Source organism: Kribbella sp. CWNU-51 (genome assembly GCF_054073265.1).
Window position 1 is genome coordinate 92,161 of sequence record NZ_JBSXMZ010000044.1, and the last position, 56,740, is coordinate 148,900.

The following is a 56,740-nucleotide window of genomic DNA, read 5'->3' on the forward strand; positions in this document are numbered from 1 at the left end:
GCCACCGAGCCGAGCACTCGCGCTCCGGGCGCCACCGAGCCGAGCACTCGCGCTCCGGGCGCCACCGAGCCGAGCACTCGCGCTCCGGGCGCCACCGAGCCGGGCGCCACCGCCCGGGACAGCACCGCCCGGGACAGCACGGCTCGGGGAAGCACCGCTCCGGACACCGCCGCTCCCGACACCGTGGACCCGGAGGTAGACCCGCTCGACGACCGGGCGAGCGCCTGCGACGAACCCGGCCCGGACGACGAGGCCGACCGCGACGCACCCCACCCCAGCATCAGCAACCTGCGCGACCCCCTCGACACCCCCGACACCGTGCCGATCGAACCCTTCGACCCCTCCGACCCCGGCCTACACCTCGACCCCGACGACGGCCGGCCCATGGATGCGGCCGCCGGCCGGGCCCTGCACGCCCGCCTGGCCCAGATCAAGCACGACGCCTACACCAACCCCGCCAGTGGACGGGTGCGTCCGGGCCAGACCGAGATCTACGTCCACCTCACCGACCACACCCTGGCCACCGGCACCGGGGTCCTGCGCGCCGAGGGCATCGGCCCCCTGCTCGCCGACCAGCTAGCCGAGCTCATCGGCCACGGGCCGTACACCGTGAAACCGGTCATCGACCTCAACGACGCCGTCAGCGTCGACGCCTACGAGATCCCCGACCGGATCCGCGAACGCGTCAAACTCACCCACCCCGTCGAACTGTTCCCGTTCGGCACCCAAGAGACCCACCGCGGCATGGACCTGGACCACATCCAGCCCTACGACCCGCTCGGCCCACCCGGCCAAACCAGCACCCTGAATCTCGCGCCGTTGGGCCGGTTCGGTCACCGGGTGAAGACTCACGCCCACGGCTGGACCGTCCACCGCGTCGATCCCAAGACCCTGGAATGGAGCACGCCCCACGGCTTCACCTTCCACGTCGACCCCACCGGCACCCACCGAGTGCACGCGCCGCGTCAGGCGGCTGACCCAGGTTGAACCGAAGGTTCGGGATCGCTAGCGCCTACGGCTTGGCGTACTTGCCGACCATCTTGACCAGAGTGTCCGGCGGGACGACCTTCACGTGCGGTGCGAGTCCGTCGACGACAGCCAGTATGTTGTCGACGGACTTGCTCCAGGCATGCCACACGACGACTGAGTAGCCGGCGGTGGAGCGCGGGTTCCGAGTGGCGGCGTTGAGTTCGGCGGTAACGGAGGCCTCGTCGGCGCCGTCGAGGCCGTCCCAGAGCATGGTGCGGGCTGAGATGACTGGCTTGCCTTCGGACCAGACGACCTTGCCTTTGAGGCCGTCGTAGCGGGAGTACTCGAGGTAGATCAGGCCGTCGATCTCCGGGCGCTTGAGGTACGACGACCAGAGGGCGGTGTTCTCGAAGGAGTTGAAGTCAATGATCTGGGCGACCGAGAGATCCGCGCGTCCCATCGATCGGGCAAGGGACGCGGTGTGCTTCTCCAACGCGGCCGCCGGATACCTGCTCGGGTACATATAGCCGCCGCCGGACGGTCCAACGACCCAGCGGTCCTTGCGGGACTGGTCGTAGTACCAGCGCATGACCGAGGGAGCGAGGTCGATCAGGGAGGGAGAGATGCCCCAACCCAGGTCGATCTCTCCGCGGCGGGGGCTTCCGAACCAGCGTTTGTCGGTGGGGAAGTCACCGAGCATCCACTGGATGTTGTCGCCATCGGTGATCAGGAAGGTGACGTAGTGGGCGTTCGGGTCTGGTTCAGGGGCCCTCCCCCCACCCCCTCCGCGCTGGCTCAGCCGGTCCTCGCGGATGCCGGACAAGACGGACAGATTGCGGGCGTGGTCGGCCGGCAGGGCCTTGACGCCGGCCGTCGAGTTCACGCCGATGAAGGCGTCCTCGCCGTTCGACGCGTCGCCCCAGCCGATCACCGTGGCGTCGTCGTCGAGGGCGTTGACCAGCTCGGCGCGGAAGTCCGAGTTGCCGTCGAAGAAGGCGAGCGTCCCCGCCATCGTCACGTAGTCCCGCAGTCGCTCCGGCCAATCCGGTCTCTGCTCGACCGCGACGTCGTGCCGCAGCCGTGGCCAGTAGTTGTCCACGACCCAGCGGTCGTCCTTGTCCCGCACGTCCAGGACCTTGCGCAATCCGTGCTGGATCGCGAGTGCCTCCAAGCTCTCCTCGATTGCCACGGCACCCGTCAGGCCGGCGAGCGTGGTCGCCACGTTGACCGACGGAGTGCCCGTTCGAAAGAGAACATATCCGTCGACGCCCGACCGGCTGACGGTTTTCCACAGGTCACCGGTACGGGTGCGGACGCCGTACCGGGAGACGAGGTCATCGAGCCAGAACTGGTAGCCCAGCGACGGGATGTTCAGATAGAGCGATTCGCCACCGCGGCGCGCCATCAGACCCTGCAGCGTGGTCGCGAGTGTCCGCTCGGCGGGGCTCAGCGAGTCTTCGGCCAAGACGTTCAACAGGCGCGGGCGCTGCCCCTTCGGGTACTGCGGGCCAGGAGCGGCGGAGGTGCCGAAGGCGAAGGACGGTGCCAGCGAGCCGAGTCCCAACCCGGCAGTCAGACCGAGCGCGCGGCGGCGGGTCAGGGTGAGACGTCGGCGATCGGACATGTGGTGCCTCCAGGGAGCGGCTGGTGACTGTCCTACGTTGTCATTTGCCCGGCGACGATGCCACAACCACCCTCACGCCACAAGACCTCAGTCCGGAATCGGCAGCCCATAACGGCGAAGCAGCTCGACCAGCGCCGGCACTCCGGCCGACAGGTCGTACACCTCGGCCCGCAGTCCGACGCCCAAAGCACCCGCCACGTTGGCTTCGTTGTCGTCGATGAAGAGCACCTCCGAGGCGGGCACCTGCAGAGCAGCGAGGATCGCCCGGAAGTACGCCGGATCCGGCTTGGCCAGTCCGAGATCACACGAGTAGAAGGTCTGGTCGAACCAGGCGCCGTACCCGCGCTCGTCCTGCATGATCGCCCGCCGATAGGCCTGCTGGTTGGTCGCGAGATGACACCCGATCCCGGCCGCCCGCAGCGAGCCGATCAACGAGATGACCGCCGGCTCGGCGGCGAACCAGTGCCACGGCTCCATGGCCTCCCCCACCGAGGCCGGCGAGTTCCAGCGGTGGAGCACCTCGGCCACCGCGTCCCGGAAGTCGCCCTTCCCGACCAAACTCGGCTTCTCGGCGGCCATCAGGTCGGCGAGGAAAGCGTCGCTGTCGGAGGGGACGAGCGAGGTCAGGCGGGCCCACCAGTCCTGGCTGGGGCGCTGGACGACGCCATCGGCATCGAAGAGTACGGCGGAGAGCATGCCGCCCATCCTGTCATCCGCGCCAACCGCGCGAGCCCTTGACCGGTTCAGTCGGAATGCGCTTACCTAATGGCAACGTAAACATATGTGGACACCTTCCGGCGAAATCCAACAGAAAGCGCCAGGTGAGGCGTATGACCCTGAGCAGAAGAAAGTTCCTAGCGTTCGGCTCCGCCGCGGCCGCCGCGAGTCTCACCGGGTGCGGCTCGCGAAGTTCACTCGGCGGATCCGACGAGCTCAGCATGTGGACGTGGGTCGGTTCGGTCAACGACGGCCTGATCGGCCAGGCGGAGAAGGCGATCCCGGGGTACGACGGCATGAAGCTGGCGATGACCCGGATCGGGACCAACTACAAGACCAAGGTGCTGACCTCCCTGGCCGGCAAGTCGCTCGTGCCCGACATCGTCGCGATCAACGACGACGTGGCCACCTACTTCCCGAACCAGGACCAGTTCGTCGACCTCAAGACGCTCGGCGCCGACGAGCTCGAGAAGGACTTCCTCCCCTGGAAGTGGAAGCTCGGGATCACCCCCGAGGGCCGGATGATGGCCTACCCGATGGACACCGGACCGACCGCGCTGTTCTACCGGACGGACATCTTCCAGAAGGCCGGTATCGACACCGACCCGGCCGCGGTCGCGGAGCTGGCGCCCGACTGGGACAGCTACATCGAGCTCGGGAAGAAGCTCAAGGCCGCCGTGCCCGGCTCGGCCATCACGGACAACATCACCGGTGTCTTCAGCTACGCACTGGCCCAGCAGTCCAAGCGCTACATGACCGAAGACGGCCAGTACATCGGCGACCAGGACCACATCCGCTCCGCGTTCGATCTCTCGATCCGGGTGGTCAAGGAAGGGCTGTCCGCGAACGCACAGTCCGGTACGACGGACGCGAACGCCGTGGTCACCAACGGCAAGCTGGTCGCGTACAACGCTGCGGTCTGGTGGGCGCAGCTCGGACCGAAGAACGCGGCCCCGAAGACGAAGGGACTCTGGCGGGTGACGGCGGCTCCTGGTGGCGCCGGCAACCGTGGCGGGTCCTTCCTGGCGATCACGAAGTACTGCAAGAACCCGAAGGCGGCCTTCGCGTTCATCAGCTGGCTGGAGTCGGCGAAGAACCAGGCCCAGGCGTTCCTCGATCCGGTGCTGTTCCCGTCCACCCCAGCCAGCTACACCGACCAGACGATGGCCGCACCGGATCCGTTCTTCGGCGGCCAGAAGATCGTCGACGTCTTCGCCGCGTCGGCCAAGAAGTACCCCGGCGCCTACTTCTCGCCGTACGACACCATCATCGGTACGCCGCTCGGCGCAGAGCTGGTGAACGTCGAAGTGGCCGGGAAGTCGCCGGACCAGGCCTGGGCGGACGCGCAGCGCCAGATCGAACGTGAACTCACCCGAGCGGGGGCGATCTGAGATGGCTGTCACCACCAAGGCATTCCCGGCGACCGTCGGCACGACCATGGACCCCGGGCCGTCCAAGCGGCCGAACAAGTACCGCCAGGCGCTGCCGCAGTACGCGGCCGTCTCGCCGTTCTTCATCCTGTTCGCGGTGTTCGGCGCGTTCCCGGTGCTGTTCTCGATCTGGATCTCGTTCCATTCCTGGAACGGCATCGGGGCGATGAAATGGGTCGGGCTGCAGCAGTACAGCTACCTGCTCAGCGATCCGAAGTTCTGGCAGTCGATCGGCAACACGCTGATCATCTGGGTGCTGTCGACCGTGCCGATGCTGTTGCTGGCGCTGGTGATCGCCAACGCGCTGCACAACGCGACCCGGTTCCGCAGCTTCTACCGGATCGCCTACTTCATCCCGAACGTCACCTCGGTCGTCGCCGTCACGATGGTCTTCGGCTCGATCTTCAGCAACAACTTCGGCCTGCTGAACGCGTTCCTGCAGTCGATCGGGCTGACCAAGATCGAATGGCTGACCCAGCCGTGGGGGATCAAGGTCGCGATCGCCAGCATCGTCACCTGGCGCTGGGTCGGGTACAACGCGATCATCTTCCTGGCCGGCCTGCAGGCGATCCCCGGCGACGTCTACGAGGCGGCCAAGGTCGACGGCGCGTCGTCGCGGCAGACGTTCTGGCGGGTCACCGTGCCGCTGCTGCGTCCGGTGATCCTGTTCACCGCCGTCACATCGACCATCGGCGGTCTGCAGATCTTCACCGAGTCCCAGGTGCTGGTCGGCGACACCGGCGGCCCGGGCGGCTCGGGGACGACGATCGTGTCGTACCTGTACCAGAGCGCGTTCCTGAACAACCAGTTCGGGTACGGCGCCGCCATCGGCTGGGCCCTGTTCATCCTGATCGTGTTGTTCAGCATCATCAACTGGCGGCTGATCGGCTGCAGTAACGAGCGGATCACCCGCCGTGCCGCCCGCCGCACTGGAAGGGAGCAGACCGATGCGCGCTGACCGGGCCCGGAACATTGTCAGCCACGTGGTGCTGATGTTCGGCGTAGTGCTGTCGATCTTCCCCTTCTACTGGATGGTGGTGATGGCCTCCAACACCACCCCGGACATCTTCACCTACCCACCGAAGCTGTTGATCGGATCGCACCTGTTCGAGAACATGGGCAAGGTGCTCGACAACATCGACTTCTTCGGCTCGATGCTGATCACGGTGATCGTCGCGCTCGCGGTGACCGTGCTGGTGCTGTTCTTCGACTCGCTGGCCGCCTTCGCGTTCGCGAAGTACGAGTTCCCCGGCAGCAGATGGCTCTTCGGGCTGCTGCTGGCCACCTTCATGATCCCGGCCCAGCTGTCCCTGGTGCCGCAGTTCGTGACGCTGGCCGAGTTCGGCTGGATCGGATCGCTGAAGGCGCTGATCATCCCGGGCGCGGCGAACGCGTTCGGGATCTTCTGGATGCGCCAGTACGCCCGCGGCGCGATCCCCGACGAGCTCATCTCTGCGGCCAAGGTCGACGGCGCCGGCTTCTTCCGCCAGTACCTGACCGTCGGCATCCCGGTGCTCCGGCCCGGCCTGGCGTTCCTGGGTATCTTCACGTTCATCAACGTCTGGAACGATTACCTGTGGCCGTTGATCGTGATGACCGACCCGAACAAGCTGCCGCTCCAGGTCGCACTGCAGCAGCTGAACGGCATCTACGGCACCGACTACTCGATGGTGATGGCCGGCGCCCTGATGAGTGTCATTCCACTGATCGGCGTCTTCATCATCGGCGCCCGCTCCTTCATCGCCGACATCGCCGCCGGCGCCATGAAGTTCTGACCCCACAATCGAACGGGACTCCTCTTGACTGACACCACACTCCGCTGGGGAATCATCGGCACCGGGAACATCGCGTCCCGGTTCGCGAGCCAGGTACCGACGTCGGCGGCCAACGCGGTCGTCGCCGTCGGCAGCCGCTCGATCGACTCGGCCAACGCCTTCGCGGACAAGTACGACATCACCAACCGGCACGGTTCGTACGACGACCTGCTCGCCGACCCGGACGTGGACGCGGTGTACGTCGCGACGCCGCACCCGATGCACCCCGAGTGGGCGATCAAGGCCGCCGAGGCCGGCAAGCACGTGCTGTGCGAGAAGCCGCTCGCGATCAACAAGGCGTGGGCGGAGGCGATGATCGAGGCCGCCGTACGCAACGACGTCTTCCTGATGGAGGCGTACATGTACCGCTGCCTGCCGCAGACCAAGCTGGTCGCCCAGCTGGTCCGCGACGGCGAGCTCGGCACCGTCCACCAGATCCAGGCCACGTTCGCCTTCGCCTCCGGGTTCCGGCCGGAGAGCCGGATCTTCGCCGACGAGCTGGCGGGCGGCGGGATCCTCGACGTCGGCGGCTACCCGGTCTCGTACGCCCGGTTGATCGCCGGCGTCGCGACCGGGCGGCCGTACGCCGATCCGGCGGCGGTGACCGCGGTCGGGCACGTCGGTGAGACCGGCGCCGACGAATGGTCGGTGGCGACCCTGTTCTTCGACGGCGGGGTCACGGCCCAGGTCAGCACAGGCGTCCGGCTGACGGATCAGAACCAGGTCCGCATCTTCGGCAGCGAGGGCTACCTGGTCATCGAGGACCCGTGGTTCGGCGGCGACGGCAAACCGACCCACGTCACTCTGCACAAGGTGGGGGAGGAACCGCGGGACATCTCCGCGGACCCAGCCCTGATCTACGCGGCCGAGGCCGAGGCGGTCGCGGCGGCGATCGAGCAACGGCAGGCACCGGAGATGAGCTGGGCCGACACGCTCGGCAACCTGACCGTCCAGGACGCGTGGCGGGCGGCGATCGGGCAGCAGTATGCGAGCGAGCGGGACGACGCGATCATCCCGACCGCGACCGGCCGGCCGCTGCGGCGCCGCGACGACGCCCCGATGACCTACGGAAGGGTCGCCGGCCTCGACAAGCAGGTCTCCCGGCTCGTGATGGGCGTCGACAACCAGCAGACCCTCACCCACGCGGCCGCGATGTTCGACGACTTCGTCGAGCGCGGCGGTACGACGTTCGACACCGCCTACATCTACGGCGGCGGCCGCGGCGAGAAGCTGCTCGGCCAGTGGATCACCTCCCGCGGCAACCGCGACGAGATCGTTGTCATCGGCAAGGGTGCGCACACGCCGTACTGCGACCCCGCGTCGATCACCCGGCAGCTGGAGGAGAGCCTCGAGCGGCTGCAGACCGACCACGTCGACCTCTACCTGATGCACCGCGACAACGAAGAGATCCCGGTCGGCGAATTCGTCGACGTCATGGACGAGCACTTCAAGGCCGGCCGGATCAGGGCGTACGGCGGCTCCAACTGGTCCACCGCTCGCTTCGACGAGGCCAACGCGTACGCCGCGACGAACGGCAAGCAGCCGTTCACCCTGCTGAGCAACCACCTCAGCCTCGCGCGGGCGTACGACGTACCGTGGGCCGGGTGCCGGCACGTGTCGGACGACGAGTCGCAAGCGTGGTTGCGGGAGCGGCAGGTCGCATTGTTCCCGTGGTCGAGCCAGGCGCGCGGGTTCTTTACCGGGCGGGCCAAGCCGGAGGACCGGTCGGACGAGGAGCTGGTGCGCTGCTTCTACTCCGACGAGAACTTCCGCCGGCTCGACCGGGCCCGGGAGCTCGCGGCGGCCAAGGGCGTCGAGCCGACCGCGATCGCGCTAGCCTGGCTGCTGCACCAGCCGTACCCGGTGTTCCCGCTGATCGGGCCGCGGCACATCAGCGAGACCCGGACCTCGACACCCGGTCTTTCGGTGTCCCTGACGGACGAGGAAGTGGCGTACCTCACTGCCTGAAGACTGCCTGAAGCCGAATTGGTCGTGCGTCGGGGCCCATGTAACATGGTCTGTCGGTGTCACGACCCTGAACACGGAGAATCATGTCTAAGAAGTGCGATGTTTGCGGCAAGCAGCCGACGTTCGGCAACAGCGTTGCCCGCCTGGGTAAGGGCGCGATGATCCGCCGGGTCAAGGCTCGCACGCCCCGGCGGTTCAACCCCAACATCCAGCCGGTCCGGGCGATGATCAAGGGCACGCCCACCAAGCTGAAGGTGTGCACGTCCTGCATCAAGGCCGGCAAGGTCCAGCGCGTCGTCGGCTGACCCCAGCTTTCACTCCGTTTAGGGCCTTGAAATAGGCGCCCGGGATCACCCGGGCGCCTATTTCGCGTCTTCGCAGTCGTTCGTGTCAGTGCTTTCGCGCCACCACGGTGATCTCGTTCCGGTTGTGATGCAGTTGCCGCGCGTGCAATACGTCGTACGCCTGCCGCAGCACGTCCAGACCACGCCGGGCGCCGTCGAGCGGGTTCCTCCCGCCACCCTTCAGCGTCACGACCGCCAGGCCGCCGCGGCGCAGGTGTGCGGCCGCGTCGAGCATCATCCGGGCGCTCATCACCTGATCCATCCGCATGTCGTTCACCACGACGTCGAAGCTCACCCGGTTCCGGCGGAAGAACTCACCCGCCGTCGTCTGAACATGGTGGATGCGGCGGTCGGCGAGCAGCCGGGGATCGAGACCACCGGGATCGACGGACCACACCTCCTGCCCGTGCTGCCGCAGGATCCGCGTCCACCCGCCCGGCGAGGCGCCGAGATCCACGGCCTTCCCGCCGGCCGGCAACTCCAGCCCGAAGGTCGCGATCGCCTCCTCCAGCTTGAACTCCGACCGCGAGACCCGCGCGTCGGCCCGAGCCAACCGCATCCGCCCACCCGGCCAGTCCGACAAGCTGTCCGCGAGCCGGTTGAGGCCCAGGACCACAGCTCGGCGCCCGACGAAGCACGAGACGACGTACTCCTGATCGGAGCGGGTCACAGTCACGCCGCGATCGGTGAGCGCCTGCTCGATCCGGTGGTACTGCGTGCCACCAGTGCCGGCGCCGTCGGTCCAGGCCTGGACGGCGAGGGCTTTCGGGTACTCGGGCAGCTCGCCCAGCACCAGCTCGGCCAGCTCGTAGTCGGGCGGCAGCTCCTCGAAGCTCCCGATCTCGACCGTCAGATGCCGGACGAACATGATCCGTCCCACATCACACGCCTCAGCCAGCTCGCGGACGGACGGTCCGATCACCCGACCGAGGTCCCCACCCACCCGCTCGATCCGCACCTCAGGGCCGAACTCACCCCGGATCTCCCGCACGGCCCAGTCGTAACTGTCGGCCGCGACCGAGAACAAGACACCGCTCACCCCCAAACCCTAGCGGGACCGGTTAGCCTTCCGGGCGTGGAGGAACTGACCGTCGAGGTGTTGCGGGCCTGGGCTCGGACCGCGCTGGCCGAGTTGGGCCGGGCGCGGACCGAGATCGACGAGCTGAACGTGTACCCGGTGCCCGACGGCGATACCGGGACCAACCTCTATCTGACCTGGGAGGCCGCCTGCGACGCGCTGCCCCAAGGTGAGCTGACCTTCGCCGAGGCGGTCCAGGCGTTCGGCCGCGGCGCCCTGCTCGGCGCCCGCGGCAACTCCGGCGTGATCACCTCTCAGCTCGTCCGAGCCTGCGGCCTCCGGCTCGCCGAGAACCTCCCGCGGCACCAGGGCGAGGGCGTACTCGCGGATCCGCGCATGAGCGAGCCCGTCGCCTTCGCCGACGCGTTGAAGTACGCCGCCGACGCCGCCTACAGCGCGGTCGCGCAGCCGGTCGAGGGCACCATGCTGACGGTCGCGCGGGCCGCCGCGACCGGTGCGATGACGGCCGCGAACGACGGGAAGACGCTGGCCGACGTCTGCCTGGCCGCCGTCGCCTCGGCCCGGCAGGCGCTCACCAAGACCACCGAGCAGCTCGACGTACTGCGGCGTGCGGGGGTCGTGGACGCCGGGGGAGCGGGCCTGGTCGTGATCCTCGGTGCGATGGAGTCGGTGCTGACCGGGCGGGTCGTGCGGGTCGATGTACCGGCGCGGGTCCAGCCTCAGGGTGAAAGCGCCGAGAGCCAGGACGGACCGGCGTACGAGGTGATGTACCTGCTGGACGCGACGGACGACAAGATCGGCGACTTCCGGCAGAACCTGGCCGGGCTCGGCGACTCGGTCGTCGTGGTCGGTGGCGACGGGCTGTGGAACGTGCACGTCCACACCGACGAAGTCGGCGCCGCGATCGAGCAGGGCATCGACATCGGCCGCCCGCACCGGATCCGGGTCACGCACTTCGCCGACCACGCGCACCACCACGAGCCGATCCCGGGGCGGGCGGTGATCGCGGTCGTCGCCGGCGACGGGCTCGCCGACCTGTTCGCCGAGGCGGGGGCGCACATCATCAGGGGCGGTCCGGGCCGACGGTGTTCGACCGGCGAGCTGCTGCAGGCGATCGAGAAGTCGAAGGCGCCGGAGATCGTGATCCTGCCCAACGACAACGAGTCGATCGCGGTTGCCGAGGCCGCCGCGACCGCGGCCCGGCAGGACGGGATCCGGGTGGCCGTGATCCCGACCCGGGCCCAGGTGCAAGGCCTGGCGGCGATCGCCGTCCACGACCCGGAGCGCAGCTTCGACGACGCCGTGGTCCAGCTGTCCGCCGCGGCCGGTCAGACCCGGCACGGCGCGGTGACGATCGCGGTGAAGGACGCCTGGACGATGGCCGGCATGTGCCGGGTGGGCGACGCGCTGGGCGTGGTCGACGGCGACTTCGCGCTGATCACCGAGGATCTGGAGGCGGCCGCGTTCGGGGTGGTCGACCGGCTGCTCGGCGGCGGTGGTGAGCTGCTCACGATCGTCACCGGCAGCGGCGTCGCACCCGGTCTGGTCGATGCTGTGGAGCGGCACGTACGGCGGAACCGCAAAGATGTCGATGTCGTGGTGTACGACGGAGGGCAGGACAGGTACCCGTTGCTGATCGGGGTGGAATGACTGGTGTTGAAATGATTGGCGACATGGACCGGAAGCTCCGCGACTTCCTCGGTGCCAAGACGGCCAAGACCTTCGCGGACGTGCTCGAGATCGAGACCGTCGGCGAACTGCTGCGGCACTACCCGCGGCGCTATCTGAAGAAGGGTGAGCTGACCCCGTTCGACGAACTGGAGGTCGGTGACCAGGCGACCGTGAACGGCCGGGTCAAGAAGGTCACCGTGCGCTCGCTGGACACGAAGAAGGCCGAGATCCCGATCACCGACGTGCAGAAGTGGGCCCGGCGCAAGACGCTGACGAAGGTCGTCGTGACGGATGGCCGGCGCGACCTGGAGCTGGCCTTCTTCAACCAGCCCTGGCTGGCGACCAAGCTGACGCCCGGGACCGCCGCCCTGTTCTGGGGCGAGGTGACGATGTTCCGCGACATCATGCAGCTGAAGAGCCCGGGCACCGAGATCCTCGACACCGACGACCTGTCCGAGGCCGAGATCGAGCGCCGGGCGCGGCCGTTCCGGCCGCTCTACCCGGCGACGGCGAAGTTGCCGACCGCAACGATCGAGCGGTCGGTGAAGATCGTGCTGGACAGTCTGGACGAGCGGCTCGACGACCCGATCCCGGAGCTGAACCGGCGCAAAGCGAAGCTGCTCGGCCTGCGGGAGGCCCTGCAGAAGGTGCACCTGCCGGACACCGAGAAGGACATCCGCGACGCGCAGCAGCGGTTCCGGTTCGAGGAAGCGCTGGTGATGCAGACGATCCTGGCTCAGCGACGGGCTGTCACCGACGCGCTGAAGGCCGTACCGCGGCCGCGGACCGCGGGCGGCCTGCTGGACGAGTTCGACCAGCGGCTGCCGTTCAAGCTGACCGAAGGTCAGGCGGAGGTCGGTGAGGAGATCTTCGCCGACCTCGCCCGTCCACACCCGATGCACCGGTTGCTGCAGGGTGAGGTCGGCTCCGGCAAGACCGTGGTCGCGCTGCGGGCGATGCTGTCGGTGGTCGACAACGGCGGGCAGGCGGTTCTGCTGGCACCGACCGAGGTGCTCGCGACGCAACACCACAAGACGCTGACCAAGATGCTTGGTGACCTGGCCGAGGCGGGGATGCTGGGTGGTGCGGAGCGGGCGACCAGGGTCGGCCTGCTCACCGGGTCGCTGGGCGCGGCAGCCCGTCGTACGGCGATGCTGGACGCGGCCAGTGGCGCCGCCGGGATCGTGGTCGGGACGCACGCGTTGCTCGAGGACAAGGTCCAGTTCGCGGATCTCGGGCTCGTGGTGGTCGACGAGCAGCACCGGTTCGGCGTCGAGCAGCGGGCGGCGCTCAGCCAGAAGTCGGGGGAGAACACCCCGCACGTGCTGGTGATGACGGCGACGCCGATCCCGCGGACCGTCGCGATGACGGTGTTCGGCGATCTCGCGGTCTCGACGCTGACCGAGTTGCCGGCCGGACGGTCGCCGATCCAGTCGTCGGTCGTCCCGGCTCAGCAGAAGCCGGACTGGCTCCAGCGGGCCTGGACCCGGGTCCGCGAGGAGGTCGGCAAGGGCCATCAGGCGTACGTCGTCTGCCCGCGGATCGGGGACGACGTGAAGAACGCGGGGGACGAGGAAGGCGAGTTCGTCCTGGGCGAGGAGGACAAGCCGCCCGCCGGACCCGGGTCGACGAAGCCGGCCCGCCCGCCGATCTCCGTGCTGCAGGTGGCCGAGGCGCTGGGGGAGATCCTGCACGACCTGCGGGTCGAGATCCTGCACGGCCGGCTGCCCGCCGAGGAGAAGGACTCGGTGATGTCGCGGTTCGCGGCCGGCGAGGTCGACGTGCTGATCGCGACCACGGTGATCGAGGTCGGCGTCGACGTACCGAACGCTTCGACGATGGTGATCATGGACGCGGACCGGTTCGGCATCTCGCAGTTGCACCAGTTGCGCGGCCGGGTCGGCCGGGGGCGTGTGCCGGGGTTGTGCCTGCTGGTGACCGACCTGTGGCCCGTAGCGAAGTCGTACGCGCGGCTGGAGGCGGTGGCGTCGACTACGGACGGGTTCGAGTTGTCGCGGATCGACCTGGAGACACGGCGTGAGGGCGACGTACTCGGTGTGGCTCAGTCGGGCCGGAGGAGCAGTCTGAAGCTGCTCAGCGTGCTGCGGGACGAGGAGGTCATCTTCACCGCCCGGCATGTCGCCAACTCGATCGTGTCTGTGGACGCGGAGCTGGCCGAGTATCCGGCGCTGCGAGCGTTCGTGCGGGACGCGCTGGAGTCCGAGACCACCGAGTACTTGGAGAAGACCTGATGCGGATCGTCGGTGGATCCGCGGGCGGGCGGCGGATCGGCGTACCGCCGGGGAGTGGGACACGCCCGACCGCGGATCGGGTCCGGGAGGCGCTGTTCTCGTCGCTGGAGTCGGAGTTCGGCAGCTTCCACGGCTTGGCGGTGCTCGACCTGTACGCCGGATCCGGGGCGATCGGGCTCGAGGCGCTGTCGCGAGGCGCCGCCCGCGTCGTGCTGGTCGAGTCGGACCGGAAGGCGGCGGAGGTGATCGCGGCCAACATCAAGGTCGTGGGGCTGCCGGGGGCGACGGTGCTCACGCGGCCGGTGGAGAAGGTCGCGTCGGGGGACAGTCCGGCTCGGTTCGACCTGGTCTTCGCGGACCCGCCGTACAAGCTGGAGACCTCCGAACTGCAGGACGTGCTGACCGAGCTGGCCGGGAACGGGTGGCTCGCCGACGACGCGGTGGTTGTGGTCGAGCGCGGGAAGCGGGAGCCGTGGGAGTGGCCGGAGGGGTTCGCCGCGCTGCGGGATCGCAAGTACGGCGAGGCCCGCCTTTGGTACGGTCACCGCCATGGCCAAGGCGAGGGCAACGGGGTCACCGAATGAGTAAGGCTGTCTTCCCAGGGACCTTCGACCCGCCCACCAACGGGCATCTCGACATCATCGCCCGGGCGTCGGCCGCCTTCGGCGAGGTGATCGTCGCGGCCGGGGTGAACCGGTCGAAGTCGCGGTTGTTCGACCCGGACGAGCGGATCGCGATGCTGACCGAGCTCGCCGAGCCGTTTCCGAACGTCCGGATCGGCACCTTCGACGGCCTGCTCGTCGACTACTGCCGGGCCGAGGGCGCCGGCGTGATCGTCAAGGGGCTGCGGTCGGCCGCGGACTACGACTACGAGCTGCAGATGGCGCAGCTCAACCACGCGATGACCGGGGTGGACACGATGTTCCTGCCGACCCGGTCGGAGAACGCTTTCATCTCGTCCAGCTGGGTGAAGGAGATCGCCCGGCTCGGCGGCGACGTGGCCGCCTTCGTACCACCGTGTGTTCACGCACGGTTACTGGAAAAGCTCTAGGATCACCCCGAATTGGGCGAGCGGCTGCGGAGTTGGTAATGTGGAGCACCGGTCTCGCCGAGACCGAGATCTTGCCTGCCCACGCCTGAAAGGGATGTCCTGAGCGTCTTGGACCCGCGGTCCCCCCTCGTGATCGATACGCACGAGCTGACACGCCGCGCCGGGTCCCAGCGCGAAGTCTCCTTCACGGCACCGGCGCCGGCGGATCTCGGAATCGACGTGATCGGCGTCCCCGAGGGCGATCCGATCCAGTTCGATCTACGGCTGGAATCGGTTGTCGAAGGGGTTCTCGTCACCGGAACGGCGCGTGGCCGACTGGTCGGGGAGTGCGCGCGGTGCCTGGTCGATATCGAGGACGAGTTCCTCGCTGACGTCCAGGAGCTGTACGTCTACCCGGAAAGCGAAGCCGAACCGGACGAGGCCAGCCGGATGGAGGGCGATCTGATCGACCTCGAGCCGGCGCTGAGGGACCAGGTGGTGCTCGCGCTGCCGTTCCAGCCCTTGTGTACGGACGACTGTCCGGGTCTGTGCCCCGAGTGCGGGGTACGCCTGGCGGACGAGCCCGGCCACAAGCACGAGGACGGCGTCGACCCGCGCTGGGCGGCCCTCGGTAACCTGCTCCAGCAGGACGAACGACCGCAGGACAACTGAAGACCGAATACACGTCAGCTAGCCGGCCGGGTCAACCAGCCCCCGGCCGAACCGAGGAGTCATAACCGTGGCCGTTCCGAAGCGGAAGATGTCGCGCAGCAACACCCGCAGCCGCCGGGCCCAGTGGAAGACCACTGCCCCGTCGCTGGTGACCTGCGTGAACCCCGCCTGCCGCGCGAAGCACCTGCAGCACACCGTTTGCCCCAACTGCGGCCAGTACGGCGCCAAGGGCGAGCGTCGCCAGGTCGTCGAGAGCTAAGCGACACCTCACCCAGTGAATTCGGTCAACGAAACGGGGCTCTACGCCGAGCTGAACCAGCGGCTCGGCGTATCGCTGGCTGACGAACTACTGGAGCACGCCTTCACCCACCGTTCGTTCGCGTACGAGAACGGTGGGTTGCCGACCAACGAGCGGCTGGAGTTCCTCGGGGACTCCGTGCTCGGCGTCATCGTCACGGAGTCGCTGTTCCGCAACCATCCGGACCTGTCCGAGGGCCGGCTGGCCAAGCTGCGCGCCGCGGTGGTCAACATGCGCGCGCTCGCCGGGGTCGCCCGCGACCTCAAGCTCGGCAAGTACCTGCGGCTCGGCCGCGGCGAGGAGGCCACCGGCGGCCGGGACAAGTCGTCGATCCTGGCCGACTGCGTCGAGGCACTGATCGGCGCCGTCTACCTGGATCGTGGCTTCGAGACCGCCGGCCAGGTCGTGCACACGCTGTTCGACGACCTGATGGAGTCCTCGGCCCGGCTCGGTGCCGGCCTGGACTGGAAGACCTCCCTGCAGGAGCTCGTCGCCCAGCTCGGCGTCGGCATACCCGAGTACGTGATCGCCGAGTCCGGGCCGGACCACGCCAAGACGTTCGAGGCGCGGGTCCGGATCGGCTCCGACACGTACGGTCACGGCATCGGCCGGAGCAAGAAGGAAGCCGAGCAGCAGGCCGCCGAAACCGCCTGGAAGGCGTTGCGCGCCGCACACCCCGACAGCACCGACCCCTCGCAGTCCTGAGGTGCCTGAGCTTCCCGAGGTAGAGGTCGTCCGCCGGGGTCTGGCGGAGTTCACCACCGGCCGGACCATCGACGCGGTCGAGGTCCTGCATCCCCGCCCGGTACGGCGTCACGCCGCCGGGCCGGACGATTTCGTCGCGCGGCTCAAGGGTCAGGTGTTCACCGAGCCGGCCCGGCGCGGGAAGTACCTCTGGCTGCCGCTGGAATCCGGCGACGCGGTGCTGACCCACCTCGGTATGAGCGGTCAGTTCCGGGTCCAGCCGGTCGGCGCGCCGGACGAGCCACACCTGCGGGTCCGGTTCCGGTTCGCCGACGACGGCGGAGAGGTCCGGTTTGTGGACCAGCGGATGTTCGGTGGTCTGTCCTACTCCGAAGGCGGCGCGGAACTGCCGCCGGAGATCGCCCACATCGCCCGCGATCCCTTCGATCCTCTGTTCGACCCGGACGCGGTCGGGGCCGCGATCCGGCGCCGCAAGACCGGCCTGAAGCGCGCTTTGCTGGACCAGACGGTGATCAGCGGAGTGGGCAATATCTACGCAGACGAAGCGTTGTGGCGTGCCAAGCTGCACTACGCCCGGGCGACAGAAACGCTGAAACCCTTACAAACAAGGGAGATCGTCCGGCACGCCCACGAGGTGATGGCCGAGGCGCTGGACGTCGGCGGGACCAGCTTCGACGCGCTGTATGTCAACGTGAACGGGGAATCCGGCTACTTCGAACGCGGCCTGAACGTCTATGGGCAAGAGGGTTCGCCGTGTCCGCGCGACGGGCGTCCGATTCGTCGGGAGCCGTTCATGAACCGTTCGTCGTACCGGTGCCCGAAATGTCAGCCGGTCCCTCGCCATGTTCGCTGGTGAGCGGGGTATCGTTAATAAACGTGGCCCAGGTTGACCGTCGGCCCCGCCGGTGTCACCCTGAAAGACGGCACACATTTTCGGCGCTCCGTTCGTGACAGTGACCATGACATGGACTCAGGAGCGCACCCGGCCAGAACCTTCCGGAGGACAGCACAATGGCCAAGGCTCTTCTAGGGCACCTTGGAGGCACTGACCCGCGCATGCTCGAGCAGGTTCGTCTGCTCAACCGGCGTGTCGCCGATCTGGAGGCGCACGTGATGCGCCTGCAGGCAGAGAACGACCACCTCGTCGCACAGGTCCATGAGGGCCGACTGCTCACCGTCGACGAGGCTCTGCGCGCCCCCGCTTCGGTCTGAGGACCCGAGCCGCGACAACAGAGTTCCATCTCTACCGTCCGCACCACCACGGCGGTGGCCCCCGTCCGGGCCCCCGCCGGTTCTCTGTCCAGCTTCTGTGCCCTTCGTCGGCCGTTCACCGGTCGGCCTCCCTCGATTCGCGGGCAGGTCTTTGTAGACTGCGAAGCGGAACTACTTCCCCCGGGTAGCGGCAGCGTCACGAGCAGTACTGGCGTCATGTGCAGTTATGGCGGTTCCTTCGGTATCGTCTGTCCTTTCACGGGTTGGAGAGCTTCGCTTTGTACCTGAAGAGCATGACGCTCCGAGGCTTCAAGTCGTTCGCGTCGGCCACGACGATGAACTTCGAGCCGGGCATCACGTGCATCGTCGGCCCGAACGGCTCCGGTAAGTCCAACGTCGTCGACGCCCTCGCCTGGGTGATGGGCGAGCAGGGCGCCAAGTCGCTGCGCGGCGGCAAGATGGAGGACGTCATCTTCGCCGGCACCTCCGGCCGCGCCCCGCTGGGCCGCGCCGAGGTGGTGCTCACCATCGACAACACCGACGGCGCGCTGCCGATCGAGTACGCCGAGGTGACGATCAGCCGGACGATGTTCCGCAACGGCGGGTCCGACTACCAGATCAACGGCCAGAACTGCCGCCTGCTCGACGTCCAGGAACTGCTCAGCGACTCCGGTATCGGCCGCGAGATGCACGTCATCGTCGGCCAGGGCCAGCTCGACTCGATCCTGCGCGCCACGCCGGAGGGCCGGCGCGGGTTCGTCGAGGAGGCCGCCGGCGTCCTGAAGCACCGCAAGCGCAAGGAAAAGGCGATCCGGAAGCTGGAGGCCACCGAGGGCAACCTGCACCGCCTCGGCGACCTGATCACCGAGATCCGCCGTCAGTTGAAGCCGCTCGGGCGCCAGGCGGAGGTGGCGCGCCGCGCGGTGACGATCCAGGCGGAGGTCCGGGACGGCCGGGCCCGGCTGCTCGCCGACGACATCGTCCAGGCCCAGTCCGCCCTCGAGGCGGAGCTTCGCGATGAGGCTGCGCTGACCCAGCGCCGGACCGAGACCGAGGCGAAGCTGCGCGAGGCGCGCGAGCTGGAGGCCGAGCTCGAGGACGCCCTGCGCGAGGACGCTCCGGCCCTCCAGGCCGCCCAGGACACCTGGTACCAGCTGTCCGGCTTCAGCGAGCGGATCAAAGGCACGGCGCGGATCGCGGCGGACCGGATCCGGTCGCTGAACGACGAGGCCGAGGAGCCGCGCCCGGGGCGCGATCCGGAGGAGCTCGAGCTGGAGGCCGCCCGGGTCCGCGAGACCGAGGCGCAGATCGAGGCCGAGGTCGAGGCCCATTCCGAGCTGCTCGCCGAGGCCGTCGAGCGCCGCCAGCAGCTCGAGTCCCAGGAGGCTGAGGAGGAGCGCCGGATCTCCGCGCTGATCCGGGCCGCCGCCGACCGCCGCGAAGGCCTGGCCCGGCTGACCGGCCAGGTGAATGCGCTGAACAGCCGCGCGGCCGCCGCCGAGTCCGAGATCGGCCGTCTCGCCAGCAACATGCGCGAGGCCGAGGCCCGCGCAGGCAAGGCGCAGCATGACTTCACCGCGCTGGAGACCCAGGTCGCCGGGCTGGACGCCGGTGAGAAGGGGCTCGACGACCAATACGAGGCCGCTCAGGCAGTCCTCGACGAGATGGACGAGCGCCTGGCGAAGGTGCGGGCCGAGGAGCGCGACGCCGAGCGCGAGCGCACCGGTCTGTCCGCGCGCAAGGAAGCGCTGGAGCTCGGCCTGAACCGCAAGGACGGCGCCGGCGCCCTGCTGGCCGCCTCCGAGCAGGTGAACGGCCTGATGGGTTCCGTGGCCGCCCTGCTGAGCGTGCGATCCGGGTACGAGACCGCCATCGCGGCAGCGCTCGGCGAGGCCGCCGACGCGGTCGCAGTGACGCACACCGAGGCCGCTCTGCAGGCTGTCGCGCACCTGAAGCAGCACGATCTCGGCCGAGCCGGGATGCTCCTCGGTGACGCCCCGGCCGACGACTACGCGATGTGGCCGCCGCTGCCGTACGGCGCGTCGTACGCCGTGGATGTCGTGGACTGCCCTGAGACCCTGCGGCCCGCGTTACGGCGGCTGCTGCGCAAGGTCGCCGTGGTGGACGACGTACCCGCCGCTCGCTCGCTCCTGCGGAACCTTCCCGACATCACCTGCACCACCCGCGGCGGCGACGTACTCGGGGCGCACTTCGCGTACGGCGGTTCGGACGCGGCACCGAGCCTGATCGAGGTGCAGTCCGCGGTCGACGAGGCGGCGGAGAAGCTGACCGAGGCGACCGCGCGGAGCGAGCGGCTGCGGTTCGAGCTGGCGGCGCTGGAGGACGAGCGGGCCCGGCAGAAGGAGTCCGTCGAGATCACGCTGGCCCGGCTGCACGAGTCGGACGCGGCGATGGCGGCCGTGGCCGAGCAGTTGGCGCACTTCGGGTCGCTGGCGAAGGCGTCCCGCGGCGAGGCGCAGCGGATGGCCGAGGCGATCGCGGCGGCCGAGGAGGAGCGCGACCGGAACCTGTCCGGCCTGGCCGAGCTGGAAGAGCGGCTGATCGACGCGGAGGCGTTCGACGACGACGGCGACGAGCCGGACACGTCGGAGCGCGACAGGCTGGCCGAGGCCGCCAAGTCGGGCCGGGCGGCCGAGATGGAGGCGCGGCTCGCGCTGCGGACCACCGAGGAGCGGGCCCGGGCACTGTCCGGCCGAGCCGACTCGCTGGAGCGGGCGGCGCGGCAGGAGCGTGAGGCGCGGGCCCGGGCGATCGCACGGGCAGCACGGCGCGCTCGCCAGGCGGAGGCGGCCCAGGCCGTCCATTTGGCCGCTGGGCACGTGCTGGCCCGGCTGGAGTCCTCGCTGCAACAGGCTGCAACCGAGCGGTCGGCGATCCAGGCGCAGCGGGCGGACCGCGAGCAGGCCCTGGCGCAGGCCCGGTCCGCGACGCGGAACCTGAGCTCCGGCCTGGAGCAGCTGACCAACACCGTGCACCGGGACGCGCTGGCGCGCGCCGAGCAGAAGATGCGGCTCGAGCAGCTGTACGAGAAGGCGCTCGGCGAGGTCGGTATCGAGGTCGACGCGCTGGTCGCGGAGTACGGGCCGGATCAGCTGGTGCCGCCGCTGCCGAAGGAGGGCGACGACGACACGCTGGAGCTCGAGGCCGAGCCGTTCAACCGGACCAAGGTCGAGAAGCGGCTGAAGCAGGCCGAGCGCGCGCTCAACCAGCTCGGGCGGATCAACCCGCTCGCGCTGGAGGAGTTCGAGGCGATGGAGGAGCGGCACCGGTTCCTGTCCGAGCAGCTGGAGGACCTGCGCAAGTCCCGGCGTGACCTGATGGACATCGTCAAGGAGGTCGACGAGCGGGTCGAGCAGGTCTTCACCGAGGCCTACCGCGACGTCGAGGTCGCCTTCAAGCACGTCTTCAGCCGGCTGTTCCCGGGCGGCGAGGGCCGGCTCGTGCTGACCGATCCGGACGACATGCTCGGCACCGGCATCGACGTCGAGGCGCGCCCGCCGGGCAAGAAGGTGAAGCGGCTGTCGCTGCTGTCCGGTGGCGAGCGCTCGCTGGTCGCGGTCGCGTTCCTGGTCGCCCTGTTCAAGGCGCGTCCATCGCCGTTCTACATCCTCGACGAGGTCGAGGCGGCGCTCGACGACACCAACCTCGGCCGCCTGCTGGAGCTCTACGAGGAGCTCCGCGAGAACAGCCAGCTCCTGGTCATCACCCACCAGAAGCGCACCATGGAGGTCGCGGACGCCCTCTACGGCGTCACCATGCGCGGCGACGGCGTCTCGTCCGTCATCTCCCAACGAATCCGCGAACCCGAACCGGTGTAGTTTCAGCGGGTGTAGCGAGCTGTGTCTCATGGGGCTACGCTGGACGTATGAAGATCATCACCCAGCGGGAGTTCCGCAATCACTCCGCCGCAGTGATGGACGCTGTTGAGGCGGGGGAGACGTATCACATCACCCGGAACGGCACCGAGGTTGCCGAGTTGCGCCCCTTGCACAGGCGGCGGCGGTTGAGTGCCCAGGAGTTGGTCGCTCGGCATCGTCGGCTGCCTCGGGTCGACGCCGCGTTGATGCGCCAGGAGGCGGACGAGTTCTTCGGTACCGAGGACAGGGTGGGCGACGACGACGCTTGGGAGCGCGGCGATGGCTGAGACGTCGGCATCCGGGGTGCTAGACACCTGCGCGTACATCGATCTCGGCCTGATCGCCCCTGACGCACTGCCGGAGTATCCCGAGCTCACCGCGGTGACCCTCGCGGAGCTGCATCAGGGTGTCTCGATGGCGAAGGATGCGGCTACGAGGGCCGCGCGGACCGAGGTGCTGGGCGCTGCTGTGTCCGACTTCGAGCCGCTGCCGTTCGACGGCGATGCCGCGGCTCGCTACGGCACGTTGGTTGCGCTGGTGATCTCGGCCGGCCGTGATCCGCGGCCGCGGCGAATGGATTTGATGATCGCAGCCATCGCCTCGAGCCAGAACCTGCCGCTGTACACACGCAACCCGGCGGACTTCAAGGGGCTCGACAGCGTACTGACCGTCCAGGCGATTTGATCCTCGAGCAGCGGCCGACGCGTACGCCCGGATGACGTCCGGTGCGGCCCGCTTCCGGATGGTCCTGACCACGGGCGCCTGACCACCGCCCGGTCCGCACCATGCTTGCCTCGGGCAATTATCAGGCGGTGATCGTCATCGAGGCGAGCTGGTCGGCCTGGACGTCGAAGGTGAAGTGGGACGGGCCGTTGAAGCCGTCGCCGCCGACCTGGGTGACGATCGTGAGCGGGTTGCCCGGAGTGGAGACCTCGGTGCCGGTGAAGGTGGCCCGCTTGCCGATCAGCTCGTTCTCGCTCCAGGAGCGGATCCGGTCGTGACCGCGGAACTGGCGGCCCCAGTCGTCGACATAGCCGTCGGCGGCGAAGGCCGCCACGAACGCGTCGTTGTCCTGCTCGTCGATCGCGGTGAGCGCGCGCTGGACCGCGGCCGGGATCTCTTGGCTCATAGCTCCAGACGATATCCCTCCCGGTTGAACCGGTCGCCGGTTCCGCACGTGTGCGGGGTGACGATCAGTCGACCGAGGAGGATCTGATGAAGCGACTGGGCAGTGCAATCGGTGTGGTTGCGCTCAGCCTGGCCGGGCTGACCGCCTGCGGTGGCAGCAACGACTCGAGCTCGGGCTCCGGTGCGAGTTCGGCGCCGGCTGCCAGCCAGGCCGCGGGCGGGGAGGCGAAGCTGGCGACGGCCGACGTCAGTGGGCTCGGCAAGGTCGTTGTCGACGGCAACGGGCGGACCGTGTACATCTTCGACAAGGACACCTCGGGCAAGTCGAACTGCGAGGGTGATTGCCTGGCCAAGTGGCCGGCCGTGACAGCCGGTGACGGGACTCCGCAGCTGGACGGCATCGACGCGTCCCTGGTCAGCACGGTCACCAGGTCTGACGGCAGCAAGCAGTTGGCTATCGGGGGGCTGCCGCTGTACCTGTTCGCGAGTGACGCCAAAGCCGGTGACGCCACGGGCCAAGCGGTCGGCGGCATCTGGTGGGTCGTGGGCGCGGACGGCCAGAAGATCACCACCCAGCCGTCCAGCTCCGGCAATGGCAACGGCTACTGAGAGCCTCGGGTGGATCCCCGCCATTGCCAATGGCAGGGAATCCCCTATCGTACGGACGGTGGGTGACTACCCGGGGCCGGACGCTGCCGAGACGCTGATCCGTACCCTGTACGCCGAACACGGGCGCAGCCTGCTGGCGTATGCGACCCGTCTCACCGGTGACAGGGCCGCGGCGGAGGACGTCGTCCAGGAGACTCTGGTCCGGGCGTGGAAGCACGCCGGCGACCTGACCGAGGGCAAGGGATCGGTGCGCGGCTGGTTGCTGACGGTGGCGCGGAACATCGTCACCGACCGGGCGAGGGCCCGAGCGGTGCGGCCGGCCGAGGTGGCGGACGTCGAGGACCGGCCGCCGGTGGAAAGTGATCACTCCGAGTCGGTGGTGAACACAATGGTGGTGCTGGAGGCACTGGACAAGGTGTCGCCGGAGCATCGCGAGGTGCTGGTGCAGCTGTATTACCGCGGCCGGTCGGTGGCCGAGGCCGCAAAGGAACTGGGCGTCCCGCCCGGTACCGTGAAATCGAGATCGCATTACGCCCTCCGAGCTCTGCGCGCGGTGATGGCCGGACATGCTGTGTTGTCTCCAGGAAAGGGGGAGGTGGCCCGATGAGTGAGCACGACCGTACGCAACTGGGCGCCTACGCCCTGGGGGCACTGGAGCCGGCCGAGGTCCAGGAAGTCGACGAGCACCTGGCGACGTGCGCCGAGTGCCGGACCGAACTGGCCGAGCTGGAGGAGATGAAGGACTTCCTCGGTGAGGTGCCGCCGGAGGCGTTCCTGGAGGGTCCGCCCGAGGGCGGCGACCTCCTGCTGCAGCGCACCCTGCGGGAAGTGCGGGAGCTGACTCCCGAATCTGTTCAGGCGCCGGCTCCGGTCAAGCGGCGGTCCCGCTGGCTGCTGGTCGCCGCTGCGCTGGTCCTGGTGGCCGGTGCGCTCGGTGGAGGCGTAGCCCTCGGCCGTTCGACCGCACCGCAGGCCGATGAGCCGGCGGCGGGCTACAAGGAAGTCACCGCGACCGATACCAACACCGGTACGACGATGGCGACGACTGTGGAGCCACGAGCCGGGTGGAGCTGGATCCGGGTGAGCATCAAGGGCCTGAAGGCAGGGGCCGAGTGCCAGATGCTCGTCACCGACCGGAGCGGCAAGAGTTGGGTCGCCGGCAGCTGGGTGGTGTCTCCGAAGGCGGCCCGCGACGGCAGCACCTTCGGTGGCGGAGTCCTGGTGCCCCTCAATCAGGTGCGTTCAGTGGAGATCAAGACCATCCAAGGCGAGCACGTGGTCACCGCGACCGTCTGAGTCGTCAAACTCGGTTGCGGTGCGCGAGAGGATGGGGCCGTGGCGACTACTACCTCCGACGACCTCCGGGCCCGGCGTAAGGCGGCGGCCGACAACTGCGAGCGCTGGCTGTCCCATCGCCGGGTGAGTGTGCCGGACAGGCTGCGGCAGCTCGCAGAGGTCGCGACGGACGGCGAGACCGACAGCTATGGCAGCGGTGGTGAGGTCGCCGCGCTGGAGCAGGAGGTGGCGGAGCTGCTGGGCAAGCCGGCGGCAGTGTTCCTGCCGACCGGCATCATGGCCCAGCAGAGCGTCCTGCGGGTGTACGCCGATCGTGCGGGGACCAGCCGCGTCGCCGTGCACGGACTCTCACACCTGCTGGTGCACGAGCTGAACGCTCTCGAGGAGGTGCACCACCTCCGGATCGAGCGACTCACGTCCGAGCCCCGGCAGCCCCGGCCGGACGAGCTGGCCGCGATTCCCGGCAAGCTGGCCGCGGTAACGCTGGAGCTGCCGCTGCGCGACGCGGGGTTCGTCCTGCCGTCGTGGGACGAGTTGGTGGTGTTCGCCGAGTCCTGTGCGGAGCGCGGCGTACCACTGCACCTGGACGGCGCTCGGCTGTGGGAGAGCACGCCGTACCTTGAGCACAGCCTGGCTGAGATCGCCGCACTCGCTTCGTCGGTGTACGTCTCGTTCTACAAGGTGCTGGGTGGCGTGAGCGGCGCCGCGCTGGCCGGCCCTGAGGACGTGATCGCCGAGGTACGCCGATGGCAGCGGCGACTGGGTGGCAACCTCTATTCGTTGTTCCCGTACGCCGTGTCCGCGCGGGAGGGACTGCGGACGGTGCTCCCAGTGATGGGCGATCTGCATCAGCGGGCCGTGGAGCTCTCGATGGCCTTGCAGAGCGAGGGATTCCGGGTCTTCCCGGAGCCGCCGCACAGCAACTCGTTCCGGCTCTACGCGCCGCGCGCGGCCGAGGCGATCGAGCTGTCCGCGGTCGAGCGGATGGAGACGACCCGCGAGTCGATCTGCGGTCGCTGGCAGCCGGCCGACGTACCGGGCTGGTCGTGGGTCGAGCTGGTCGTGTCGCCGGCCACGCTGGAGTGGCAGGTCGACGAGATCGCCAAGGCGTTCGGGGAACTTCTGGCGCGCTGAGCACGTCATGTTCAGTGAGTCGGGGCTGGGATTCGGGGAGAGATGTGCTGACATTCGTCGTCACCATGGTGGTTCTGCTGGTTCTGTCGGGGCTCGTGCTGCTGGCCGTCGCCCGAGGTGAGGGGAAACATTTCGGGTAGCCTCGCTGGATGAGGCGGCTGATCTTTCAGGAGTACGTCACGCTCGACGGGTACGCCGCCGGGCCGGACGGTGGGCTGGAGTTCTTCGACAAGATCGCCGGGCGGGCCGACGACGACAATCTGGCGTTGCTCGAGAGTGTCGACACCATGCTGCTCGGCGCCGAGACGTACCGGTTGTTCGTGACGTTCTGGCCGACCGAGGCGTCGGCCGACGAGGTGATCGCGCCGAAGCTGAACGCGCTGCACCTGGTGGTCGTGTCGACGACCCTCGAGAGCGCTCCATGGGGTCCCTACGAGCCCGGGCTGGTGGTCCGCGACATCGACGCGGTGCGCGCACTCAAGGCCGAGCAGGACGGCAAGGACATCATCTTGTGGGGCAGCATCTCGCTGTTCCACTCCTTGCTGCAGGCCGGACTGGTCGACGAGGTGCAGCTGCGCATCTGCCCGGTGCTGCTCGGCGCGGGCAAGAGCGCGTTCCCGAGCGGCAACTCGCCGGTCGATCTCGAACTGATCGAAGCCAGGCCGTGGGCCGAGGGCGGCGTCCTCGTCCGCTACCGGCCGGCTGACTGACCGCGTCGACGACCGCCGGCACAGCCCGTCGGTCACTCTCCGGAGTGACCCACTCGCGCCCTTGACAGGCGTTCATGAACCTTCTCCCTGCGAAACTGCATCTTCGTGCCAACAGGTGAAGGAGCGGTTCGTGAAGTCTTGTATCGGAAGGGTGGCCGTCGGCGCGGCCGCGCTCGTGGATGCCTCGGTGATTGCGGTCAGTTATGCGGCGTGACTACCTCCGAAGTCTTCGCAACCGATCGCTGACCCGCAGTCGGGACGTCCTCGGACGGCGTGTCGTGGTGCTGACCCTCGCGGCGCTATGTGCCGCGTTCCCCTGGCTGAACGGATCCGTCGCGGCGGCCGCCGGTGAGTTCTCGCCGGTGATGCTGGTGCTCGACTCCTCCGGGTCGATGGTCGCGCGCGACGCCGGCGGGAGTGGTACCCGGATGGACGCGGCCAAGCGCGCGGTGAGCACGATGGTGGACTCGCTGCCGGCCGAGGCGCCGCTGGGACTCGCGATCTACGGAGCCCACACTGGTTCGAGCGGCGCCGAGAAGGCCAAGGGATGTAGCGACGTCCAGGTGGTTCAGCCCGTGACCGCGGTGAACAAGCCCGCGATCAAGCGCGCCGTGACCGGGGCGAAGGCGAGTGGGTACACCCCCATCGGCCGTTCCCTGCTCGTGGCCGCGGCACAGCTGCCGAAGGAGGGGCAACGCTCGATCGTGCTGGTCTCCGACGGCGAGGACACCTGTGCGCCACCGCAGCCTTGCGAGGTGGCCAAGCAGCTGCACAAGCAGGGAGTCGACCTGCACGTCCACACCATCGGCTTCAAGGTGAACGCGAAGGCTCGCGAGCAGCTCGCCTGCATCGCGCAGGCCACCGGCGGTACCTACCACAACGCCGATGACGCCGACACCCTCCTCGGAGTGCTCGGGCGCGTGACCGACCATGCCTTGCGGCGTTACGAACCGGTCGGCACGCCGATCGCCGGCACCGCCGCGTCCGGCACCGCTCCGGTCATGACCCCCGGCCAGTACGTCGACACGCTGAACCCGGTCGAGCAGCGGTACTACTCGGCGGACCTGCGCGAGGGAGAGACGGCGTACTTCTCCGCTACGGCGGTGTTCCCGCGAGGCAACCCGATCGAGGACGAGGTCCTGGACATCGCGGTCTACGGTCCGGGCGGTGTCGACTGTCACAAGTCGGTGCGTGAGCAGAACACCAGCGCGAAGCAGGGGGGCAGCCTCACCACTCTGCTCACCTGGGACGGAGTGGCCGAGGGCGGCTCGGATGTCGACGAGTGCAGCAAGCCCGGTCGCTACAGCTTCCGGATCACCCGGGACGCGAGTGAGGGTGGCACCGACCGGGTGCCAGTGGAGTTGCTGCTGCGCGTCGAGCCTCCGGTCGTGGGCAGCAAGGGCGATCAGTTGTCCGGTGCGAAGGTCGGTTTCGCGGCACCGCCGGCCGGCGCCGGCCGGGTGGTCCACGGCGGTGGCTCCTTCAACGAGGCAACCGCCTTGAACGGTCCCGGCCGGTACACGGAGACGATCTACTACGGCGAGGAGCTGTTCTACCGCGTCAAGCTCGACTGGGGGCAGGGCCTGGCCTACCGGGCCACGTTCGCCGGCCGCGCAGGGGCCGCGACCGCGAACGTCAGGGCCTCCCTGTTCAGCCCGGTGCGGGCCCCGATCGACTTCGATACGACGGTCTACACCTCAGTCGGTCGGGTGCTGCCGTTCGACGGCAAGCCGCTGGCGACCCCGCGGGTCTCATATCTCAACCGCACTGCGAGCGACGACGACGTGCAGAAGACGGCCGTCGACGGGTGGTACTACCTCGTCGTCCGGCTCAGTCCAGGCGACGGTTCGGTGTCGGGCGGGGTACCGGTGACCATCGACCTCGCCGTGGCCGGCGACAAGGCGGAAGGGCCGAAGTACGCCACTTCAGGTGCCGAGACGTCGCCGACCCCGACCCCGGAGGAGAGCGCGTCCGCATCCCCCAGCTCCAGCACGACGCCGGCACCGGGCGGCGGTGACGAAGGGTCTGGGACGGCGGACGACTCGTCATCGCCGTTGCCTTGGATCATCGCGGGCGCGGCCGTGATCCTGGTGCTCGTCCTGGCTGTGCTGCTTGTCCTGCAGCGACGTCGCAAGTCTTCCCAGCAGCCGCCAGGTCGGCTACCCCACCAAGGTGGGCCACCGAACCAGCAGTGGGGCTGATCCTGGGCTGACGAGAGCCGTCAGCTGACGGCGTTGACGATGGCCCGGACCAGTGGGGCCGCGACAGTGACTGTCGGCAGGATGAGGACAGCGGCCGCCACGGCGTACGTGGCGGCCGCGATCCACGTGTTGCCCAGCTCGGGTTCGGCCAGGCGCTGGACTCGCAGCAATGTCGCCGATTCGGCTGCCGCCAGGCCGGCCTGAGGCGCTGGGGCACCGGCCAGTGCGACCAGCGCGTGGGCCAGTGGGCGTGGTCCGTTCCGGCGGCGGGCGTCGTCGTCGGCCAGGAGTTCCACCAGGGTGCGGGCCTGCTCCAGCGCCACCTCGCTGCGGACCCTGCGGGGGAAGGCCTGGTGCAGCGCGGTAAAGGCTTCCAGCACGAGGTCGTGGCGGGCGCGCAGGTGGGCTTGCTCGTGCGCGAGTACTGCTGCGAGCTCGCTGTCGTCGAGTCTGTTGAGCGCGCCGACCGACACGACGACGCGGGCGCCGCGGAACGCGGGCAGGCAGTAGGCGAGCGGGGTCTTCTCGGCCAGGACGCGCAGGCCGGGGACCAGGCCGTCGGGCGTGGCCAGTACGTCGACGAGGTCGCGGTGACGCTTGCGGCGCGCCCTCGTCCCGACCGCGACATGTCCAGCGGTCCAGACGAGCCGCACCAGAACCAGCGCGGTCATGGCGAGAATCAGTGCGGCCACAAGGTCCCTCGGCGACGACGGGTCGAAGCGTGGTTCCCCCGGCTCGCCCGCGGCCGAGTAGGACATGGCGATGCCCGCACCAAGTGCGGCCAGCACTGCTGCAAGCGCCAATGCCTGCCAGAGGATGACGGCGGCGCGCGGGACCTTGTAGGGCCAGCTCGATCGCGCCAGCAGAGCCGGCGCCGGGCCGGTCAGGATCAGCGCGAGGGCGGCGAGCAGGATCGGGGTGATCACCCGGTCTTCTCCTGACTGTCCAACCGGCTCAGTGCCTCCCGCAGCAGCGCGGCCTCTTCGTCGCTGACCTGGCCGACGAAGCGGACCAGGGCCTCGCGCCGGTCGCCGGCGCGGTCGAGGGCGTCGCGCATCAGGTCGGCGGCGAGTTCCTCGCGCGGTGCCGCGGCCCGGTACCGCCAGGCCTTGCCGTCGCGCTCCCGCTCGGTCAGCTTCTTCTTCGCCAGCCGGTCGAGCACTGTCATCACCGTGGTGTACGCGAGCTCCCGGGTGCCCGCCAGTTGCTCGTGCACCTCCCGCACGGTCAGCGCGGCCGGGGCAGCCCAGAGCTGCTCCATCACCAGCCGCTCCAGGTCGCCCAGGGGGCGCGGGGCCTTGTCATCGCTCGCCACGTGACCAGTATAACTACGCAATGTAGTAGATGGGCGCTAGCATCTACTACGTCATGTCGTAGATGGGGAGGCCGTGCCGTGGACACCTTGGATCTGGCCCGCTGGCAGTTCGCGATCACCACCGTGTACCACTTCTTCTTCGTCCCGGTGACGATCTCCCTGGTCGCGATCACGGCGGGGCTGCAGACCGCGTGGTACCGGACCGGCCAGGAGAAGTACCTGCGGCTGACCAAGTTCTACGGGAAGCTGTTCCTGATCAACATCGCGATGGGTGTGGTCACCGGCATCGTGCAGGAGTTCCAGTTCGGGATGAACTGGAGCGACTACTCGCGCTTCGTCGGGGACGTGTTCGGCGCCCCGCTGGCGCTGGAGGGGCTGCTGGCGTTCTTCCTCGAGTCGACGTTCATCGGGTTGTGGATCTTCGGCTGGGAGCGGTTGCCGAAGCTGGTGCATCTGGGGTGCATCTGGATGGTGGTGCTCGGCTCGCAGTTGTCGGCGTACTTCATCCTCGCGGCCAACTCCTGGATGCAGAACCCGGTCGGCTTCCGCTACAACGCCGCCCGTGGCCGCGCGGAACTGACGGACCTGGGAGCGGTGCTGACGAACAAGGTCGTCCTGGTCACCTACCCACACACGATCTTCGCCGCCTTCATGGTCGGCGGCGCGTTCGTGGCCGGTGTCGCCCTGTGGCATCTGGTACGGCGGCCGAAGGTGGACCGGGACGTGTTCCGGACCGCGCTTCGGCTGGGTGCGGTGATCGTGATCGCGGCCGGTGCCGGCGTGGCGGTGAGCGGAGACTTCCAGGGCAAGGTGATGACCGAGGTGCAGCCGATGAAGATGGCCGCGGCCGAGGCGCTGTACGAGACCGAGAAGCCGGCCTCGTTCTCGATCCTTACCGTCGGCACGCTGGACGGGTCGAAGGAGATCTTCTCGGTCAAGCTGCCGTACCTGCTGTCGTTCCTGGCCACCGGCCATTTCAACGGCCAGGTGCAGGGGATCAACTCGCTGCAGGACGCCTACGAGCACCTGTACGGCCAGGGGTCGTACAAGCCGAACATCCCGCTGACCTACTGGACCTTCCGGCTGATGATCGGGGTCGGGATGGCGTCCGCGGCGATCGCGCTGTGGTTGCTCTGGGCAACGCGCCGGGGCCGGGCGCCGGCCCGATGGCTGGTCTGGCTGGCGATCCCGCTGCCGCTGCTGCCGCTGGCGGCGAACTGCTTCGGCTGGATCTTCACCGAGACCGGGCGGCAACCCTGGCTGGTGTTCGGATTGTTGCCGACGGCATCGGGTGTGTCGCCGGGCACGACGAGTGCCGAGGTGATCACCTCGCTCGTGGGCTTCACCGTCCTGTACGGCGCGCTCGCGGTGGTCGAGGTGAAGCTGATGTTCCGGACCATCCGCGGCGGCCTGGCCGGGACGGACGGAGCCGCGGGACCCGACTCCCCGGACGATTCGACGGACGAGGCCGAGAAGCCTCTGTCCTTCGCCTACTGAGCATCCGGACTGAGGAGCTTTCTGATGGAACTCACGACGGTTTGGTTCATCGCGATCGCGGCGTTGTGGACCGGGTACTTCGTGCTCGAGGGATTCGACTTCGGGGTCGGGATGCTGTTGCGGGTGCTCGGCCGGGACGAGCCCGAGCGGCGGGCGGTGATCACCACGATCGGGCCGGTCTGGGACGGCAACGAGGTGTGGCTGATCGTGGCCGGCGGGGCGACGTTCGCGGCGTTCCCGGAGTGGTACGCGACGTTGTTCAGCGGGTTCTACCTGCCGCTGTTCGCGATCCTGGTGACACTGATCCTGCGCGGGGTCGCGCTGGAGTACCGCGGTAAGCGCGACGAGTTGTGGTGGCGTGAACGGATGGACGTGCTGATCACGATCGGGTCGGTGGTCCCGGCGGTGTTGTGGGGGATCACCTTCGCCAATCTGGTCCGCGGCGTACCGCTGGACAACTCCTTCGAGTACGTCGGCAACGTCGGGGATCTGCTGAGTCCGTTCGCCTTGCTCGGCGGGCTCACCTTCGCCGCGGTCTTCGTCGCACACGGCGCGATCTTCCTGGCTCTTCGCACCACGGACGACCTCCGGCGGCGCGCGAACGCCCTGGCCTCGCGGGCCGGCTTGATCGCGGCGGTGCTGGCGATCGCCTTCCTCTGGTGGGCGCAGGCGCTGCGTGGCGACAAGGCCTCGATCATCGTGGCGATCGTTGCCGTCGTCGCGTTCGCGGCCGGTCTGGTGGCGAACCTGCGGCGGCGCGAGGGCTGGGCCTTCCTGGGTACGGCGGTGGCCGTCGGGCTGGCCGTGGTGTCGTTGTTCGCCGCGATGTTCCCGGCCGTGATGCCGTCAACACTTGATCCGCAATCAACATTGACAACAGTCAATGCCGCGTCAACGCCGTACACATTGAAGGTGTTGACGATCATTGCCGGGATCTTCTTGCCGCTGGTGATCCTGTATCAGAGCTGGACCTACTGGGTGTTCCGGAAGCGCATCACTGTCGATCCGGTGCCGGTGTCGTCAGGGGCGCCGAGCTTGTGAAGCCCCTCGACCCGCGGTTGCTGCGGAGAGCCCGGGGTGCCAGGGTCTTCCTGGCTGCGTCGGTGCTGATCGGTGTCGCCAGTGGGGTGCTGATCGTGGTGCAGGCCGTGTTGCTCGCGCACGGCATCGCCGGAGTGGTGCTACGGGGCAGTGCGGTTGCCGGCGTGGCCTGGGGGCTGGCGTGTGTGGTCGTGGGGCGGGCGTTGCTGGTGTGGGCGCAGGAGGTGGTGGCTCAGCGGGCTGCGGCTGCGGTCAAGTCGACACTGCGGCGCCAGGTGCTCGAGCACTCGTTGAAGCTCGGGCCGGTGTGGCTGAGTGGCGAACGCAGTAGTGCGCTGACAACCTTGCTCACCAAGGGACTCGACGACCTGGACCCGTACTTCGCCCGCTACCTGCCACAGCTCGTACTCGCGGCGACCATACCGGCCGGCGTGATCGGGTGGATGGCGACCGGTGACCTGATCGCAGCCGGGACCGTACTCGTGACTCTCCCGTTGATCCCGATCTTCATGGCGTTGATCGGCTGGGCGACGCAGGCCCGCAGTCGGCGCCGCCAGCACGCACTCGCCGTACTGGCGCATCACTTCGCCGACGTGGTCGGTGGACTGCCCACACTGAAGCTGTTCGGTCGCGCCAAGGCGCAGGAGTCCGCCGTACGACGGGTGACCGACAAGCACCGGGTCGCGTCGATGGGGAGTCTGCGGCTGGCGTTCCTGTCGTCGCTGGCGCTGGAGTTGCTGGCCAGCATCTCGGTGGCGTTGGTCGCGGTCGGTGTCGGCCTCAGAGTCATCGACGGCAAGCTCGGGCTGGAGACGGCGCTGATGGTGCTGGTCCTTGCGCCGGAGGCGTACCTCCCACTGCGTCAGGTCGGCATGCAGTTCCATGCCAGCGCCGATGGGGTGGCCGCGAGTGAAGAGGCGTTCCGCGTGCTCGAGACTCCGCTTCCCGAGCGCGGCGACCGCACCGACGTACCGGATCTCCGGCTGAGCCCGCTCTCTCTGTACGACGTGACCGTGCGGTACCCGGGTCGCGACGGGCCGGCATTGGACGGCTTCGACCTGGAGCTCCGGCCGGGCGAGGTCGTAGCGCTCACTGGTCCGAGTGGTGCCGGGAAGTCGACTGTGCTGTCGGTGTTGCTGGGCTTCGTCGAGCCCGAGCGGGGTGTGGTCGTGGTTGGCGGCAGTGCGGCGGACGAGTTCGAGCCGACGGTGTGGAGGCGGCAGTTTGCCTGGGTGCCGCAGCGTCCGGGGCTGCGGTTGGGAACGGTCGCGGACAACGTGCGGCTCGGGTTGCCGGATGCGTCGGACGACCAGGTGCGGTTGGCGCTCATCGCGGCCGGGGCGAGTGAACTGGACCTGGACAAGGCAGTCGGGGAGCAGGGGCGGTTGCTGTCGGGTGGTCAGCAGCGTCGGGTTGCTCTAGCGCGTGCCCTGGTCACAGACGCGCCTGTGTTGTTGCTCGACGAACCGACTGCAGGACTGGCCGCGGACGCGGAGGCCGCGGTCATCGCCGGGCTGCGTGCTGGCGGCCGGACAGTGCTGATGGTTGCCCACCGCCCCGCTCTGATCGCCGCCGCCGACCGAACAGTCACTGTAGGAGCCCGAGAGCTGGTGAACGCGTGAAGACACTGGATGTGCAGCGGCAGGCCGGCCCGGTGGGCGGGGCGTGGGGGCTTGTGCGGCCCGAGGGGCGCATGTGGGGGCGGCTTGGGCTCGCGCTGCTTTTGGGGGTAGCGGCTGCGGGGTCGGCTGTGGCCCTGCTGGCTACCTCGGCTTGGTTGATTACGGCTGCTTCGGCTCAGCCGCCGGTGTTGTTGTTGATGGTGCCGATCGTGGCGGTGCGGGCGTTCGGGGTTGGGCGTGGGGTGTTCAGGTACGTCGAGCGGCTGGTTGGGCATGACGCGGCGTACCGGGTATTGGGGGAGACCCGGGCGAGGATCACCGGGCGGCTGGAGCGGTTGGCGCCGGGTGGGCTGACGTCGCGGCGTCAGGGTGATCTGCTGGCGCGGCTTGTGCTGGACGTGGATGCAGTGCTCGACCTGTGGTTGCGGGTCGTTCTGCCGGTGGCGGTCGCCGCGTTGACTGCGGCCGCGACCGTCGCCTTGCTTGCTGTCCTGCTCCCCGCGGCCGGAGCCGCGGTCGCACTGGCCGTCCTCATCGCCTGCACGCTCGTGCCGTGGCTGACAGCCAAAACCGCGGAGCGTGCCGAGCAGAAGATTGCCGGCGCACGAGGCGACGTCGCCGCGGCGGCCACCGAGACTCTGCTGACCGCAGCTGACGTCGTCGCCTTCAACGCGATCGACAACGTCCTGGACGCCTTCAGTAAGAGCGACGCCAGGCTGGCAGCAGCCGAGCGCCGTTCAGCGTGGAGCACGGGCCTGGGCGGCGCTCTACTCGTCCTCTGCGTAGGCGGTGCGAGCGTGGCGGCCCTGGTGCTCGGCAGTACGGCCCACATCACCGGCGCAGTGTTCGCCGTACTGGTGCTGACGCCACTCGCACTCGCCGACGTGCTCGTAGGGATCCCGGCGGCCGCACAGCTCGCCATCCGGGTACGAGCGTCACTGGGCCGAGTGCAGGAGCTCATGGACAGCCCGGAGCCGGTGACCGAGCCAGCGACCCCGCAACCGCTGCCAACGGGTCGCGACCTCGAGGTGAGGCTCCTGCGAGTCGGGTACGACGACAACGACGTACTGGACGGGTTGAGCCTCGACATGCCGGCCGGGAGCCGCGTAGTGATCACCGGGCCGAGTGGTTCGGGCAAGAGCACGCTGGCGGCGGTGCTGTTGCGGTTCCTCGAGCCGCGAGGTGGTGAGGTGCTCCTGGACGGCATGGACCTCGCAAGGCTCGAAGGCGATCAGGTGCGGTCTGTGGTGGGCCTGCTGACGCAGGAGAGTCATGTGTTCGACACGAGCATCCGAGAGAACCTGCTGCTCGCGAAGCCGGGTGCGAGCGACCTGGAACTCTGGAAGGCGCTGTACCGAGCGCGGCTCGGGCTGTTCGTCGAAAAGCTGCCCGACGGGCTCGACACGATGGTCGGCGAGCATGGCGCCAGGCTGTCGGGTGGTGAGCGGCAGCGGCTCGCCTTCGCCCGGCTGCTCCTGGCCGAGCGCGATGTACTCGTGCTGGACGAGCCGACCGAACACCTGGACGAGGAGACCGGTCGCGCACTCCTGGCGGACCTGTTCGCCGCGGCCGATCGCCGTACGGTCGTTCTCCTCACGCACCGGCCCGAGCTGGTGCCGGATCACGTACCGCGACAGCTGGTGTGCCTGACGTAACGAATGCGGGCGGCGGGCCGGGCGTCTGTCAAGATGGGGAACCGTGTTGACCCCACAGCTCGTCACTCTGCTCACCGACCAGGCCCTGATCGCCATCATCGTGGTGATCGCGGTTGTCCTGGTCGCCGGTACGACCGGACTCGTCGTCACCCGGCGGCGGAAGGCCGAGCTGCCGCCGGCCGCTCAGCCGGCGTCGCTTGACACCGCGGAGCCGAAGGTCGGCGAGGACGCCGAGGAACCGCGGGACACACCGACCCGGACGCTGGAGGACACCCAGCTGCCGGAGGCGCCGACCGCCACGATCGAGAAGCCGGAGTCCGCACAGGGCCGCCTGGTCCGGCTGCGCACCCGGCTGGCGCGGTCGCAGGGCTCGCTCGGCAAGGGCCTGCTCGCCCTGCTGTCGCGGGACAAGCTGGACGAAGAGACGTGGGATGACATCGAGACCACGCTGATCACCGCGGACGTCGGCGTGGCGCCCACGCAGGAGCTGGTCGAGAAGCTGCGGACCCGGATGCGGGTGGAAGGCGTGAGCGGCGACCAGGCCCGGGAGATCCTCCGCGAGGAGTTGATCGACCTGGTCAACCCGGCGCTGGACCGCTCGCTCAAGGTGAGCCGCAAGGACTCGCAACCGGCCGTCGTCCTGGTGGTGGGCGTGAACGGGACCGGTAAGACGACCACGATCGGCAAGCTGGCGCGCGTACTGGTCGCCGAGGACAAGCACGTCGTACTGGGTGCGGCGGACACGTTCCGGGCTGCGGCCGCGGACCAGCTGCAGACCTGGGGTGAGCGGGTCGGCGTACGGACGGTCCGTGGGCCTGAGGGCGGCGACCCGGCCAGCGTGGCGTTCGACTCGGTCAAGCAGGGCATCGAGGAGGAGGCGGACGTCGTACTGGTCGACACCGCCGGCCGCCTGCACACCAAGACCGGACTGATGGACGAGCTCGGCAAGGTGAAGCGGGTGATCGAGAAGTCCGCCGAGGTGGACGAGGTGCTGCTCGTGATCGACGCCACGACCGGCCAGAACGGACTGACCCAGGCGCGCGTGTTCGCCGAGGTCATCGACGTCACCGGCCTCGTTCTGACCAAGCTGGACGGTACGGCGAAGGGCGGCATCGTGATCGCGGTGCAACGCGAGCTCGGCGTACCGGTCAAGCTCGTCGGCCTCGGTGAGGGACCCGACGATCTGGCACCGTTCGACCCTGAGCAGTTCGTCGACGCATTGCTCGACTGAGGCATGTAGAGACGGCTGCGGCGGCTTCGTCCTCCGGGTGAATGGACTTCGAGGAGGAGATGACATGACCAGGTTCCTGTTGTTGATGAACTACGACCCCGGCAACGTCGACACGCCGATGCTCGAGTGGGACGAGGCGGACATCAAGGCGCACATGCAGTTCCTCAGCGACCACCTGGAGCGGTTGCGGCAGAGTGGGGAACTGGTGGAGGCCCAGGCGCTGACCTGGCCGCAGCACGCCAAGGTCGTCCGCGCGTCCAGCGTGAGTGCGCCGGTGCTGACGGACGGGCCGTACGCCGAGTCCAAGGAGGTCCTGGCCGGCTACACGATGGTCGATGTGGAGTCGGAGGAGCGTGCGCTGGAGATCGCGGCCGAGCAGTCGGCCGCGCCCGGTCCCGGCGGGATCCCGATCGAGCAGCCGATCGAGTCCGCCGGGTGATGGAGTCGGATGCCGACGTCTTCGAATGAGCATCGCCTCGAGGACCTGCTGCGTGAACTGACGCCGCAGGTCCTCGGTGCGGTCGTCCGGTGGTCCGGCGACTTCGCCGCGGCCGAGGACGCCGTCCAGGAGGCACTGCTGGCGGCGGCGCTGACGTGGCCCAAGGACGGTACGCCGGACAACCCGAAGGGATGGCTGATCCAGACCGCGTCCCGGCGGCTGATCGACGAGGTCCGGCAAGTGCAGGCGCGGCGACGCCGGGAAGAGCGGGCCGCGCTGCGGGACCTCCCGCCGGAGGACGTCGAGGAGCGGGACGACACGCTCCAGCTGCTGTTCCTGTGCAGCCATCCGGCCCTCACCCCGGCGTCGGCGATCGCGCTGACGTTGCGCGCCGTCGGCGGACTCACGACGGCCGAGATCGCCACCGCCTATCTGGTGCCTGAGGCAACGATGGCGCAGCGGATCAGCCGGGCCAAGCAGAAGATCAAGGGGGCGGCCTTCGAGCTCGACGCGAGCGAGGAACGGCTGCGCAACGTGCTGCACGTGCTCTACCTGATGTTCAACGAAGGCTATACGACCAGCAGCGGTCCAGAGCTGCAGCGCAGCGACCTTTCCGGCGAGGCGATCCGGCTGACCCGCGCAGTGCACGCACTGCTGCCGGACAACGGTCAGGTCACCGGTCTGCTCGCTCTGATGCTCCTGAACGACGCCCGCCGCCCCGCACGCACCGGTAGCGCCGGAGAGCTCATTCCACTCGCGGAGCAGGACCGCACGCTCTGGAACCAGGACTACATCACAGAAGGCGTGGCACTCGCGGTCGAAGCGTTCAGTACGCCGCCACTCGGTGAGTACCAACTCCAGGCCGCGATCGCCGCACTGCACGACGAGGTGGACCGCGCCGAGGACACCGACTGGCCGCAGATCCTCGCGCTGTACGGACTGCTGGAGGACTTGTCCGGCAATCCCATGGTCAAACTCAACCGCGCCATCGCGGCCGCCATGGTGGACGGCCCCGACACCGGACTGAAGCTCCTCGAACCGCTCGACGAGGAGCTGGCCGGCCACTACCGGCTGGACGCCACCCGTGCGCACCTCTACGAGCTGCGCGGCGACCACGCGACCGCCGCGGAGCACTTCCGCGCTGCCGCCCGCGGTACGACGAGCGTGCCGGAGCGCGACTACCTCACCAGGAAGGCAGCCGCGCTCCCACGGACCAGCTAGGCCGGCGATACCCGGCCGCGGATGATCAGTGGTACTGCGCGAAGGCGGCGGTGATCTCGTCCGGGTCCTCATTTGTTGCCAGAAGCAACCGAAGCAGCACGCGCGCCTTGTAGGGGTCGAGGAAGCCGGCGTCGATCAGGCCGCGCTGCAACAGGTCGGATTCCGATCCCACGGATCGATAGGTGTTGCGTAGTACCGAGCCGGCTCCGGTCCGCGACGTCAGGACGACCGGCATCGCCGCGGCCAGCTCGCCGAGCACTGGCGCGAGCGCGTCCGGCACGTGCCCCACGCCGAAGGCGGCGACGACCAGACCCTGGTGCGTATCGCGCAATCCCTGCAGCAGCAGCCCGTCGTCGTCCATCGTGACGGTGTAGAGCGCCACCCGGGTCGCATCGAGCGTGGCCGGCTCAGCACTGCCGTGTACGCCGTCGAGGCGCAATGGGCGCGTGAGGACGCGGACACTGTCTTCGACCACGTGACCGATCGGACCGGTGTTGGGGGAGACGAACGTCGCCGTACTCGTGCTGTGCGTCTTGCGCACCCACCGGGCCGCGTGGATCTCGTCCTTGAACACGACCAGTGCGCCGAGGTCGCGAGCCGCGGGAGAGCAGGCGACGCGGAGGGCGGCCAGCAGATTCGCGGGGCCGTCAGGGCCGGCCAGCGTCGGATTGCGCATCGCACCCGTGAACACGAACGGCTGCGGGTGCGGCCAGATCTGGTCGACCAGGAACGCGGTCTCTTCCAGAGTGTCGGTGCCCTGAGTGACCACGACACCGGTGGCGCCGGCGGCCACGGCCTTCGACGCCGCGTCGACGACCTCGAGCATCTTCGCGGCGGTCAGGTTGGCACTCGGCACTGCCTCGATGTCCTGGATCTCTACCGGCCGGCCCAGCTCGGAAAGGCCGGGGACGGCGGCGGCCAGCGCCTCGCCGGTCAGCCGGTGGCCGCCGGCCATGGCGATGGTGCCGCCCAAGGTGAACAACGCGATGCTCACTACCAGTTCCTCCTCAGTCACACGGACCGCCTGACAGACGGCCGCAGCCTACTGGCTACCGGGTGCGGGCCCGGACGTGCATGCGTTCCCCCTGCGGGCCGTACAGGCACAGCGCCTCGGTCGGCCCCGGGCCAGGGTTGCCGAACCAGTGCGGCACGCGCGTGTCGAACTCCGCCACCTCACCCTCCTTGAGCACGAAGTCCTGGTCGCCGAGCACCAGCCGGAGCTGTCCGGACAGCACATAGATCCAGTCGTACCCCTCGTGCATCTTCTGCTGCACATCACCGCCGGGGTAGCCCTCCGGCAGGATCTGCTTGAACGCCTGCAGTCCGCCCGGGCGCCTGGTCAGGGGGATGTGCACGGTGCCGTTGTGCCTGATCGGCTTGGCGTGGATCCGCGGGTCGCCAGTCGGCGGTGCGTCCACCAGCTCGTCCAGCTGCACCTGGTAGGCCCGTGCGAGTGGCAGCAGCAGCTCGAGTGTCGGCCGCCGTTGCCCGGACTCCAGCCGGGACAGCGTGCTCACCGAGATCCCGGTCGACTCGGACAGCTGGGCCAGCGTGGTGCCGCGCTCGACCCGCAGCGCGCGCAACCGCGGCCCGACCGCTTCGAGAACGTCGTCGAGAGTGTCCATGTTGCCATTGTGGCAAACAAAGTTGTCGAAAACGAAAATCATCGCGGATCCTCGGAGCATCAGCGAGAGGAGCCGGAGATGAAGAAGTACGACGTGATCGTGATCGGCGGGGGAGCCGCCGGGCTGAGTGGGGCGATGGCGCTGGCACGGTCCCGCCGCTCAGTGCTGGTGATCGACGACGCCACGCCCCGCAATGCGCCGGCCGAGGGCGTGCACAACTACCTGACCCGCGACGGCATCCCGCCGAGCGAGCTGACCGCGATCGGTCGCCAGGAGGTGATCGGGTACGGCGGTGAGGTGGTCACCGGCACCGTGACCACGGCTCACCGGGACGGCGACTTCACAGTCGGTCTTGCGGACGGTACGACGTACCAGGGCCGGCGGCTGCTGGTGACGACCGGGCTGGCCGACGTGTTGCCCGACGTACCCGGGCTGGCGGAGCGGTGGGGGAAGGACGTGCTGCACTGCCCGTACTGCCACGGCTGGGAGGTGCGCGACCAGGCGATCGGCGTACTGGCGACCAGTGCGATGGCGCTGCACCAGGTGCAGATGTTCCAGCAGCTGAGTGACGACATCACGCTGTTCCTGCACACGGCACCGGAGTTGACCGAAGAGCAGTGGGAGGAGCTCGCGGCGCGCGGAATCGCCGTAGTACAAGGAAAGGTCGAGCAGCTCGAGGTGGAGGACGGCAAGCTGACCGGAGTCCGGCTGGAGGGCGGCAACGTGATCCCGCGGCAGGCTCTTGCGGTCCAGACCACAGTACGGGCGCGGGCGAACTTCCTGGCCGACCTCGGTCTGGAGCCGACCGTCCGCGAGGCCAACGGCGTCGAGATCGGCACGGCCATCCCGGTCGACGCGAGGGGTGCGACCGAGGTGCCGGGAGTCTTCGCGGCCGGCAACGTGACCGATCCGATGGCCCAGGTGATGTCGTCCGCGGCCGCCGGCCTGATGACGGGCGCCGGTATCAACTTCGACCTGATCACCGAAGAGACACGTCTGGCGGTAGCAGCGCGGAGTAGTTGAGGAGTTGAATAGGGGCGGGAGGGTGGATGCGCGAGACGGTCGACCCGGACTTCGCCTCGTATGTTGACGCGCGGCAGGGCAGATGGCTCCGGACGGCGTACCTGGTGTACGGCGATCTGGAGCGAGCCGAGGAGGCACTTCTGCGCGCCTTCACGCGGTTGTCCCTGCGCTGGACCAAGGTGGACGACCCGGATGCGTTCGTCCAGCGGTTGCTCTACCAACCGGCGCTGACGCGCTGGAGCCGGGTGAAGGCGTTCCCGGACGAGGAGGACCCGGTCAAGCTCGCACTTGCCGACCTGACGCCGGTGCAACGGACAGTGTTGGTGCTGCTGCACCTCGAGGAGCTCACCGAGTACGAGGTGGCCGACGTACTCGGCATCTCGTACACGGCGGCGCACACGCACGGGCTGACGGCCTTCAGCCGGTTCAACAAGGCGCTTGGGCTGGGGGACTGGCGTGACGCGGACAGGGGTGAGGCGCGGTGAGGCGCGAGGACGTCCAGCCGCTGCTCGCCCGGGCCGTCGGTCGGCTTCCGGAGCCGGACTTGGCCGACGCGGCCTGGGCGGAGGGCGTCGCCATCCGGCAACGCCGGCGCCGCAGTGTCCTCGTCGGACTGGTGGTCGTGGTCCTGATCGCCGTCATCGCCGCGATCGGGTTCGGAGTCAGCTCCGGCAAGGGCGCTGAACTCGTCCCACCGACCACTCCGCCCACCAACCCGCCTGACTACGTCGCACCGGCCGGAAAGATCGCCGGGATCGACTACTGGGTGGCTCCGCCGTCCGGGAGCGAGCGCTTCCTCGACCGGCTCGAAACCCCGCTGGGAGACAGTCTGCAGTTGCCCAGCAACGCAAAACCGTTGTCCGAGCACCCGATCGACCGGATTGCCGCCGTCGTGCTGGAGAAGCGTGGCGACACGTACGAGCCGCTGCTACTGGGCGCCGATTCCTCGTGGTCGCGTGCCGACGTGCAGTTGGTGCCGATCGCCACCGGGTCGCCGTTGAGCCCGGGCGCCGTGTCACCCGACGGCCGGATCGCCGCGTTCCCGCAGCCGGGGGAGCTGGTTACGGTCGACGCCGGGACGGCGGAGGTCAGCCACTACGACGTACCGACCGAAGACCTCCGCAGCGTGTCCTGGCTCGGAGACGCCCAGCGCGTACTCGTCAGCGGACCTGGTGTGGCCTACCGCGTCCTGGTGGGCGAGGGCGGGTTCGGCGAGGGGCCACTGGTCAAGGTCAACGGGGCCAAGGACGCCGATGCGGTCACAGCGCCGTTCCGGCTGGATGGCGGGTCAGTGGGCCGGTACACGGTCAGCGGACAGTGGATCGAGGGCAGCCCTCTGGCGCTCCCGGTCCGGTTCTGGGTCGGCCAGACCTTCTCGACGAGCAGCATCGCCGCGCGGCTCTTCGTCTCCAACGACCTTCCTCAAGTCCCGACGAAGATCTCGCAACCCCAGGTCCTGGCGGCGATCTCCACCGTGCGCGCGCGGCCCAGTAGCCTGCTGGTGCTGGGCGAGCCGGTCGCCGGGCCGCCGAGGACGCCCCGGGCCGACCGCGCCTACGTACGCGAGCCCGGCTGTTGCTCCGTACTGGGCTGGTACGGCGACGGCACTCCTCTGCTGCAGGTCCGAGGCTGGGTCTTGGCCTGGGACCTGTCCTCAGGCAGAGTGCGGCGAGTCACCGAACTCGGCGTGGACGGTCTGGCTGTCGGACCAGGCATCCGACCCTGAACCGTCCTTCAAGATGGCCCGCAAGGTGATACCCACCAGGCGGTCCGCGTCTTCGGGCAGCGGCATCGGCTCCCCGGTCAGCGCGCGGATGACGAATACCCCGGCGAGCCACTGGACCATCAGCGCCGGGTCCGCGGTGGCCCGAATCGGCTCGCCCCGGTCCCGGGCCCGGTCCAGCGCGTCCCTGGTTTGCTCGATCCGGCGCCCCAGGAAGTCGCGGTAGATCGCGGCGGACCGGACATCCCGGTTCGCCTCCGACACCGCGAGGCGGATCAATGCAAGTCCCCTTTCACTGTTCACGAAGGTCAATGCGTAGCTGTAGACCTGGCGCAGGTCGCCGGCGATCGAGCCGGTGTCGGCATCCGGGATCTCCAGGTCGAAAAGCTGGGCCATCGCGTCGCTGGCGAGCAGCTCCTTGCTCGCCCAGCGCCGATAGATCGTCGCTTTGCCGACTCCCGCGGCCTCGGCGACGTCGTCCACGGTCATCCCGTCGAATCCTCGCTCGAGGAGGAGTTTCAGGGCGTACTGGCGGATCCTCGGCTCGGCGTCGGGGTCTCGTGGTCGGCCGCGGCGCGGCCTCACCTCGTGGTTGGTCTCCATTTCTCGTCCCCAGGTCGGACGGGTGCAGTGGCGCGGCTGCTGGCCCGTGTGGTCCAGGCCAGAGTGCCACATGTTCGCCGATGTCACCGCGATGTCACCTGGGAGGGCGCTTTGTCACATGCCTGAAACAAACGGACCGATCGGCTGAAACGGCGCGCCGACACCGTTTGCGGTGTGGCTGAGCGCGGGCTCCCCGGCGTTGTGGAGTCTCCCGACTGAGGACGCCGGCCACCCCCAGAACGATGGAAGGGATGACGTTGATGGAGATCAACGCCGGCGATACCGCCTGGGTCTTGGCAAGCGCCGCCCTGGTGATGCTGATGACACCAGGCCTGGCCTTCTTCTACGGCGGCATGGTGCGCATGAAGAGCGTGCTGAACATGATGATGATGAGTTTCATCACCATCGCCGTCGTCACGATCATGTGGGTGGTGGTCGGCTACTCTTTGACGTTCGCCGGCGACACCGGGCATGTGGTCGGTGACTTCTCCGAAGTCGGCCTGAAGGGCCTGATGTCGCCGGACGCGGTGAGCGGCTCGACGCCGACGCTCGCGTTCGTGGCGTTCCAGCTGATGTTCGCGATCATCACGCCGGCGCTGATCTCGGGTGCGATCGCGGACCGGGCCAGCTTCCGTGGCTGGATCGCGTTCGTCGTGGGCTGGACGCTCCTGGTGTACTTCCCGGTCGCGCACTCGGTCTGGTTCCTGCAGGACGGCGAGGGCGGCTGGATCGGCGACAAGCTGAAGGCGGTCGACTTCGCCGGTGGTACGGCGGTGCACGTGAACGCCGGTGCCGCCGCGCTCGCGCTGGCGATCGTGCTCGGCAAGCGGATCGGCTGGAAGAAGGACCCGATGCGGCCGCACAGCCTGCCGCTGGTCATCCTCGGCGCCGGTCTGCTGTGGTTCGGCTGGTTCGGCTTCAACGCCGGCTCCGCGCTGAGCGCCGGCACCACCGCCGCGGTCACCTTCGTGAACACCCAGGCCGCCACCGCCGCCGCGGTGATCGGCTGGCTGATCATCGAGCGGATCCGGCACGGCAAGGCCACTACCCTGGGCATGGCGTCCGGCGCGATCGCCGGTCTGGTCGCGATCACCCCGTCCTGTGGGGCGGTCACCCCGGTCGGTGCGATCATCCTCGGCCTGCTGGCCGGCGCTGTCTGCTGCTTCGCGGTCTCGCTGAAGTACAAGTTCGGCTTCGACGATTCGCTTGACGTGGTCGGCGTGCACCTGGTCGGCGGTCTGTTCGGCTCGCTGATGATCGGCATCCTCGGTACGGCGGCGGCCCCGTCGGCGGTCAACGGCCTGTTGTACGGCGGCGGTGTCGCGCAGCTGGGCAAGCAGGCGCTGGCCAACCTGGTGGTCGGCGTGTACTCCTTCACGGTGGCGTTCATCCTCGCCAAGGTGATCGACATGACCATCGGCTTCCGCGTCACGGAGGACGACGAGGTCACCGGTGTGGACCAGGTCGAGCACGCGGAGACGGCGTACGACTTCCTGGGCGCGTCGGGTCTGCGTGGGCACAGCCCGCTGGCCAGGCCGGGCACCAGCGAGACCGACAATGGGACCACCGAGACGTCCGAGAAGGAAGGTGCGAACGCATGAAGCTGATCACCGCGGTGGTCAAGCCGCACAAGCTGGAGGACGTCCGGGCCGCGCTGGAGACGTTCGGCGTCACCGGCATGACGGTCACCGAGGCGAGCGGCTACGGCCGGCAGAAGGGCCACACCGAGGTCTACCGCGGCGCCGAGTACGAGGTGGACCTGGTCCCGAAGGTCCGGCTCGAGGTCGTCGTCGAGGACGGTGACAGCGCTGACGTGGTGGACGTGATCGTCAAGGCCGCGCAGACCGGCAAGATCGGCGACGGCAAGGTCTGGGTCACCCCGGTCGAGACCATCGTCCGGGTCCGGACCGGAGAACTGGACGGAGACGCCCTCTAGATGGTGAACCGAGCAGAACAGCGGCGCGCTCGTGCCGAGGAGGCCGACGCGCTGCTGTACCTGCTCCTCTCCAAGGCCTGTGACGCCCTCGGTGTACCTGCCGAGGGCGTCGCGCTGGTCGCGGTCGGCGGCTACGGCCGGGAGGAGCTGTCGCCGTACAGCGATCTCGACGTGATGCTCGTGCACGTCGAGGGGTACCCACGGGTGGACGAGCTGGCCGCACAGATCTGGTATCCGCTGTGGGACTCGCGGACCAAGCTGGACCACAGTGTCCGGACCCTCGCGGAAGCGCGGCAGGCAGCAGCCGCTGACGTTCGGGTCGCGCTCGGCCTGCTGGACGCGCGCCACGTCGCAGGGGATTCGCACCTCACGCTGGAGCTGAGGTCGGTGCTGATGGCGGACTGGCGGCGTACTGCTCGCTCCAGGTTGCCTGAGCTGGCCCAGGCCTGCCGTGACCGCGCCTCGACCGTCGGAGAGCTCGCGCATCTCGCCGAGCCCGACCTGAAGGAGGCGTACGGCGGTCTGCGAGACGCCGTCGTACTGCGCGCGTTGGTGGCGTCGTGGTTGGTCGACGTACCGCATCCGGTCGTGGAGCGGGCGCGGCTTGACCTGCTGAACATTCGCGACGAGCTGCACACGGTCGCCGGTCGTTCCACCGACAGACTGGTCGCCGACCTGGCCGGTGAGGTCGCAACCGGGCTCGGTCTGTCCGGGCGGGATGAATTGCTGCGGCACGTGTACTCGACCGGCCGCACGCTCGCGCATGTGTGTGACGTGTCCTGGCGACGGGTCGAGAGCCTGATGACCAAGCCGCCACGGTCCAGGCGCCGGCAGCGGACCGGTGGGCCGTTGCTGCTGGCACTCGATGAGGGAGTCGGTCAGCACGAGGGTGAAGTCGTGCTGATGCCGGATGCGCGGCCGGAGCGCGACGCAGTACTCGGGCTGCGTGCTGCCGCGGTCGCCGCCGATCGTGAGCTCGTCCTGTCACCTGCTGTGTGCGCGCGCTTGGCGTCGTCCGCTGCTGACCTGGGTGAGCCGTGGCCGGGTGAGGCGCGGCGGTTGCTGTGCGCGCTGCTGGGTGCGGGCGGCGGACTGCTCGAGGTGTGGGAGGCGCTGGACCAGGCCGGCTACATCTCGCGGATCCTGCCCGAGTGGGACACAGTGCGGTTCCGGCCGCCGCAGTCGGCGGTCCACCGCTTCACTGTCGACCGGCACTTGCTGGAGACGTGTGTCGAGGCGTCCAAGATGGTGCGCGACGTGCGGCGGCCCGACCTGTTGCTGGTCGCCGCACTGCTGCATGACCTCGGGAAGGCGGTCGACGGCGACCACAGTGTCACCGGTGCGGTCATCGCGGCGCGAGTGGCTCGGCGGCTCGGCTTCGTCGACGCGGATGCGGACACGATCGGGCTCCTCGTCCGGCAGCACCTCATGCTCGCCCAGGTCGCCACCCGCCGGGATCTCGACGACCCGATGACCGTGGACCTGGTGGCCGGGATCGTCCGCACCACAGAGACGCTGGACCTACTGGAGGCGCTCACGTACGCCGACGCCCGGGCGGCGGGTCCGGCTGCGTCGTCACCGTGGCGGATGCGCTTGGTCGGCGAGCTGTGCCGACGGGTGCGTGGTGAGCTGTCCGGGGGAGGGGAGGGCATGTGGACCGATGCTCCGCCGATCCCCGTACCGGTTCTGCACCAGGTGGTCGGTGTCGGGCGGCTGGGGCTGACAGTGACCGAGCATCACGGTGATGTGCGCGTCAACGTCGCCGTACCTGACCAAGTGGGGACGCTGTCGACTGTTGCCGCCGTACTGGCTGTGGAGCGGCTCGCTGTGCGGTCCGCGGTGATCACATCCGTTGAAGGCCTGGGCATCTCGCAGTGGACCGTCGCTGGATCGCCGCCCGACCCGGTGCGGTTGCGTGACCGGCTCGCGGTGGCGTTGCGGGACGACGCCGATCTCGTACGGCGCTTGGCCGCGCGCGACTCGTCGGCGGTGAAGCAGCGGGTGGCCAGCCGGGTCGACCTGTTGCCTGGAGCTTCGGAGACGGCGACTGTGCTGCAGGTGCGGGCTCACGACCGTCCCGGCCTGCTGTACGACGTCACTGCGGCCATAGCCTCGACCGGGGCCGACATCCGCTCCGCCCATGTCAGCACGCTGGGTGCTGAGTGTGTGGATGTCTTCTACCTCACGGACGACCATGGCTCGCCACTCGAGGACGAGGACGCGCGGACGACGGCAAAGTCGGTCCTGGATCGCCTGACCTTCTAGTCTCGGCTGTGTGCATGTCGTAGAGGCGCTTCAGCGTCAGGCCGTTGCTTGTGAGGACCTCGGGTCGCCCATGTACGCCGAACTGTGCCGGCTGATCGTGGACGACTACGAGGTGGGCGGTCCGTCGGTCGAGGTACTGGCCGGCTATGAGGACCGATCGTTCGGTGCGGCGATCGGACTGCGATTGCTTGGCGCGGTGCATGGGCTGGTGCTGGCGGGAGAGGTGCCGGAGCTCGCCGCGTTCTACCCGAGCGTCGGCGGGGTGTGGGATCCGGTGCTCGGGTGGGAGGCGTTCGCTCAGGTCCTGGAGTCACGGTCCGGAGAAGTGCGGTCGTTGCTGACGCAGCCGCCGCAGACCAACGAGGTGGGCCGTGCGGCCGCGCTCTATGGCGGTCTACTGCAACTGGTCGAGACGGTGCCGCTGCCGGTGCGGCTGTTCGAGATCGGGGCTAGTGCTGGGCTCAATCTGCGGGCGGACCGGTTCCGGTACTTGGCGGATGGGACGTCGTACGGTCCGACTGACAGTCCCGTGGTGTTCGAGTCGGCGTGGACCGGGCGGACTTTGAAGCCGGCGCCGCTGCGGATCGCGGAGCGAGTGGGGTGCGACATCGCGCCGGTGAACCCGCTGACGGAGGAGGGCGCTCGTACGCTCACGTCGTACGTCTGGCCCGACATGGTCGAGCGGCTGGAGCGGTTGCGTGGTGCGCTGGCGATCGCCCGGCAGGTGCCTGCCGACGTACGACGGGAGGGCGCAGTCGCGTTCGTGCGCGGGATGGAGTTGTCACCGGGGCATGTGACCGTGGTGTGGCACTCGATCATGTGGCAGTACTTGCCCGTGAACGATCGGGCAGCTGTGGAGGAGCGGTTGGCGGAGCTCGGCTCGGAGGCGTCCGACTCTGCTCCGTTGGCGCGGCTCCGACTCGAACCGATGCGGCGAGGCGAGTCGTATGAGTTCCTGGTCGAGCTGCAGACCTGGCCGGGCGGGGAACGGCGGATCCTGGGACAGGCCGAGCCGCACGGGCAAGGGCTGGTCTGGGTCAGCTGAAGGACGCCACCAGGGTGTCGGTGAGCTCGGCCGCGTAGCTGCCGTCGGGATCCAGATCGGGGTCGTAGATGCCGATGTCGATCCCGATGCACTCGGGGGACGCGAGCAACGGTCGGAGCAGGGCCCGGAGTTGGGCGTGGTCGATGCCGCCCGGGTCCGGACTGTCGACGGCGGGCATCACCGCGGCGTCGAGGATGTCCACATCCAGGTGCACCCAGAACCCGTCGAGCTCGTCGCGCCCCAGGTGCTCGAGGACTCGAGTCGCTGCCCGAGTGGGATCCGCCGCGATCGTCAGCGCCGGCCACACCGGGATCCCGGCCTTCTCGACGTCCGCGACGTACTCGTCGTCTTCCCGGATCCCGAGGAGCGCCGCGTCGGTGTCCAGGGTGTAGGGGCCGAGGTCCTCGAGGTTGGTGAGATCCGCCTGTCCGCGCCCGGTGACCAGTGCGAGCGCCTCGCCTCCCGCGGCCCCGACGTACGGCGAGTTGTCGACCGTCCGGAAGTCCGAGTGGCCGTCCAGGTACACCACGCCGTACCGCCCACGCCGCTTCATCGCCAACGCCGGCCCCAGCAGGTTGCTGCACTCACCCCCCAGCAACACCACGAACCGCCCCTCGTCGAACAACTTGCCCACCCGATCCGCCAGCTTCACCGTGTACGACGCCATCTGCGGTGCGTTGAACACTCCGTCCCCCGGCTTCCACCCACCCCGGTCATACCGTGGCGGCGTCACACACCCGGAATCCTGCCCCGATCCGCCCCAAGAACCCCTGATCCCTGATCGCCCCAGCCAACTTGTAACACCCCGGCACCGCCCCTGCCACCGGCGCCCGCAACCCCAGGTTGGAAGGCCCGTCCACCACCGCCCGACTCCGCCCCACGCCAATCCCCTAACCTGTAGAACCTCACTAGCCGGTTAGATGCTGGCCGCCACGAACCCGCTTTGTCAACGGATGTGGCCCCGGCGGAGCTACTTGCGTCCCCGGTCGATCGGCGACGCGCCCCGATCGGCACCCGGCCGGCCGACCCCTGCACCCGCCGGAGCTCCCGCTCCCCGCGATCCGTCCCCGAGGTTCGGCCGGCGTTCGGTCGCCCTGCCGGCCGGTGCCTGATCCCGCAGAAACCGCATCGTGTCGCCTTGTCCGGTCCCGGCCGAGACTCGAGTGCCGGCATCCGGCGGCGGGAACTTGGCGAGGTCCACCGCCTCGGTGCGACCAGCCGGCTGTTGCTGACCGCCGACCGCGTTGGTCATGGAGCGCTGCCGCTCGCCGTTCCGCATTTCGGTGGAGACCGCGGCCGCCGGGTTGGGCACCTTCGCCGGGTATGGCTCGCCCGGGTTCTGCCGGTAGTGCTCCCGGATCTGACCGACCGCCCGATCGGTGCCCTCCACCGTCAGTTGCGCGACCATGTCGCCGCGCCCCGGACGATGCTGTACGCCCTGCCACTCGGGAATCGACATCTGGTTGACCAGATGTGCGCGGGCGGACTGCTGGTGCTCCGGATCCGGCGGCACCACGTCCGCCAGTTCGTTGCGGACGATGCTGTCGGCAACGACGTCCCACCCCATGACGGTCGGCTGGTCCACCGCGGTGTTGACCAGTTGCCGGCGCTCGTCCGCCGAGTTCGTCGCGCGGTTCAGCAACTCGTTGCCGGCGTGCACCGCGCCCTGGTACTCGGGCTCAGGATCGGGCACACCGCCGTACCCGGCCTGGTCGGCGAAGTCCCTGAAGTCGTCGATCGTGCTGATCTCGACGAATGCCTCGTTCAGCGCGATCGACGTGCCGGCCCGTACGGCGTTCGGCTCGTTCTCGGCGTCGATCGGCGAACGGGTGTGCTTGGACTCGTGCAGCACCGTCGCCAGTGCCTGCGCCTGGGCCTGCGGGTCGGCGCTCGGCTCGCCGCCGGTGAGCTGATCGAGGACCAGGCGCTGGTTCAGCCGGATCGAGCCGTCGTTGGCCAGACCGCCCCACTTGGCGTCGGTGCGGGCGTACAACTCGCCGTTCCAGCCGTTCGCACCGCCGGGGTGAAGTTCCTGGGCGATCTGGTAGAGACGGGCGAATTCCTGATACGTCTTCGACGACGGATCGACCCGGACCATGTCCTCGCTGTCGGCCACGGTCAGCCGCCGGCAGCCGGCGGTTCGTCCCAGGGCGCGCCCTCGGCGAGCAACTCTTCCGACGACTCCAGCCCTCGCGTCAACGCCCGAATCGCGGTGCTGTCGGCGCCGGCCCGATCCGCGATCGCCCAGATCTCCTGCCGCGCCCGCGCGAACGCGGCCAGACGTTCTTCCCTGGTCCCCCGCTCGAAGTCTGCCGACTCCAGCACCCGCAACGCCGCAACCATCTCCGCCGACCGCTCGGTCCCCATCCGGCACCCTTCCTACGACTTGACCGTCCGTAGCACGATAGCCGCCGGCAAGCCCACCCACCCCTCGACCCGGGCTGGCGGCGCTGGAGTTATCCACAGGTTGGGGGGCCGGTAGACTCGGGGAGTTCATCGCTTCGAGGAAACGGACTGTTTCTCGTGTTCGACACGCTTTCCGATCGGCTCTCCACCGCGTTCAAGAATCTGCGGGGCAAGGGCAAGCTGACCGATGCCGACATCGACGCGACCACCCGGGAGATCCGGATCGCGTTGCTGGAGGCCGATGTCGCGCTGCCGGTGGTGCGGGAGTTCATCGCGGCGGTCCGGGAGCGGGCCAGCGGGGCCGAGGTGCGCGGCGGGCTGAACCCGGCGCAGCAGGTGATCAAGATCGTCAACGAGGAACTGGTCAACATCCTCGGCGGCGAGACCCGTGAGCTGCGGATGGCGAAGCGGCCGCCGACGGTGATCATGCTCGCCGGTCTGCAGGGCGCCGGTAAGACCACCCTGGCCGGGAAGCTGGCCAAGTGGCTGAAGGAGACCCAGCACCAGACGCCGATGCTGGTCGCCGCGGACCTCCAGCGGCCGAACGCGGTGACCCAGCTGCAGGTGGTCGGCGGGCAGGCCGGCGTACCGGTGTTCGCGCCCGAGCCGGGTAATGGCGTCGGCGACCCGGTGGACGTCGCCCGCAGGGCGATGGACGAGGCGCGGACCAAGCAGCACAGCGTGGTGATCGTCGACACGGCCGGCCGGCTCGGTATCGACGAGGACATGATGAAGCAGGCCGCGGACATCCGCGACGCGGTGCAGCCGGACGAGGTGCTGTTCGTCGTCGACGCGATGATCGGTCAGGACGCGGTGACGACGGCCCGGGCCTTCGAGGACGGTGTCGGTTTCGACGGTGTGGTGCTGACCAAGCTCGACGGTGACGCCCGCGGTGGTGCCGCGCTGTCGATCGCGCAGGTCACCGGCCGCCAGGTGATGTTCGCCAGCAACGGCGAGAAGCTCGAGGACTTCGACGTCTTCCACCCTGACCGGATGGCGTCCCGCATCCTCGGCATGGGCGACGTGATGAGCCTGATCGAGCAGGCCGAGCGCTCCTTCGACGCCGAGGAGGCCGCCAAGACCGCGGCCAAGCTGCAGAAGCGTGGCGGCAAGGACTTCACGCTGGACGACTTCCTCGCCCAGATGCAGTCGGTCCGCAAGATGGGCCCGCTGACCAAGATCTTCGGCATGCTGCCCGGTGCGAACCAGTTCAAGGACCAGCTGGAGAACTTCGACGAGCGTGAGATCGACCGGATCGAGGCGGTCATCCACTCGATGACCCCGGCCGAGCGGACCGATCCGAACATCATCAACGGCTCCCGCCGGGCCCGGATCGCGAAGGGTTCGGGCACCGAGGTCGCCACCGTCAGCGGTCTGGTCGAGCGGTTCTTCGAGGCGCGGAAGATGATGTCCGCGATGGCCTCCGGCAAGGGGATCCCGGGGATGCCGGGCATGCCGGGGATGCCAGGAGCCGGCGCAGGCGGTGCGCGGAAGGCCAAGCAGCAGGCGAAGAAGGGCAAGAAGCGCGGCTCCGGCAACCCGGCCAAGCGGGCCAACCAGGGCACCTCCCAGCCGGCCGCCCCGCAGCCCGGTCAGCTGCCGGCCGCGTTCGGCGGCGGGCAGGACGGCGACTTCGAGCTGCCGGACGACCTCAAGAAGATGCTCGGGGGCAACTGACCCCTACGTCGCTCATGTCGGATTTGTCATCTGATCAGCTGACGCAGCGGCGCCCGGTCCGGCCTATGGTGGTGGACGGGGAGGGGGAGTGAATTCTGGTCGACGTGGGGCTGAACGCGACCGTTCGGCACCCGGTCACTGTATGAAGTGGCGCACCGTTACCGGTTGCCCACGACCCTGTGACGACTAAGATCGTGCCTGCGCCCGAGAGACACACCACTGCGGAATGCGTCGAAGGACGGTTCGGATGAGGCAGCAGTTCAAGAACCTGGACACGTGGCGGGGGAAGTTGACCGCCACCTGGGTCTGCTTGGCTCCGCCCACCGCCATGGTCGCCGTCTTCGTCGTCGGTGGCGTCACCTCGAACACGTTCATCGTCGACGCGCACGCGCTGGCCGCTCCGCGCGAGGACGTGATCTTCAACGACCTGGCCAACAACGTCCCGAAGCAGCCCGGTGTCGACGGCAGCCTCCCGACCCAGGAGAAGTCGACCGTCCAGGTCCCGATCACGGGTACGACGACTGGCACGGTGCAGCCGATTCCCGGCATCACCGGTGACACCTCGGGCATCCCGGGCACGGTGCTGGCGGCGTACCAGAAGGCTGCCAACGATCTCGCGCTGGCGATGCCCGGCTGCCACCTGACCTGGCCACTGCTGGCCGGCATCGGCAAGGTCGAGTCCGCACACGCCAGCGGCGGCAAGGTCGAGCCGAACGGGAACACCCGAGGCAGGATCCTGGGACCGGTGCTCAACGGCGGCCCGGGGATGGCCGCGATCGCGGACACCGACCAGGGTGTGTACGACGGCGACGCCAGCTGGGACCGTGCGGTCGGGCCGATGCAGTTCATCCCGGGGACGTGGACGACGTTCGGCGCGGACGGCAACGGCGACGGGATCAAGGACCCGCACAACGTGTTCGACGCGGCCCGGGCGGCGGGGGACTACCTGTGCGCGGGCGGTGCGAACCTGGCTGACCCGCAGGGCCTCGTGCAGGCAGTGCTGCGGTACAACCACTCGATGGACTACGTGTCGACCGTGCTGCGGTGGATGCAGACCTACAGCACGCAGACGGTGACGATCCCGGACACCCAGGGCGTGATCACCCCGCCGACGGACGACACCGGCAACGTCGACCAGAGCAACGACCCGACCCGGACAGGTACCACGACGACGCCGACTCCGTCCCCGACACCGACGGTTCAGCCGACGACGACGCGACCGACCACCGGCCGGCCGAGCACGCCTGTGCCGACCACGCCGTCCAACAGCCCGGCCACCCCGCCGTCCTCGACACCGACGTCGACGAAGCCGCCCTCGACGCCGCCGACCAAGACGCCGACGCCGACCCCCACGCCTACGCCGACGCCGACGCCGACCCCCACGCCTACGCCGACACCGACCCCCACGCCTACACCGACGCCAACACCGACACCGACGTGTACGCCGGCGCCGACGGAGACACCGACCGCGACCCCGACGGCCACTCCGACCCCGGATCCGTGCGTCACCACGACGCCGGCGGGCGACCCGACCTCCGAGTCGACGCCGGGGCAGGCGGCCCAGCCGGCCAACTGACCCGGCCCGGGTAACGAGGCAGATTACCTGGGAGCCCGTTTTCGCACGTGTTGGCGGGTCAGGTAACTTTGCGTCGTCTTGATGTAACTTTCTGGCGTATAGATCGTTGAGGGGACTATGCGCCTAACCCGTAGTGGTAACCGTCGGGTCAAAATCATCATCGCGTCACTGTGCACAGCCCCGCTCCTGGTCGGGGCCATCGTGACAGTCGCTTCGGGTGGAGCCGGTGCCTCCGGCTCGCTCGTGGCGGACAGCCCGGTCGCCCCATCGCCTGGAGCCGGGCTGAACAGCGGTGAGTTCGACGAACTGACGATGATCGTGCCGCAGCGTCCCGGTGTGGACGGCCGGCTCGGATCCGACAAGCCCGCCCGCGCCGACGTCCCCGTCCAGGGGGCGACCGACGGCAGGTCCGTCGTCCGGCCGGGGCGGCCGGGTGCCGTCAACGGCATCCCGCGCGGGGTCTTCCCCGCCTACCGCCGCGCCACCGCGAACCTGGCCGTCGTCCGGCCGAACTGTGGGCTGACCTGGCCGTTGCTGGCCGGCGTCGGCAAGGTCGAGTCCGACCACGCCAGCGGCGGCCGGGTCGACGTGGCCGGCACTACCCGCGGCAAGATCCTCGGCCCGGTGCTGAACGGCCGGAGCGGCAACGGCCGGATCACCGACTCCGACAAGGGCCGGTACGACGGCGATCCGACCTGGGACCGTGCGGTCGGGCCGATGCAGATCATCCCGCAGGAGTGGGACGAGTTCGGGGCCGACGGCAACGGCGACGGCTTCCGCAACCCGAACAACGTGTACGACGCCGTCACCACGGTCGCGGTGGTGCTGTGCTCCGAGGGTGACGACCTGAAGCAGCCGCGCGACCTGGTCGCCGCCCTGCTGCGCTACCAGCACTCCAAGGACTTCGTCGCCACCGTGCTGAAGTGGATGCGGGTCTACAGCAAGAACGCCGTCCTGATCCCGAATTCCAAGGGCAGCCTGTCGGTGCCGAAGTCGACCGGCAACGCCGAGCGCAAGGTCGACCCGCGCGCGGTGCCGGACATCCCGGACGACACCACGGCGACCTCGACGACGGCGACACCGCTCCCGACGACGCGGCCGTCCACGCCGATCGGCGAGGCGACGCAGCCGGACCCGGTCACGACGCCGACCACGACGCCGACGCACCGGCCGACCCGGCCGACGCAGACGCCGACCAGGACGCCGACGAGGACGCCTACGCAGACGCCGACCCCGACGCCCACCTCGACTCCGACGCCGACCCCCACGCCGACGCCGACGGACACCCCGTCCGGTACGCCGTGCGCGAGCAACGACCCGACCACCCCGACCTGCACGCCGGGCGGCGGCTCGCACGGGTGACGGAACGCCGGATACGGTCGGCGGTATGACGGTGTTCGATTCCTTCCCCGCCCCGCCGCCCCGGTCACCCGGCGTACTAAAGCTGGTCGGCACAGTGCTGCCGGCCGGCGAGCAGCGGGAGCTCCACCTCAGCGGTGGGCTGGTCGTCGACCGGCCCACCGCTGCCGATGTCAGCACCGTGCACACCGGTGGCTGGATCGTGCCCGGCCTGGTCGACGCGCACTGCCACATCGGCCTCGACCAGCACGGCGCGGTCGACCGGGAAACCCAGGAGCAGCAGGCGATCGCCGACCGCGCGGTCGGCGCGCTGCTGGTCCGGGATGCCGGTTCGGCCGCGGACACCCGCTGGATCGACGAGCGCGAGGATCTGCCGAAGATCATCCGGGCCGGCCGCCACATCGCCCGGTCGAAGCGCTACATCCGCAATTACGGCTGGGAGATCGAGCCGGACGAGCTGGTCGCGTACGTCGAGCAGGAGGCCGGCCGTGGTGATGGCTGGGTCAAGCTGGTCGGCGACTGGATCGACCGGGACGCCGGCGACCTCACCGCATGCTGGCCGGCCGAGGCGCTGACCGCGGCGATCGCCCGCGCGCACGAGCTCGGCGCCCGGGTCACCGCGCACGTGTTCGGCGAGCACGCCCTCCCGGATCTGCTTGCCGCTGGCATCGACTGCATCGAGCACGGCACCGGCCTGCTGCCGGACATGCTCGACCGGATGGCCGCGCACGGTGTCGCGGTGGTCCCGACGCTGATCCAGCTGGAGAACTTCCCGCAGTA

The 56,740-nt window shown here is 69.0% G+C and carries 54 protein-coding genes (2 of these 54 running past the window's edge); 42 read left to right on the forward strand and 12 right to left on the reverse strand.

The window, feature by feature from the left end; all coding sequences use genetic code 11:
- Window positions 1-987, forward strand: the 3' portion of a protein-coding gene (locus tag ACXC9Q_RS34725; protein ID WP_457060879.1) for a hypothetical protein. 936 nt of this gene lie to the left of the window's left edge; only the last 987 of its 1,923 coding nucleotides appear in the window; its start codon lies off the left edge, out of view; the stop codon is at window positions 985-987.
- Between the two features lie 25 nt (window positions 988-1,012).
- On the opposite strand, the gene ACXC9Q_RS34730 is transcribed toward ACXC9Q_RS34725, so the two are convergent.
- Both ACXC9Q_RS34730 and ACXC9Q_RS34735 read right to left on the reverse strand, forming a co-directional pair.
- Entirely contained in the window at window positions 1,013-2,593 is a 1,581-nt protein-coding gene (locus ACXC9Q_RS34730; protein WP_457060880.1) for a GxGYxYP domain-containing protein, read from the reverse strand.
- 87 nt (window positions 2,594-2,680) lie between these two features.
- Entirely contained in the window at window positions 2,681-3,298 is a 618-nt protein-coding gene (locus ACXC9Q_RS34735; RefSeq protein WP_457060881.1) for an HAD family hydrolase, read from the reverse strand.
- 125 nt (window positions 3,299-3,423) lie between these two features.
- On the opposite strand from ACXC9Q_RS34735, the gene ACXC9Q_RS34740 reads away from it, so the two are divergent.
- The 5 genes from ACXC9Q_RS34740 to rpmB all read left to right on the forward strand — a co-directional run bounded on the left by ACXC9Q_RS34740 (window position 3,424) and on the right by rpmB (window position 8,827).
- Window positions 3,424-4,701: an ABC transporter substrate-binding protein gene (locus tag ACXC9Q_RS34740; RefSeq protein WP_457060882.1), complete on the forward strand. Its 1,278-nt coding sequence runs from the start codon at window positions 3,424-3,426 to the stop codon at window positions 4,699-4,701.
- A 1-nt stretch (window position 4,702) separates the two neighbouring features.
- Window positions 4,703-5,698 (forward strand): carbohydrate ABC transporter permease, encoded by a 996-nt coding sequence (locus ACXC9Q_RS34745; protein ID WP_457060883.1) that lies wholly within the window; start codon window positions 4,703-4,705, stop codon window positions 5,696-5,698.
- Window positions 5,688-6,515: a carbohydrate ABC transporter permease gene (locus ACXC9Q_RS34750; RefSeq protein WP_457060884.1), complete on the forward strand. Its 828-nt coding sequence runs from the start codon at window positions 5,688-5,690 to the stop codon at window positions 6,513-6,515. The genes ACXC9Q_RS34745 and ACXC9Q_RS34750 overlap by 11 nt, the downstream gene beginning before the upstream one ends.
- A 24-nt stretch (window positions 6,516-6,539) precedes the next feature.
- Complete coding sequence (locus tag ACXC9Q_RS34755) at window positions 6,540-8,522, forward strand: aldo/keto reductase (protein WP_457060885.1); 1,983 nt, start codon at window positions 6,540-6,542, stop codon at window positions 8,520-8,522.
- 83 nt (window positions 8,523-8,605) lie between these two features.
- Entirely contained in the window at window positions 8,606-8,827 is a 222-nt protein-coding gene (gene rpmB / locus ACXC9Q_RS34760; protein WP_457060886.1) for a 50S ribosomal protein L28, read from the forward strand.
- 85 nt (window positions 8,828-8,912) lie between these two features.
- Here rpmB and ACXC9Q_RS34765 read toward each other — a convergent pair whose 3' ends face one another.
- Window positions 8,913-9,905: an SAM-dependent methyltransferase gene (locus ACXC9Q_RS34765; protein ID WP_457060887.1), complete on the reverse strand. Its 993-nt coding sequence runs from the start codon at window positions 9,903-9,905 to the stop codon at window positions 8,913-8,915.
- A gap of 36 nt (window positions 9,906-9,941) precedes the next feature.
- On the opposite strand from ACXC9Q_RS34765, the gene ACXC9Q_RS34770 reads away from it, so the two are divergent.
- The 12 genes from ACXC9Q_RS34770 to ACXC9Q_RS34825 all read left to right on the forward strand — a co-directional run bounded on the left by ACXC9Q_RS34770 (window position 9,942) and on the right by ACXC9Q_RS34825 (window position 22,307).
- Window positions 9,942-11,555, forward strand: coding sequence for a DAK2 domain-containing protein (locus tag ACXC9Q_RS34770; RefSeq protein ID WP_457060888.1), 1,614 nt, complete (start codon window positions 9,942-9,944; stop codon window positions 11,553-11,555).
- Window positions 11,556-11,578: 23 nt separating this feature from the next.
- The gene (gene recG / locus ACXC9Q_RS34775) at window positions 11,579-13,828 is read left to right on the forward strand and encodes an ATP-dependent DNA helicase RecG (protein ID WP_457060889.1); all 2,250 of its coding nucleotides are present in this window, start codon (window positions 11,579-11,581) and stop codon (window positions 13,826-13,828) included.
- Window positions 13,828-14,412 carry a 16S rRNA (guanine(966)-N(2))-methyltransferase RsmD gene (gene rsmD, locus ACXC9Q_RS34780; protein WP_457060890.1) on the forward strand — a complete coding sequence of 195 codons (585 nt, stop codon included), beginning with the start codon at window positions 13,828-13,830 and terminating at the stop codon, window positions 14,410-14,412. The genes recG and rsmD overlap by 1 nt, the downstream gene beginning before the upstream one ends.
- Window positions 14,409-14,879, forward strand: a complete 471-nt coding sequence (coaD, locus tag ACXC9Q_RS34785) for a pantetheine-phosphate adenylyltransferase (protein WP_457060891.1) — start codon at window positions 14,409-14,411, stop codon at window positions 14,877-14,879. Before rsmD ends, coaD begins: the two co-directional genes overlap by 4 nt.
- A gap of 129 nt (window positions 14,880-15,008) precedes the next feature.
- Window positions 15,009-15,530: a YceD family protein gene (locus tag ACXC9Q_RS34790; RefSeq protein WP_457060892.1), complete on the forward strand. Its 522-nt coding sequence runs from the start codon at window positions 15,009-15,011 to the stop codon at window positions 15,528-15,530.
- A gap of 67 nt (window positions 15,531-15,597) precedes the next feature.
- Window positions 15,598-15,789 (forward strand): 50S ribosomal protein L32, encoded by a 192-nt coding sequence (gene rpmF, locus ACXC9Q_RS34795; RefSeq protein WP_130387616.1) that lies wholly within the window; start codon window positions 15,598-15,600, stop codon window positions 15,787-15,789.
- Window positions 15,790-15,804: 15 nt separating this feature from the next.
- Window positions 15,805-16,533 (forward strand): ribonuclease III, encoded by a 729-nt coding sequence (gene rnc / locus ACXC9Q_RS34800; protein WP_457060893.1) that lies wholly within the window; start codon window positions 15,805-15,807, stop codon window positions 16,531-16,533.
- Between the two features lies 1 nt (window position 16,534).
- Complete coding sequence (gene mutM, locus ACXC9Q_RS34805) at window positions 16,535-17,389, forward strand: bifunctional DNA-formamidopyrimidine glycosylase/DNA-(apurinic or apyrimidinic site) lyase (RefSeq protein ID WP_457060894.1); 855 nt, start codon at window positions 16,535-16,537, stop codon at window positions 17,387-17,389.
- 200 nt (window positions 17,390-17,589) lie between these two features.
- On the forward strand, window positions 17,590-17,745 hold the full coding sequence (locus tag ACXC9Q_RS34810) for a hypothetical protein (protein WP_233712037.1): 156 nt from the start codon (window positions 17,590-17,592) through the stop codon (window positions 17,743-17,745).
- A 293-nt stretch (window positions 17,746-18,038) separates the two neighbouring features.
- Entirely contained in the window at window positions 18,039-21,584 is a 3,546-nt protein-coding gene (gene smc, locus ACXC9Q_RS34815; RefSeq protein WP_457060895.1) for a chromosome segregation protein SMC, read from the forward strand.
- 47 nt (window positions 21,585-21,631) lie between these two features.
- Entirely contained in the window at window positions 21,632-21,910 is a 279-nt protein-coding gene (locus ACXC9Q_RS34820; protein WP_457060896.1) for a type II toxin-antitoxin system Phd/YefM family antitoxin, read from the forward strand.
- The gene (locus ACXC9Q_RS34825) at window positions 21,903-22,307 is read left to right on the forward strand and encodes a VapC toxin family PIN domain ribonuclease (protein ID WP_457060897.1); all 405 of its coding nucleotides are present in this window, start codon (window positions 21,903-21,905) and stop codon (window positions 22,305-22,307) included. Before ACXC9Q_RS34820 ends, ACXC9Q_RS34825 begins: the two co-directional genes overlap by 8 nt.
- 121 nt (window positions 22,308-22,428) lie before the next feature.
- Here ACXC9Q_RS34825 and ACXC9Q_RS34830 read toward each other — a convergent pair whose 3' ends face one another.
- Entirely contained in the window at window positions 22,429-22,752 is a 324-nt protein-coding gene (locus ACXC9Q_RS34830) for a nuclear transport factor 2 family protein (protein WP_457060898.1), read from the reverse strand.
- An 86-nt stretch (window positions 22,753-22,838) separates the two neighbouring features.
- Here ACXC9Q_RS34830 and ACXC9Q_RS34835 point away from each other — a divergent pair, with 86 nt between their 5' ends.
- The 6 genes from ACXC9Q_RS34835 (at window position 22,839) to ACXC9Q_RS34860 (ending at window position 28,701) form a co-directional block, all read left to right on the forward strand.
- The gene (locus ACXC9Q_RS34835; RefSeq protein ID WP_457060899.1) at window positions 22,839-23,360 is read left to right on the forward strand and encodes a COG4315 family predicted lipoprotein; all 522 of its coding nucleotides are present in this window, start codon (window positions 22,839-22,841) and stop codon (window positions 23,358-23,360) included.
- Window positions 23,361-23,418: 58 nt separating this feature from the next.
- On the forward strand, window positions 23,419-23,967 hold the full coding sequence (locus ACXC9Q_RS34840; RefSeq protein WP_457060900.1) for a sigma-70 family RNA polymerase sigma factor: 549 nt from the start codon (window positions 23,419-23,421) through the stop codon (window positions 23,965-23,967).
- The gene (locus ACXC9Q_RS34845; RefSeq protein WP_457060901.1) at window positions 23,964-24,656 is read left to right on the forward strand and encodes an anti-sigma factor family protein; all 693 of its coding nucleotides are present in this window, start codon (window positions 23,964-23,966) and stop codon (window positions 24,654-24,656) included. The genes ACXC9Q_RS34840 and ACXC9Q_RS34845 overlap by 4 nt, the downstream gene beginning before the upstream one ends.
- A 39-nt stretch (window positions 24,657-24,695) precedes the next feature.
- The gene (locus tag ACXC9Q_RS34850) at window positions 24,696-25,790 is read left to right on the forward strand and encodes a threonine aldolase family protein (RefSeq protein ID WP_457060902.1); all 1,095 of its coding nucleotides are present in this window, start codon (window positions 24,696-24,698) and stop codon (window positions 25,788-25,790) included.
- 149 nt (window positions 25,791-25,939) lie between these two features.
- Entirely contained in the window at window positions 25,940-26,500 is a 561-nt protein-coding gene (locus ACXC9Q_RS34855; protein WP_329479623.1) for a dihydrofolate reductase family protein, read from the forward strand.
- Window positions 26,501-26,778: 278 nt separating this feature from the next.
- Window positions 26,779-28,701 carry a vWA domain-containing protein gene (locus ACXC9Q_RS34860; protein WP_457060903.1) on the forward strand — a complete coding sequence of 641 codons (1,923 nt, stop codon included), beginning with the start codon at window positions 26,779-26,781 and terminating at the stop codon, window positions 28,699-28,701.
- Window positions 28,702-28,721: 20 nt separating this feature from the next.
- On the opposite strand, the gene ACXC9Q_RS34865 is transcribed toward ACXC9Q_RS34860, so the two are convergent.
- Window positions 28,722-29,627, reverse strand: coding sequence for a M56 family metallopeptidase (locus ACXC9Q_RS34865; protein ID WP_457060904.1), 906 nt, complete (start codon window positions 29,625-29,627; stop codon window positions 28,722-28,724).
- Entirely contained in the window at window positions 29,624-30,016 is a 393-nt protein-coding gene (locus ACXC9Q_RS34870) for a BlaI/MecI/CopY family transcriptional regulator (protein ID WP_457060905.1), read from the reverse strand. Before ACXC9Q_RS34870 ends, ACXC9Q_RS34865 begins: the two co-directional genes overlap by 4 nt.
- A gap of 78 nt (window positions 30,017-30,094) precedes the next feature.
- On the opposite strand from ACXC9Q_RS34870, the gene ACXC9Q_RS34875 reads away from it, so the two are divergent.
- From ACXC9Q_RS34875 to ACXC9Q_RS34905, 7 genes are all read left to right on the forward strand, one after another.
- Window positions 30,095-31,513, forward strand: coding sequence for a cytochrome ubiquinol oxidase subunit I (locus tag ACXC9Q_RS34875; RefSeq protein WP_457060906.1), 1,419 nt, complete (start codon window positions 30,095-30,097; stop codon window positions 31,511-31,513).
- Window positions 31,514-31,537: 24 nt separating this feature from the next.
- A complete protein-coding gene (gene cydB / locus ACXC9Q_RS34880) occupies window positions 31,538-32,554 on the forward strand; it encodes a cytochrome d ubiquinol oxidase subunit II (RefSeq protein WP_457060907.1) in 1,017 nt (338 codons plus the stop codon).
- A complete protein-coding gene (gene cydD, locus ACXC9Q_RS34885; protein WP_457060908.1) occupies window positions 32,551-34,176 on the forward strand; it encodes a thiol reductant ABC exporter subunit CydD in 1,626 nt (541 codons plus the stop codon). Before cydB ends, cydD begins: the two co-directional genes overlap by 4 nt.
- A 53-nt stretch (window positions 34,177-34,229) precedes the next feature.
- The gene (gene cydC, locus ACXC9Q_RS34890; RefSeq protein ID WP_457061033.1) at window positions 34,230-35,831 is read left to right on the forward strand and encodes a thiol reductant ABC exporter subunit CydC; all 1,602 of its coding nucleotides are present in this window, start codon (window positions 34,230-34,232) and stop codon (window positions 35,829-35,831) included.
- A gap of 43 nt (window positions 35,832-35,874) precedes the next feature.
- Window positions 35,875-37,062 carry a signal recognition particle-docking protein FtsY gene (ftsY, locus tag ACXC9Q_RS34895; protein WP_457060909.1) on the forward strand — a complete coding sequence of 396 codons (1,188 nt, stop codon included), beginning with the start codon at window positions 35,875-35,877 and terminating at the stop codon, window positions 37,060-37,062.
- Window positions 37,063-37,126: 64 nt separating this feature from the next.
- Window positions 37,127-37,501 (forward strand): YciI family protein, encoded by a 375-nt coding sequence (locus tag ACXC9Q_RS34900; RefSeq protein WP_457060910.1) that lies wholly within the window; start codon window positions 37,127-37,129, stop codon window positions 37,499-37,501.
- Window positions 37,502-37,510: 9 nt separating this feature from the next.
- Complete coding sequence (locus tag ACXC9Q_RS34905; protein WP_457060911.1) at window positions 37,511-38,722, forward strand: RNA polymerase sigma factor; 1,212 nt, start codon at window positions 37,511-37,513, stop codon at window positions 38,720-38,722.
- Between the two features lie 25 nt (window positions 38,723-38,747).
- Here the strand turns inward: ACXC9Q_RS34905 and ACXC9Q_RS34910 are convergent, their stop codons facing one another.
- A complete protein-coding gene (locus ACXC9Q_RS34910) occupies window positions 38,748-39,737 on the reverse strand; it encodes an asparaginase (RefSeq protein ID WP_457060912.1) in 990 nt (329 codons plus the stop codon).
- A gap of 34 nt (window positions 39,738-39,771) precedes the next feature.
- Window positions 39,772-40,347, reverse strand: coding sequence for an XRE family transcriptional regulator (locus ACXC9Q_RS34915; RefSeq protein WP_457060913.1), 576 nt, complete (start codon window positions 40,345-40,347; stop codon window positions 39,772-39,774).
- Between the two features lie 78 nt (window positions 40,348-40,425).
- Here ACXC9Q_RS34915 and ACXC9Q_RS34920 point away from each other — a divergent pair, with 78 nt between their 5' ends.
- From ACXC9Q_RS34920 to ACXC9Q_RS34930, 3 genes are read left to right on the forward strand one after another with little or no spacing between them, the layout of a single operon-like run.
- Window positions 40,426-41,370 (forward strand): NAD(P)/FAD-dependent oxidoreductase, encoded by a 945-nt coding sequence (locus tag ACXC9Q_RS34920; protein ID WP_457060914.1) that lies wholly within the window; start codon window positions 40,426-40,428, stop codon window positions 41,368-41,370.
- A 26-nt stretch (window positions 41,371-41,396) separates the two neighbouring features.
- Complete coding sequence (locus ACXC9Q_RS34925; protein ID WP_457060915.1) at window positions 41,397-41,855, forward strand: sigma factor-like helix-turn-helix DNA-binding protein; 459 nt, start codon at window positions 41,397-41,399, stop codon at window positions 41,853-41,855.
- Window positions 41,852-43,096: a hypothetical protein gene (locus tag ACXC9Q_RS34930; RefSeq protein ID WP_457060917.1), complete on the forward strand. Its 1,245-nt coding sequence runs from the start codon at window positions 41,852-41,854 to the stop codon at window positions 43,094-43,096. Before ACXC9Q_RS34925 ends, ACXC9Q_RS34930 begins: the two co-directional genes overlap by 4 nt.
- Here the strand turns inward: ACXC9Q_RS34930 and ACXC9Q_RS34935 are convergent.
- Window positions 43,025-43,696, reverse strand: a complete 672-nt coding sequence (locus ACXC9Q_RS34935) for a TetR/AcrR family transcriptional regulator (protein WP_457060918.1) — start codon at window positions 43,694-43,696, stop codon at window positions 43,025-43,027. The two genes, ACXC9Q_RS34930 and ACXC9Q_RS34935, sit on opposite strands and share 72 nt — an antisense overlap.
- Window positions 43,697-43,947: 251 nt before the next feature.
- Here ACXC9Q_RS34935 and ACXC9Q_RS34940 point away from each other — a divergent pair, with 251 nt between their 5' ends.
- Genes ACXC9Q_RS34940 through ACXC9Q_RS34955 form a run of 4 tightly spaced genes read left to right on the forward strand, consistent with a single transcriptional unit; the run spans window position 43,948 to window position 48,942 of the window.
- Window positions 43,948-45,297, forward strand: coding sequence for an ammonium transporter (locus tag ACXC9Q_RS34940; RefSeq protein ID WP_457060920.1), 1,350 nt, complete (start codon window positions 43,948-43,950; stop codon window positions 45,295-45,297).
- Window positions 45,294-45,632 (forward strand): P-II family nitrogen regulator, encoded by a 339-nt coding sequence (locus ACXC9Q_RS34945; RefSeq protein ID WP_131346991.1) that lies wholly within the window; start codon window positions 45,294-45,296, stop codon window positions 45,630-45,632. The genes ACXC9Q_RS34940 and ACXC9Q_RS34945 overlap by 4 nt, the downstream gene beginning before the upstream one ends.
- Window positions 45,633-47,897: a [protein-PII] uridylyltransferase gene (locus ACXC9Q_RS34950; protein WP_457060921.1), complete on the forward strand. Its 2,265-nt coding sequence runs from the start codon at window positions 45,633-45,635 to the stop codon at window positions 47,895-47,897.
- Between the two features lie 10 nt (window positions 47,898-47,907).
- Complete coding sequence (locus ACXC9Q_RS34955) at window positions 47,908-48,942, forward strand: DUF2332 domain-containing protein (RefSeq protein ID WP_457060923.1); 1,035 nt, start codon at window positions 47,908-47,910, stop codon at window positions 48,940-48,942.
- Here the strand turns inward: ACXC9Q_RS34955 and ACXC9Q_RS34960 are convergent.
- From ACXC9Q_RS34960 to ACXC9Q_RS34970, 3 genes are all read right to left on the reverse strand, one after another.
- Window positions 48,935-49,675 carry an arginase family protein gene (locus ACXC9Q_RS34960; RefSeq protein ID WP_457060924.1) on the reverse strand — a complete coding sequence of 247 codons (741 nt, stop codon included), beginning with the start codon at window positions 49,673-49,675 and terminating at the stop codon, window positions 48,935-48,937. The two genes, ACXC9Q_RS34955 and ACXC9Q_RS34960, sit on opposite strands and share 8 nt — an antisense overlap.
- 237 nt (window positions 49,676-49,912) lie before the next feature.
- Window positions 49,913-51,058 carry a hypothetical protein gene (locus tag ACXC9Q_RS34965; RefSeq protein WP_457060925.1) on the reverse strand — a complete coding sequence of 382 codons (1,146 nt, stop codon included), beginning with the start codon at window positions 51,056-51,058 and terminating at the stop codon, window positions 49,913-49,915.
- A gap of 2 nt (window positions 51,059-51,060) precedes the next feature.
- Window positions 51,061-51,309 carry a hypothetical protein gene (locus ACXC9Q_RS34970; protein ID WP_457060926.1) on the reverse strand — a complete coding sequence of 83 codons (249 nt, stop codon included), beginning with the start codon at window positions 51,307-51,309 and terminating at the stop codon, window positions 51,061-51,063.
- Between the two features lie 156 nt (window positions 51,310-51,465).
- On the opposite strand from ACXC9Q_RS34970, the gene ffh reads away from it, so the two are divergent.
- The 4 genes from ffh to ACXC9Q_RS34990 all read left to right on the forward strand — a co-directional run.
- Complete coding sequence (gene ffh, locus ACXC9Q_RS34975; RefSeq protein WP_457060928.1) at window positions 51,466-53,025, forward strand: signal recognition particle protein; 1,560 nt, start codon at window positions 51,466-51,468, stop codon at window positions 53,023-53,025.
- Between the two features lie 247 nt (window positions 53,026-53,272).
- Window positions 53,273-54,601, forward strand: a complete 1,329-nt coding sequence (locus ACXC9Q_RS34980) for a lytic transglycosylase domain-containing protein (protein ID WP_457060929.1) — start codon at window positions 53,273-53,275, stop codon at window positions 54,599-54,601.
- A 201-nt stretch (window positions 54,602-54,802) separates the two neighbouring features.
- Entirely contained in the window at window positions 54,803-55,963 is a 1,161-nt protein-coding gene (locus tag ACXC9Q_RS34985) for a lytic transglycosylase domain-containing protein (RefSeq protein ID WP_457060930.1), read from the forward strand.
- Between the two features lie 25 nt (window positions 55,964-55,988).
- Window positions 55,989-56,740: the 5' portion of an amidohydrolase family protein gene (locus ACXC9Q_RS34990; protein WP_457060931.1), read on the forward strand. 370 nt of this gene lie beyond the right edge of the window; the window shows 752 of its 1,122 coding nt (coding positions 1-752); it begins with the start codon at window positions 55,989-55,991; its stop codon lies beyond the right edge, outside the window.

Bases quoted from the DNA above. Each gene is read 5' to 3' on its own strand.
- ACXC9Q_RS34730 (WP_457060880.1), bottom strand. From the start codon at position 2,593: ATGTCCGATCGCCGACGTCTCACCCTGACCCGCCGCCGCGCGCTCGGT.
- ACXC9Q_RS34735 (WP_457060881.1), bottom strand. From the start codon at position 3,298: ATGGGCGGCATGCTCTCCGCCGTACTCTTCGATGCCGATGGCGTCGTC.
- ACXC9Q_RS34740 (WP_457060882.1), top strand. From the start codon at position 3,424: ATGACCCTGAGCAGAAGAAAGTTCCTAGCGTTCGGCTCCGCCGCGGCC.
- ACXC9Q_RS34745 (WP_457060883.1), top strand. From the start codon at position 4,703: ATGGCTGTCACCACCAAGGCATTCCCGGCGACCGTCGGCACGACCATG.
- ACXC9Q_RS34750 (WP_457060884.1), top strand. From the start codon at position 5,688: ATGCGCGCTGACCGGGCCCGGAACATTGTCAGCCACGTGGTGCTGATG.
- rpmB (WP_457060886.1), top strand. From the start codon at position 8,606: ATGTCTAAGAAGTGCGATGTTTGCGGCAAGCAGCCGACGTTCGGCAAC.
- recG (WP_457060889.1), top strand. From the start codon at position 11,579: ATGGACCGGAAGCTCCGCGACTTCCTCGGTGCCAAGACGGCCAAGACC.
- rsmD (WP_457060890.1), top strand. From the start codon at position 13,828: ATGCGGATCGTCGGTGGATCCGCGGGCGGGCGGCGGATCGGCGTACCG.
- coaD (WP_457060891.1), top strand. From the start codon at position 14,409: ATGAGTAAGGCTGTCTTCCCAGGGACCTTCGACCCGCCCACCAACGGG.
- ACXC9Q_RS34810 (WP_233712037.1), top strand. From the start codon at position 17,590: ATGCTCGAGCAGGTTCGTCTGCTCAACCGGCGTGTCGCCGATCTGGAG.
- smc (WP_457060895.1), top strand. From the start codon at position 18,039: ATGACGCTCCGAGGCTTCAAGTCGTTCGCGTCGGCCACGACGATGAAC.
- ACXC9Q_RS34820 (WP_457060896.1), top strand. From the start codon at position 21,632: ATGAAGATCATCACCCAGCGGGAGTTCCGCAATCACTCCGCCGCAGTG.
- ACXC9Q_RS34825 (WP_457060897.1), top strand. From the start codon at position 21,903: ATGGCTGAGACGTCGGCATCCGGGGTGCTAGACACCTGCGCGTACATC.
- ACXC9Q_RS34830 (WP_457060898.1), bottom strand. From the start codon at position 22,752: ATGAGCCAAGAGATCCCGGCCGCGGTCCAGCGCGCGCTCACCGCGATC.
- ACXC9Q_RS34835 (WP_457060899.1), top strand. From the start codon at position 22,839: ATGAAGCGACTGGGCAGTGCAATCGGTGTGGTTGCGCTCAGCCTGGCC.
- ACXC9Q_RS34845 (WP_457060901.1), top strand. From the start codon at position 23,964: ATGAGTGAGCACGACCGTACGCAACTGGGCGCCTACGCCCTGGGGGCA.
- ACXC9Q_RS34855 (WP_329479623.1), top strand. From the start codon at position 25,940: ATGAGGCGGCTGATCTTTCAGGAGTACGTCACGCTCGACGGGTACGCC.
- cydB (WP_457060907.1), top strand. From the start codon at position 31,538: ATGGAACTCACGACGGTTTGGTTCATCGCGATCGCGGCGTTGTGGACC.
- ACXC9Q_RS34900 (WP_457060910.1), top strand. From the start codon at position 37,127: ATGACCAGGTTCCTGTTGTTGATGAACTACGACCCCGGCAACGTCGAC.
- ACXC9Q_RS34905 (WP_457060911.1), top strand. From the start codon at position 37,511: ATGCCGACGTCTTCGAATGAGCATCGCCTCGAGGACCTGCTGCGTGAA.
- ACXC9Q_RS34915 (WP_457060913.1), bottom strand. From the start codon at position 40,347: ATGGACACTCTCGACGACGTTCTCGAAGCGGTCGGGCCGCGGTTGCGC.
- ACXC9Q_RS34920 (WP_457060914.1), top strand. From the start codon at position 40,426: ATGAAGAAGTACGACGTGATCGTGATCGGCGGGGGAGCCGCCGGGCTG.
- ACXC9Q_RS34925 (WP_457060915.1), top strand. From the start codon at position 41,397: ATGCGCGAGACGGTCGACCCGGACTTCGCCTCGTATGTTGACGCGCGG.
- ACXC9Q_RS34935 (WP_457060918.1), bottom strand. From the start codon at position 43,696: ATGGAGACCAACCACGAGGTGAGGCCGCGCCGCGGCCGACCACGAGAC.
- ACXC9Q_RS34940 (WP_457060920.1), top strand. From the start codon at position 43,948: ATGACGTTGATGGAGATCAACGCCGGCGATACCGCCTGGGTCTTGGCA.
- ACXC9Q_RS34945 (WP_131346991.1), top strand. From the start codon at position 45,294: ATGAAGCTGATCACCGCGGTGGTCAAGCCGCACAAGCTGGAGGACGTC.
- ACXC9Q_RS34950 (WP_457060921.1), top strand. From the start codon at position 45,633: ATGGTGAACCGAGCAGAACAGCGGCGCGCTCGTGCCGAGGAGGCCGAC.
- ACXC9Q_RS34970 (WP_457060926.1), bottom strand. From the start codon at position 51,309: ATGGGGACCGAGCGGTCGGCGGAGATGGTTGCGGCGTTGCGGGTGCTG.
- ACXC9Q_RS34980 (WP_457060929.1), top strand. From the start codon at position 53,273: ATGAGGCAGCAGTTCAAGAACCTGGACACGTGGCGGGGGAAGTTGACC.